The following is a 54,046-nucleotide window of genomic DNA, read 5'->3' as shown; positions in this document are numbered from 1 at the left end:
AGAAAAAGAACCAAGCAGTTTATTAGCTGCTTGATTCTATTCATTTAAGCTCTATCAACAGGATTTGCCAAGGAGCCGAATTATTTTCCTTCGAGGCTTTTTATGTTTTATTATGCGAACTGAGTAAATTTTAAATATAGTTGGCTACGGCAGCTAATAAATCTTTTTCATTATTAACTATAGTGCCATTAAGTTTGATCAGCCCAGTAGTATACAAGTTAACATAATGGAATTGGTTTTCTGCAATTTGGGTCAAAGCTTGTAACTTCTTTTGGTTAGTAGCTCCCTGCTGACGAGTATCTGTATATAAACCAATTATCGGAATTTCTTTTGCATAAGCTACACCTATTTCACTAGCTACCCCATTATCAATGCTGAGGCCGTCAAGAACGGCAATCATCAAATCGCTATTAAGCAGCTTTTTAGTATCAGCTTGAGCAATCATTTTAGAATCAGCGTAAGCCTGTTTATCATTAATTGACGCGTTTTCCTGGGGCAAATATAAATCAATTGAATTATCTATTTGACGTATTTTGGCCGCCAATTGCGCGTTGTAATTAATTTCTGCTTGCGAAAACAGAGCATTTGCAAAATAAATTTTCATATATGTTTCCTTTGAAAAAACGATTAATCATTTTAAAACAGAGAGACTAATTATTGGGAGAACTGATTTCCCACGGAATTGCACTTAAAATATAGAGAACAACTCCGACAATAACAAAGTCCAGAAAGATACTGCTGCTTATTTCTAACACAAAACCTAATACAGCTAAACCTTCAACATTAAAAATTACTGGAATAATAGCCAATATGCCCGCAATTAATATTAACCAAAAACCTGCCCACATACCAGATGCGGTAATTTCGTGAGTCAGCATTTTTGAATTGAAAAATAATTTCATATCACTTATTAATGAACGTAAACTAATAATAGCCATTATCAGGATAATTACATTAACAATTAATAAGATAAAAGCAATATTGCCTCCAAGAGTAATGGTATTCAAATTAAAAGTATCAATTACATCAAATGGAGCATTATTTTCCTGCTCCTTTAATTTTTCTTGTACTAACTGGGCATCACTCGATGCACCTTGATCAATGTTTAAATCAATGTCATGTAAAATTTGCTTGGCCAATTTCATATTACTAAACTTAAACCAAGGTCTTCCAAGGGTATAGTCAATAATATGATCAGCAATTGGTTGAGTTTGCTTAGTAGTTAGCAGATTAGCGTTCCCATTTTTATTAGCTCCAATTGTTTCTGCTAATGCATCAAAATGCTTGTTTATTTGCCTGACTACTACAGCTTCATTACTACTGTTTCTCATTTGTCCCTTCATAAAAAAGGGATTAAGGAAAGTCGCGGTAATCATGGTTAGCGATACAATCAGAAAGATGATAAAGGACAGAACCTGTTTGTATTGGTTGTTCTGTTCTTGACTTATTCTGTGCAAACCTTCTCGCGCGCCATTTGCCATATTTTTCCTTCCTAACAGACAATCTCCTTGTCTTCATCAAACATTGTATCTATTGCATGATGAATGGTCTTAATGTCAGTAGATTCAATAATCTCATGACCCTCTTTAAGCGCCTTTTCAATAGTTGGCTTTGAAGAATGTAAAAAACTGTACATGAATGCTTTGGTACCGTAATCAGCTATTTCTTCAGGAGAAACTTCATATTCTTTATTATCATAATAAAGACGACTCACACCAGTTACAGCAAAGGCAATCCCCATCCGAACTTCTTTGGGATCAAAGTCAAAGTGATTAAACAACTGCTTTTCTTTCAACCAGTCGTTGATAGTTTTACTCCAAAAATCTAGCGATTCGTTACTCTTAAACACTTCAGTAATAATACGTTTAAGACCTTCATCGTAAATACCCAGCATTTCAATTGCATAAATAAAAGCTTTGGTGCGAGCACATACTTCGTCTTCTTTATTAACACTAAACTTCTGCACTTGCTTGTCTAGTGTATTGAGAATGTTCCGAACTACATCAGCAATCAAGTTTGATTTATGCGGATAGTATGACTGCAACAATGACTTGGAAATGCCAGACTTTTCTGCAATCATTTGAAATGAAACACTGTCCATACCATTTTCTCTAATTAAGTGAAAAGTATTACTTAAAATTGTACGTCTTCTTTTATAATTTTTACGTCGTGCCATAATGTTTTCTCAGCTCCTATACATTTTGCCTCCATTATACCAATGATATAGAATAAATAAACAAAAAGGCACTGGTATATTATTGGCTGATAGTTTTTACTAAAGAAACATATACTAAAAGTAAGCCGTATAATATGTAATTACTTTAATTTACTTTCACTTAACAAATGCATTGAGCGGTCATTATATACATAATTAATTCCCCGCGCTAAAAGCAAATCTACTGAAATACGAACCATTCTATCTGGATAATGGCTGTGTTTAATTGTATCAGTTACCACTATTTGTTCAATTGGCAACTCATTCAGAACTTCAGTTGCATTTTGTGATAATAATGCGTGTGTTGAAGCAACATAGACTTTCTTGGCGCCTGCCGCTAGAACTGACTTAGTTGAAGAAGAAATGCGTGACCCCGTATCAATTAAATCATCTACAATAATACATTTTTTGTCTTTAACATCACCAATCATGTCATGTACATCTGCGTCATAACGTGCACGGCGCTGATCCACAATCGCAATTGGAGCATCAAAGCACTGACCAAAGTTGCGGGCAAGTTTAGCTCCAGAATGATCTGGAGAAACAACCACAATATCGTCTTCCTCTTTGGTAGCAATACCGTTATCAATAAAGTATTGTGCTAAAAGCGGCATAGCATGCAAATGATCAACCGGCACATTATAAAAGCCTTGAATTTGCGAAGCATGCAAATCAAGAGCAATTAAGTGATCCAGACCAGTAATTTGTAATAAATTAGCTATAAGCTTAGCAGTTATTGGTTCCCGCGAACGAGTTTTGGTATCTGAACGTGAATAAGCCAGGTATGGCACTACTACATTGATTCTGTGTGCTGAAGCACGATGCAATGCGTCTAAAACAATTTCCAATTCCATAAAGTTTTCATTTACGGGATCCTGAATTGACTGAATAACGAAAACGTCACATCCTCTGACACTTTCGCCAATATTAACTTGAATTTCACCGTCACTAAAATGTTGCACAGCAGTTTCAATTAACGGCTTTTTCAAGATCTGTGCAATTTTCTCATTTAATGCGGGATTTCCGCCTAACCCAATCAGCTTCATCGGGTGCAATATTTGAAGAAGTTCTTCCTTGTTCATGACTACCTCGTTTTTTAAAAATTACAATCTTTGCAAGTCTATTATAACCAAAAAAGTCCTCAGTGCCTAGAAAAGTAATAATTCAAACAAAAAGCCGAAGCTATTATCGGCTGTTAAATATTAAGTTTGAAGTAAAAGTATTCTTGAATTAAATAAACTATTTAAAAAAGTCTTCCATTAAGTTTAGCAATTTAAAGCTCTTAACTGCATAGCTTTCATGCTTTTGTCTAGGCATAATCAGAAGCTGTCCTTGAGGAATAATTTGACTGTACCAGCGAACATGTTCCACTTTAACCCAGTCTTTTTCTCCCACGACACAATAAGTCGGTATCTTTATTGCCTTCAAACTGTCAACAGACATGAAACTTTCCGACAATTCCACCTTACTATCACGGTTCATACGCAAGAAACGCAGAAAGCCTTCAGTCAAATAATGATATGATTTGATACCATTGCCGTTCACAAAGACACCAGCTACCATGAGCTTTTTAAAGATATTTTGATCCTGACTTGCAAGCATCATTGCTACCAAACCGCCTGCATCAAAGCCAAAACAATAGCAACCCCGGATATTAACTTGCTTAATAAAAGCAGCCAGATCTTCAACTTCAGTTTGATAGTGCTCAGCAGGCTCTCCCTGACTGAGGCCATGACCTCTCATATCCAGAACATAAACCGTATAGTAAAGAGAAAGCGGGGCAACAATTTGGTCAAACATGCCACCATCTAAATGGTGTCCGTGTAATAAAAGCAGTGGAGCACCCTTGCCTAACTTACTGTAATAAAGCTCGTTACCGTTAACTTTTTCTCTCATCTTTGGTCTCTTTCACTAGCTTCTACCAAACTTTGATTAGAATTTTTTTCTTTCTTATGCTCATGCCACAAACTGCGAACAATGATCTTAGCAATAATATAGTTAGCCTTAAAATTATCAGGGATCATTTTTGCGTTAAAGTGATGAACCATGCTGTCCTTACGCTGCCAATAATGATAGATAGGTTTGCTATCACAATAAAAACCTTCTGTTAAAGCCAAATATTGCACATTAAATATCTGATCTTCCATAAAAGCTAAATTTTCCATGAAATGCAGATGATTCTGCCGCACGACTGATAATTTATAGCCTTTGTTCCAGGTGTAGCCCTTGACTGGAGTAGCCAGACAATGGTTATCACATAAAGAGCCAAAAGGATTGCTGATTAATTGATAAGTTCGGGCCTTGCCTTTCATGCCACGCACGACTTTTTTGGTAACAGGAATTGAACCTTGCTTGTTTTCATAATCAAGCCAGAAACCACAGGAAACCATAGCTGCATCTGGATGGTCGTGAAAAGCATTTACAAAAAATGCTGTATAATCGGAATCTACCCAGTCATCACCATCATGAAATGTAAAATATGGCGTATCAACGTTGGCAATACCGACGTTACGCGCATCAGACAGGCCCCCATTGTGCTTGTTTATTATCTTAAAGTAACGGAATCGTGTGCGATAGCTTTCTGCTATTTTTCGCGTTTTATCCGTTGAACCATCATTGACAATTAACAACTTAAAATTGGGATCATCTTGCTTAGCCAAATGATCAAGTGCCCGCTCTAAATATCTTTCGACATTGTAAACAGGCATAATGACAGTTAATTCAGGTTGCTGAATCATAGCTTCCTCCTTTAACTTGTTATTATACCATCTTAAATATTAAAAATATCGTAAAGTAAGTAGTACATAACTATAATTTAACCTTTTGTATTTAGCATTTAGTATAATTAGAACAGTCAAAAGGAGTTAATTATTTTATGAAAAAAGCAAAAACATTTTCAACTATTATTACACTGTTATTTTTTGGCATGCTCATGTGCGGTACTGATACACAAACTGTTAAGGCAGATGAATTACCAGTTGTTTGCCTTGGAACTTCTTTAACTGCTTCCCAAAGAAGCGGTACCCTAAAAACCCTCAGTGAACCGCTAAATGGCAATAGCTACCAAACAATTACTATTACTGGTGAGGACTTAGTCAAATATCTTAATCCCTCTGGTGCGAACTTTACAACTCATTCTGGCGTTTGGTCCAGTGCCATGATTGAAAAAGAAGCACAAGGTAGTGGTATTAACGTCCATATCCTTGACTATCAAGGCCGCAACAATATCACAACAATTACAGCTGACCAATACAAAAATGCAGCTTTAACTGCCGGTATCTCTGATGCCAATATTTATGTTACCAGTGCCGTGCCAATTGATGGCTCCGGTGCTTTAGCCGGTGTTTATGCTGCCTATAACAAAACCGGAGAAAATTTAAATCAAAAGCAAGTAAACGCAGCGCAGGACGAAATGAACACCTTAAGTAAAATTACTAAAGAAAATAAAGATAAAGACGGCTATAGTGATGCACAACTTAATAACGCTGTTGCAGGTGCAAAGCAGGAAATGGGTAAAATTGGCAACAATGTGTCAGATAGTCAAATTCATGATATTGTAAACAACCAAATTAACATCAATCATCTTGGCGACGTCATTAACAATAATCAGAAACAGCAAATAATCAACATCTTAATTGAAGTGCGTGATTCTGGTGCTTTAAAAAATCATAAATTTAGGGACCAGGCTGATGCTTTATCTAAAAACATTAAGAAGAACGCCAAAGGAATCTTTGATAAAATCAATACCCCAGAAAATCGTAACTGGTTTGAACAAATTTGGCATAATATCACTTCATTTTTCAGCCACCTTTTTAGCGGCCTAATTGTGACTACTTTTAATTAATTACATTTGGTCCATGAATTTGTTCAATGTATGATCGACAAATTCATTACCGCGATTATGGGCATGCCCTTTGGTCCACTCGAATTTAGCTTGAGAAAATTTATCTAAAAGCTGATACAACTCCTGCCAACACTCAAGGTTGGCAATTGCACCTTTTGTACTTTTGGTCCAGCCTCGTTTTTTCCAATTTTTAAGCCAGCCTTTAGTAATTGGATTTAAAACGTATTGTGAATCCAGCACAAATAATAATGGTTTTTCGTTAAAGCCTAACTCGAGCAATTTTTTGAGTGCTTCTATTAGAGCTGTTAGTTCCATCTTATTATTAGTCGCACCAAACTCACCATTTGAATCATAAGTAGATTTTTTATGACCCTGATCTTGCCATTCAATTAAATAAGCCCATGCAGCTTTATCGGTTTCTCGCACATGACCGCCTTTAAAGTTACCGGTATTGCGGGTACCCCCGTCAGTATAAATTGTGGCAAAAAACTCAGATGAATCAGACTTATTAGACCTGTTTAGCGCCTTAGGCTTTGGGACAGAAGGTGTTGTAGCGGGATTTTGCTTGATTTTGCGACTTTCTTTTTGAATCTTGGCAATTGCTTTTTGTAATGAATCCTCATCTTTTTGAAAGACTTGATGAACAGTTTCGCGATCCCAAGCTAAATACTCAGTGGCATCAGTTATTTTGGCAAAAGATTTATATTCGGCCCCAGAATAGCCTTCAACTTGTTTTCGGGCATCTTCCCAAGTGCGATAAACACCTGGTTTGCGGCCCTTTTTTACTGCATAAAATTTCATATGCTCCCCTATCACTAAAATTTCCAGTCAATGCTAAAATATAAGTAGTTCTATTTTTTAAGGTGGTATTATGTTCTTCAATACTAAAAAATACAAGGAAGAAGTAGAGAAAAACCACAAACGCGACCTTACAAAGGAACCGAGCAGACTAAGCATGCTTTTCTTGGCTGTCTTGGCAACTTTTGCACCTACTCGTGTTTTCTTGCGTTTACATAAAAAAAGAATTGAAGATAATGCCACAATTGAACCTAAAAAAGGCGATTTTGAACAAATACCTATCATATATTTTCATGGCTTTCGTGGCGGTGACTACACTACAAAGGTAATGGTCAAGCAGGCACTTGCTGATAAAGGCAATCCCAAATATCTCAAAGTTACTGCTGATTTGCTAGGTAACTTTAAGCTAGAAGGCACTTGGACTGGTGATCCTAATCCAATTGTGCAAGTTGTTTTTCGTCAGCGTCTTGTTGGTGTGTATGCAATTGACTACTACTTGCGTTTCACATTACCATTTTTAGCTCAAAGGTACCACTTTTCACACTATTCGGCAATCGCACATTCATTGGCCTGCCCCTGTATAGTACGCACGGAAATGCGCAAATATCGGAAAAAAGATTTTCCTCATTTAGTCAAATGTGCTTTTATCGCGGGACCTTTTGATGGTGTAGTTTATTTAGGAGATATCCCTAACGTTAATGCTTTTAACCAAAAAGGTCGTCCAGCTGTGGTGAATTTGCATTATCTTTACCTTTTGTTCAGACGCAAACGGTTTAATCCCAATATTTCAGTATTAAATATTTATGGTAATGTTTTGGACAACACCAACAGCGACAAGTTTATTTCCGTCACTTCTGCTAAAAGCATCCGCTATATTTTGGCACCCTATGCCAAATCTTATCATGAAGTTGAGATTCGCGGGAAGAAATACGCTGAACATAGCTGGATGCACGATAACCCATTTGTCATCAACATTATTGATAAGTTTATTGGTCTTAAAAAATAATTTAATTTTGGAGGAAATACGTGTGATTCTGCTCCGCGACATAGGACGTATCATCATTATTACCAATACTATATTGGCCTTTTATATTGTCTTTCATAGAAGACGCTCTGTCTCAACAACTTGGGCTTGGTTGATTATTCTGCTGGTTTTTCCAGTTTTAGGAATGATCATTTACGGCTTTTTTGGTCGGGGAATTTCACAGGAAAATATTTTTGCCATTAACAAGCAACATCATATTGGGCTGCGGAATGTGCAAAAATCAATTACTGCTGCACCTAAAAAAATCAGCACCTCTGATACCTCAAACAGAGCCAAAATGGTGGTGCACTTTTTTGATCATGATGGCGAGTCGCCATTGAGCAAAAACAATCATGTTAAGCTCTATACCGACGGTGAAATCATGTTTCATGACATGATGGCTGATATTAAAAAGGCCAAACAATCAGTGAATGTTGAATTTTATACCTTTTATAATGATGAAATCGGCAACGACTTTCTTGATTTGCTGATTAAAAAAGCACAAGAAGGCGTATCTGTTCGTTTGCTCTATGATGCCTGGGGTTCAATGGGTGCAACTAAAGCCTGGTTTGATCAATTAAGAAAAGCTGGTGGCGTAGTCCTACCCTTTATTACCTCACGCAACATGATTACGCGGTATCGGATTAACTACCATTTGCACCGCAAAATTGTGGTAGTTGATGGCAAAACTTCTTGGACTGGCGGCTTTAATATCGGTGACCAGTATCTGAGTCGCAAGAAAAAATTTGGTTATTGGCGTGACAGTCAGGTGCGGATTGTCGGATCTGCTTCTTTATTATTGCAAGAGCGGTTTGTCATGGATTGGAACGCCTCAATTCAAAAAGAAAATCAAGTCATTGCTTTCAATACCATCCTTTTTCCCAACTTGGATGAAAATGAGATTCATGCTGGTGATGTAGCAACACAAATAGTTTCGGACGGACCTGACCGCTATAATGCCAATATGCGTAATGGTATTATGCGGTTAATGTCCTTAGCGAAAAAACGGCTCTGGATTCAAACGCCTTATTTAATTCCTGACGACGCGATGTTTGCCACTTTGCAAACAATTGCCCAGTCAGGAGTAGATTTACGAATTATGATACCGTGTAAACCAGACCACCCGTTCATTTACCGCGCTACACAATGGTATGCTAATGAATTATCCCGTTATGGCATTAAAATATATATATATAACAAAGGATTTATTCATGCTAAAACAATTGTAGTTGACGATACCTTTTCTACTGTGGGATCAATGAATCAGGATTATCGCTCATATGACCTTAACTTTGAAGATATTGCCGTTTTTTATGATAAAAATTTCACCCGTGAAGTCGCAAAATCATTTGAAGATGATATGAAAGTTTCATCCTTATTGACTCCTGAAGATATTGCCAAACAAAGTCGCTGGCTTAAAATTTTGCAAAGCTTTTCACGGATGCTTTCGCCAATTTTGTAGCAGCTAAAAAGCCTTCCATTTTTGGAAGGCTTTTAAAATGGGCTATTATTAATTATTCCGCAAAGTGATAAACACTTTCAGCTGGATAGCGAGTTGTTTTAGCCATAGTTTCTTCAGTTTCATTGCTCTTGCCAATTACTATTGCCATTACTGGTAAGTAGCGTTTTGGCTCTAAGTTAAAGGTTCTGGCAATTTTAGACTCGTCATAGCCAGCAATTGGGTTAGTGTCGTAACCATGGTTGCGAGCAACAAGCATAAACTGCATGGCAGCAAGTGAGCAAGACCTAATGGAATCAATTGCACAAGAATAATATGTGCCATTTTCATAAGATGGCAAAAAGGTTCTTAAGACTTCGTCTAATTTTTCCTTAGTGATGTTGCCTGTCTCATATTCTTTAGTCCAATTTTCACGATACTTTTTATAAGCATAAACATCGGCAAAGACTTGCACAACTGCAGCACAGCTGTCCATCTGGGGATCGTTAAATCTCAGCATGTATTTCTTAACTTTAGCAATAGTTTCAGGGGTGTCTGCTACTTCAAAGTGCCAACCTTGCAAATTGCAACCGGAAGGAGCAGTTACTGTTTCTTCAAACATTTCTTTAAATTCTGAACGCGGAATTTTAACACTTTTATCAAAGTGACGCACAGAATGACGATTTTGTACTACATCATTAAAATCATTATTACGCATATCTTCACACTTTCTAATATAAATATATCTCTACTATGTTAATTTTACTACATATTGTTATCTTTTTCACATATTTTTTGAAAAAATTAGCAGTATAATTAAATTTAAAATAATACTAGTAAGAAAGGCTCATCAAAATGAAAAAATTAGTTAGAGATAAAATACCAGAATTTGCGCACTATGCTACTTACCGTGAACTTGCTCCCGCAGAAAGAGAACCGGCTTTAAAGCAAAAATTAATTGAAGAAACTAATGAAGTTCTTGCTGCTAAAACTGAAACTAATTTAATTGAGGAATTAGGTGATGTTTATGAAGTCATCTTAGCTTACCTCAACTTTAAAAATATTGATCAAGCTACTTTTTTAAAGCAAGTAAAAGAAAAGCGCGCCCTTAAGGGTGGCTTTACCAAATATCTAGAAATGAACTGGGAAGAAAAATGAGTTCATTAAAAAAGCCACGTTAATTGTGTGGCTTAAAAAATATCTTGAATTTCAATCCTAATATCATGGTGAATATGATTTTTAAGTGCCTCGACAATTTGTGCTACGCCGTATGAAAAACGAAGGTAATATTGTCTGTTTTTCTGGGTTGTTAAAATACAAATTACCTGCTTTTTCTTAGGATTAGGCACTTTAATTAAAGTGACCATCGCAATCTCTGAATATGAGACGGTCCGCCGAAAATAGCCAGAAACAACAGCTCTTTTAGGTGCAAAACCCGTAAAGCCGTCAATAATACCAATCAACAAGAAGATTGCCAGGAAAATACTAAGACCTGGATCGCCCTTTTCAATTAATTGCCAGGCAAAACCGATCCAAATAAAAATTACGGCCCAAATAACTGAAGACGAGCGATAATGTCCCTTTAAGTCAATATTTGCCTGCCAGTACCAACTATAACAAGTGTAGCCTAGAAGCAAGGCATCCAAAATTAGATAAAAAACTACCATATAACTCTCCTCAATTGTATTTTCATCTATTATAACAGATTGACAGACGTTAGATATTTTATTCAACATTAATGATATTTTACTTGCATTTTTATTAAAATCATGATTAAATTATTATCAAATTAAATGCAATGAAAAAGACGAGTAGATAACTTACTTCTTTAAGTGAAACGGTGATAGTGGAAAACCGTTAGACCCTGGGTTATTGAAAAACACTTTTAGCAGCACGCTGAAATTCTTATAAAAGTAGGTTGTGTCGTCTCCAGTACGTTACCACGCTGGTGAAGCATGATAGTGCTTCATGAGTTGGCCCAGAATTTGGGCAATTAAGGTGGTACCGCGGAAAAAGCCTTTCGTCCTTGTTTTTGTTAAAAACGGGATAAAGGGCTTTTTCTTTTCCTTAAATTTTAGGAGGTCAACACAATGACTTTAATTTTACCCGAAGATTATCATCCAACTCTCACAATTCGCGATACCGAAGCAGCAATTGTTTATATTCGTGAAGAATTTCAAAAGGTTTTAGCTAAAAAATTACATTTACAACGAATGTCTGCCCCCCTGTTCGTCGAAAAACATACAGGGCTTAATGATAACTTAAATGGCGTTGAACGTCCAGTTGCCTTTGATGCCAAGGATTTACCAACAGATGACACACTCGAAATAGTGCATTCACTTGCCAAATGGAAAAGAATGGCACTGAAGAAATATGGCTTTAACATGCATGAGGGCCTTTTTACTAACATGAACGCCATTCGCCGCGATGAAGATTTAGATAACTTTCATTCAATTTATGTTGACCAATGGGATTGGGAAAAAATCATTGCCAAAGAGGAAAGAACGATAGCAACCCTTAAAAGTACCGTTACCAAGATTTTTGCTGCAATTAAAGAAATTGAAGCTGGCTGTGCTTTCCGCTATCCTGCTTCTACTTACCGTTTGCCAGAAAAACTTTACTTTATTACTACACAAGAATTAGAAGATCGCTGGCCGGACATCAGTCCTGAAGAAAGAGAAAATAAAATTGCCGAAGAAGAAAAGGCTGTCTTTATAATGAAAGTCGGCGATAAACTGAAGAGAAGCGGCAAGCCCCACGATGGTCGTGCACCCGATTATGATGACTGGGAATTAAACGGTGACCTGATTTTCTGGTATGAACCGTTAAAGCAAAAAATCGAAATTTCTTCAATGGGGATTCGCGTTAGTCCTGAAAGCCTGCACGAACAACTGAAGAAGGCTGATTGTCTGGACCGTGAAAAATTGGAATTTCACCGCATGTTGCTTGCTGGAGAATTACCTTATACTATTGGTGGTGGTATTGGACAATCTCGCTTATGCATGCTTTTGCTTGGCAAAGCTCACATCGGTGAAGTTCAAGCCAGTGTTTGGCCTCACGATATGATTACTAAATGCAAAGAACATGACATTCAAATTCTATAATAAATTAAAACCATGCTGTCAAAATTGATAGCACGGTTTTTTTAAGTAACTTCATTGAATGTAGCTTACTCCTTGACATATAAGGTTTTACAAGTATCAAAATAAGTGAAGTTTATAAAATATAATTGATTTATCAAGTGGATTAGTTATTAGAACGGTTGATGACTAACTAAGAACCCAGATGCAAACAAAAAAGCTATCATATGTAATGAGTTTTTAATCTTTAATATTAAAGGATACCTGATACTTGATAGGTACTGCCCTGACTTCATCTTCAGGTCTAATTATAGGATTCTTAAAAGGATAAATTACAGGTTGATTACCATCAAAGAAAACAAAGTAAATCCAATAATTATCGCATTCTAACGCGTGTTGGCGTTCACCTTCTGACATTTGGAAAGTTATCTGATTACTTATATTAGTAGAGGTCGTCTTAACCTCTATATGACGTTCAGTCCCATCTTTTTCAAAAGATAGAATGTCATACCCATATGAATCAGATTTATTTGATCTCTGTGTGATTCTATCTTGTAAATTAGGATAATCCTTTAATCTATTGACTTCATAGAGCATTACCTGCTTCTCACCAGTAACTCCAATTTCAGTTTTTTTCTTCTCCTCTTCAAGATAGTCAATCTTGGGAAGAAGATTATTGGTCTTAGATTTGGATCTAGTCTTCTTATGCTTAACTATTTTCTTATTAATTGCAATCGGAGCCTTATATGTATAGGATTTTCTATTTGAATTAGCATTATCATAATCGGAATAAGAGTTAAGAAATTTTAAAAAAGCCTTGGTGCTGGCCATAGGGTAACTATGGTTTTCTTGATTAAATTTAGCAAAACCATTTAACTCCATAATTGCACTCAGATTTTTCTTAAAAGTATCACTGAAGACATCATCTGGAATAGACCCATAAATAGTCTTATAATTGAATAACATCTTGATTATACCGTCTCGATAACTATGGGGTCTACCACTGTTAGTAGCTTTCTTCGCTTTGCTTTCCTCTTCTTCATAATTTTTGAATTGCTCAAATATTTTTTTAAGATATTCATTTTCCCTGATATCATTAAGCTTTTGGTCGTTTACTCGTTTTACCCAAACAAATTGAACCATTAACCTCACCTCGTAATCTTACAATCTAGAATAACATAAAGGCTCACAATTTATTTCCAGAAATTCAGGATTATTCAATTTAAAAAAATGATTAGTACATTGGGACAAAATTTTAATAGCAAGTTTTTCTATTTATTTAAAATTGCTCTATTTATATTCTAATTATTTTTATTCAAGTCATCATCCAGTTCTATCTCAAATTCCGCAGCGATCTCTCCAATTAATGAGCTAACAAAACCATCTTCCTTTTTTAAGACCTATTTTGTCACTATGCGAAACGTAAATAGTCATATACTTTCCTTTTCTTAGACTAAATTTTCTTTTAAGAGCAGACTTTTGATTAATTCTACATTCTTTTCTTTTAATCCTTATGGTCTTTTTCACCTTGTTCGTTTGAATTTTTGCTTTTTCAAAATATGATTTATATGAACGTGAGAGATTCATTTTAAAATGACTGAAAATTGACAATCAATTTTTGCTTAGCTTCGTTGATTAGATTCACCACTTTTGCGTAAGAATAAAACCTATGTGGGAGTATCTTGACAGATTATTTAAAGTAGCACCATCGTACATTTATTGTAATAGCCCTATATGTTGGACAAAATCTTGTAGTAAACTAGCAATAGTAAAACTAGTTTTAAGAAAGGCAAAATTATGATTGATTCTAACAAGATAACTGAATTAAAAAATGATATTGATCAAGCACGCCACATCACTTTTCTGACCGGTGCCGGAGTTTCAACTCATTCCGGTATTCCTGATTACCGGTCCAAAAACGGTATTTATGATGGCGTCTCTGAAAGTCCGGAAACAATTCTAAGTGAGGAAACGCTTTATCAGCGACCAGAATTCTTCTACAAATTTGTGATGGATAATATGTATTTCCCTGAAGCCAAGCCAAATGAAATCCACCAGAAAATTGCCGAGATCTGCAACGAAAAAGGCGATCTAATTACACAAAATGTTGATGGGTTGGATACCAAAGCCGGCAATAAACACGTGACCGAATTTCATGGCTGTCTTTACAATATTTACTGCACTAAGTGCCATAAACCAGTTTCATACGCTGAATACGCCAAATCTTACCAGCATGAAAATTGTGGCGGTATTATCAGACCAGGAATTGTTTTATACGGTGAAGCCATTAACGGTGATAGTTTGGCCAAATCAGTCAACGCAATGCAAAATTCTGACCTGGTAATTATTTCAGGCACCAGTTTCGTCGTGTACCCTTTTGCCCAGCTTTTATCTTACAGGCAAGCTGGAGCTAAAGTTTGGGCAATTAATAAAACTGCCATTCCAGCAGAAGGAATTTCCTCCATTATTGCGGATGCACTGGATGTTTTTAAACAGCTTTAATTAGTTTTTTAAAAAAGTATTTATGTTATTAGGAATGTTTTTTACCCGAGCACCACTATAATACTTGTTAAAACTTGACACAGTAATCAAAAATAAATCTGGACTAGAAAAGAGCTTTTAATTAAATGGCAATTTTTAAAATGTATGCTCCCTTTTTCAGTGGAAGTAATTGGATTCACGTACTGACCAGTGGCAAAGATTGGCTCATCATCTTAACCCTGATTCTGATGGAATGCTTGCTTTCTGTTGATAATGCAGTTGTTTTGGCAGCTCAAACCAAGGTTTTGCCTGACAAGAAACAACAGGAAAAGTCATTATTTTATGGTCTATGGGGTGCATATATTTTTCGTTTCATTGTGATTGGTATTGGTACTTATCTGATCAATTTTTGGGAAATTAAACTAGCAGGCAGCCTTTATCTTTTCTATCTGTCCTTCAAGTTTTTCTACGACCAAAGGCATCCCCAAAAGGCTGCCACTAACACAAAAATTACAACTGAAAAAAGTCCCAGACATTCTTCCAAAAAGGGGAAACATTTTCTATCACTTTTCTGGCGGACCGTTATTTCAATTGAAGCAATGGATATCGTCTTTTCAATTGATTCAGTTTTAGCGGCCTTAGCGGTTTCCAATAATCCGGTAGTAGTATTAATTGGTGGCATGATTGGTATCTTATGTATGCGGGGTGTTGCCGAAATCATCATCAAGTTGATGGATATTGTTCCTGAACTGCAACCGATGGCTTACATTTTAATTGCCATCATTGCCCTTAAGCTTTTATTGTCTTTGCCACCGCTACATTACGAACTGCCTAATACAACTTTTGCCTTAATTGTGTTCGGTATTCTGATCTTAACTATCGCTTTTCATTTTCTACGAGCAAAAAGGAAAAGACGGAAACTATAGTCTTTGTTCAACGTATTCTTTAAGCACAACTGCCTGGTTGTGCTCTTTATTCTTTGCGCCATAAAGAAAAAGGACATCTTGTTTTGCAAGTTCGTCTTTCACTCGGGTGACAAAACTAACAGTCACAGGATTATGTTCTAATTCAGCAATGTACTTTTGCCTAAACTCAGGATATTTAGTATCATCGTGATTGAACCACTTACGCAATTCGGTACTGGGACCAATTTCTTTGACCCACTCATCCAAATTAACATCTTTTTTGCTTTTGCCTCGTGGCCACAGACGATCAACTAAAATGCGGTAGCCAGCAGGCTGCTCATGTTCGTAAATGCGTACTAATTTTATCTTTGTCATTGTAATATCTCCTTTTAGTTTAAGTTTACTACACGGAAGAAAAAATGAATTATTCAACTTATTTCTCTAACAAATCAACTGCTGCCATTACTAAAGATTTGATTGGCAGACCATTAACATATAATGATGGCAGGAATATAATGGGTGGCTATATTGTAGAGGCTGAAGCTTACTTAGGCGTTAAAGACCGGGCAGCACATTCTTATGGCGGTCATCGCAGTCCGGCTAATGAAGGTCTATATCGTAAAGGCGGAACTATCTACATTTACGCCCAAAGACAGTATTTCTTTTTTGATGTTGCAACACAAGAATATAATGAGCCGCAAGGAGTTTTAATTAGAGCCATCGAACCAGTCTGGGGCATAGAGCAGATGATTAAAAATCGTATCGGCAAAAATGGGGTGCTTTTAACTAATGGTCCTGCGAAAATGATGCAGGCTTTTGGTATTCACGATAAAAAATGGAATTTACACTTCTTGTCTGACTCTCCATTTAAAATCGACTTAGATGACGGTCACAAAAAGAAGGCTAAGAAAATTAAAACCAGTGCCAGAATTGGCGTGAGTCAATCTGAATTAGAATGGGCCAATAAAAAATTACGTTATTATGTTGCCGGTAACCCCTATGTTTCTAGAATGAAAAAAAGTGCTTATCAAAAGGATAATGGCTGGCAGTGAGAACAGGATCACCGTGCCCTTTTAAAATAGTAAAAGATAATAAATGAGATAATTATAAAATATTTTTTAAATAAAATTATTGACAAGTCACTCTTAATAGCCTATTATTTTTCTAAGTTAAATAATTTCCAATGCAATAGAGGTCGCGGTTGTTACGAAACTAATCTGAGTGAGCGAACACTTTGAAGATTAGCGTAAGAATTACTGCCGAAACAAAAATGTTGTTCGTTTCAATCTTTTTGTTGGGCTGCAAGAGAATATTTTGCAGACTGTCCTGGTTCATCTCCAGGGAGCGCTATATGATTTGTTTAAAAAATAGATTATAACCTCGTTGTTTTTGACTAACAGCGAGGTTTTTGTTTACGCTTTTATTGTATTGGCTTTATTTGAAACATATTTTGTGGAGGTTTTCAAAATGAAGTCAAGATTTAAGTGGCTGGCTACCTTAGTTGCCTTATTCACCTGTTTGGGCATTGGGGCTAATTTTAGTCTGAATGAAGTTAACGCCAAAAAGGAAGACGGTACGCTAAAAGTCGCCATGGAAGCTAATTATCAGCCGTACAATTGGACACAGACTAATAATGCCAATGGTGCTGTGCCAATTGAAGGGTCAAAAGAATACGCCAATGGCTATGACGTTAAAATTGCCAAAATTATTGGTCAAAAATTACATAGAAAAGTAGAAGTTGTTAAGACTGAATGGGATGGTTTACTGCCCGCTTTGACCAGCGGCAAAGCCGATTTGATTATTGCCGGTATGAGCCCAACAGCTGAGCGTGAAAAAGCCATTAATTTCTCTAAGCCATATAGAAACAGTACTTTTGTGGTAATTACCAAGCTTAACAGCAGATATGCTAACGCTAAAAAGCTGACCGACTTTAAGGGTGCTAAATTAACCGCACAACAAGGTACTTTCCACTATGATTTAATCAAGCAGTTAAAAGGTGCTAAAAGACAACCGGCTATGCGTGATTTTGCGGCAATGCGGCAAAGTTTGATTTCAGGTACTATTGATGGTTATGTTGCCGAAGACACTGAATCAACTTCCTTTAAGATGGTTGACCCTGATATTAAGTCAATTCCTGTCAGCAAAATGGCTGGTTTTCACGCTACTAAGGAAGAATCTGTTACCTCAATCGGAATTGCCAAGCCTAACAAGGCGCTGCTCAAGAGTGTCAACCAAATTTTAGCTACTATTCCTCAAGCAAAAAGGGTTAGGTTAATGACTGAAGCTGTTAAGCAGCAGCCTAAAACTGATAATGATAAAAAAGGCAAAAAGGCTAAGTCAGAGCCTTGGCTAGTATCTATGTGGCGCCAATATGGCGGCATGATCTTAAATGGTATCGGCATGACGCTTCTTCTGGCTTCAGTTGGTACCATTGTAGGCTTCTTTATCGGTCTGGCAGTGGGCATTGTCAGAACCATTCCTACACCAACTACTCCCGGTAAAAGATGGCTACTCAAGTTTGTCAACTGGCTGCTTTCAGTTTATATCGAGATTTTCCGGGGTACGCCAATGATGGTTCAAGCTGCTGTGATCTACTATGGTATTGCCCAATTTTGGCACTTGAACATTGACAGAACCGTCGCCGCACTAATCATTGTTTCCATCAATACTGGAGCATATTTAGCCGAAATCATTCGGGGAGGAATTATTTCTACACCTGAAGGTCAGTTTGAGGCAGCCAGTGCGCTAGGAATGACTCATAATCAAAGAATGTGGCATATTATTTTGCCACAGGCAATCAAGAACTGCTTGCCTTCAATTACTAACGAATTTATTGTTAACATCAAGGATACCTCAGTCCTGAGCATCATCTCTGTATCAGAGTTGTTCTTCGTCGGTTCAACTATTGCGAGTCAGACATTTAAGTTCTTCCCAACTTATTTAACAATTTCTGCTATCTACCTCATCTTGACCTTTACCATTACCAAAATATTCAACTTAATTGAAAAACACCTCCAAGGAAGTAAGAATTACAACTTAATGGCAAACCAAGTTCAAGTTGGCACACCAAAAGACATGGAGGCTAAGAACTAATGACTGAATCAAACGAAACTATTTTAAGTTTAAAGCACATCAAGAAAACATTCGGTGAACACCAAGTGTTAAAAGATATCTCTTTTGACATTAATAAAGGTGAAATTGCCACCATTATCGGACCTTCAGGTGGTGGTAAATCAACAACTTTGCGCTGCATCAATTTGCTTGAGGAACCCACTGCTGGTGAAGTTGATTTTCACGGCAAAAATGTTTTGGCGCCAAACTACAATCGCAATATTTACCGGGCAAAAGTCGGCATGGTTTTCCAACAATTTGACTTGTTTGAAAATAAGAATGTTTTAGCTAATTGTATGGTAGGTCAAGAATTAGTATTGAAACGGTCAAAAGACGAGGCGCGTAAAATTGCACTTGCTAATCTGAAAAAAGTAGGTATGGAGCAATACGTTAATGCTCGTCCCAGCCAACTTTCAGGTGGACAACAACAACGGGTCGCGATTGCCCGTGCTATCTGCATGGATCCTGAAATTTTGTTATTTGATGAGCCTACTAGTGCTTTGGATCCTGAAATGGTCGGCGAAGTTTTAAGCGTTATGAAGAACCTGGCCACTACAGGTTTAACGATGATTATCGTAACCCACGAAATGGCGTTTGCGAAGGAGATTTCCGACCAAATGTTTTTCATTAGCGATGGCGTAATTACTGAACAAGGCACGCCAGATCAATTATTCAATCACCCGCAAAATGAAAAAACCGTCAAGTTTTTGAGTAATTTTCAGAATAATTAATAAGGCCTAATTAAATATAAAAAACTGGTAAACTCACCTTGTTAATAACGTGAGTTGCCAGTTTTTAGTTTGCTTGTGAATCTAAAAGCATAATAATTTCCTGATTAAATTTAGTTGGTTCTTCCCACTGCGGGAAATGACCAGAATGGTCAAACCAAATCAATTTGCACGGACTAGTAATTTTAGCAGCATATTCTGCAGTTAACTGCGAGGACACATGGTGGTCATGCCTGCCCTCACAGAAAGTAATGGGAATGGCAAAATGCACGATATTTTCAAAATTAACGTCCATCAGTTCTTCCCAGAAATATTGAATTGACTGCTTCGAGCCCTGCAAACGATGAATTAAGTCTTTAAAAGAATAATCTTTAGCCGATATAAACGGCCAAATTAATTTACGGTAGTTTTTAGCGCCATAGATTGAGCCGCCATAAGCCACAATCATTTTAGTTAATTTCAGGCTGGCTTTAGTTGGTTCATGTACAAAATCAAGTTGATCAAGTTTGGCAGTATTTTTCATTTTTGTTCGTAAAAAAGCTTTTTGTAAAACAATATTCTTTTTCATATTAACGACTTGACCAATTCCGATATATTGCGTAACCAGGTCTGGATACATTTGAATAAAATAGAGTCCTAAAACCGTACCCCAAGAATGACCCATGATAATCAATTTATCTTGTTTTAACCGTTTTAATAAATAAAGCACAAACTGATGAATATCTGCCAAGATGGTGTCAATAGACAAGTTTTCTTCAGATGAAAATTTGTAATACGATAGCCCGCTGCCCCTTTGTTCCAGATTGACAAAGATAAAGTGATCTTCTAGTTCACTATTAAACTTTTTAGTCAAAGGAAGGCAGGCATCGCCCGGTCCACCGTGCAAATATAAAATGATTGGTCTCCGGCCTTGTTTTGAACTAATTGAAAAATAAAGTTTAGTACCGTTAATTATGACGTTTTCTATTACTGATGTGCTACTCATTTTTTGTCTATATTCATATAATCACTTGTTATTATGCATACACTGCTACTTTATTTAAGTATATTATTAATGTCTCCGCTTTGTAAATTACAAATTATATTTACAAGACTGAAGTAATTTTTATCAAAAAAGTCTACTCTAAACTAAAGAAAAAGCTATCTGAAGAGCGAGCTGAGGAAGCAGTAATAATTAAAAGGACTGAGATCGAAATAATATCGGTCTCAGTCCTTAGTTAGAATAAGTGAGAATTTGTAGGAGAATAGACAGTATTTATACTTAGTAAATCACTTCTTTCTTACACCTATTTATTAAATACTTCATAATCAATGGCATCAGCTGACTTTCCAACCATTAGTGCAGAATAAACATCAGAATTAACATTTAAAATAGTTCTGAGCATCCCTACGAACCATTCGACCCCTGCAAAAATTGCTATACTTTCAACTGGTAATCCCATTTGAGGAACAATTATTGCTAGTGAAACCAAACCTGCTCCTGGAACAACAGCATTAGCAAGTGACACAAATGTTGATATTACAATAAGATAAAACACCTTATCTAAAGTAAAGTTAATATTATATAATTGCGCAATTGTAATCACCGTTATGGCCATATGCATGGCAGAACCATTAGAATTTAATGACATACCTAATGGTAAAACCAAGTTAGTAATTCTGTCTTTTAAGCCCAGTTTGTTTTTAGCTTCATTCATTTCAATCGGTAAAGTAATTGCCGAGGAAGTAGTAGCTAAGGCCATAAGCGACATTTCTGACATATTGCTGATTAATTTAATTGGGTTAACTTTAAGATATAAAGATATGATTACAATCCAAATTAACAAATAAGCGAATGTTGCAAACCCATAGGAGAATAAGTATTTTATCAGCGGCAAAATTATTTTAATGCCCAAATTGCTAATGGTAGAAGCAATCAGTGCAAAGATGCCTATTGGTGCAAAGAACATTACACAGGTTACTAATTGAATAATGACATCATTAAAGTCGATTATTAAGTCAAGCAATTTTGATTTAGGCTTTTTCTCCATAAATTTGCTTAATCCAATACCAAAAAATATCGCAAAAATAATAATCTGAATAATTGTCCCATTAGATAAAGATTCGAAGATGTTGCTAGTAAAAAAGCTTAAAATTGTTTCACTTAACGAAACAGACTTAACATGTATTGCTTTTTCAGCAACCTTGACGAGATGCACACCAATTCCAGGTTTAAATAATATTCCAACTAATGCACCGAAAGCAGCAGCAAGTAATGAGGAGATTGCAAAAATGACAATAGTTTTAATTCCTAATTTGCTCAATTCATTAGGTTTAATACCTCCTACTGCTTGAATTATTTGACCCAGTACCAAAATTGGTATGGACATCTGCATTAATTTTAAAAAAATATCACCAATTATCTTTAATTGAACTGAAAAACTAGGTAATACAAACCCAAATATAACACCAAGAATAACGGCTATCAAAATCTGATTAACCATTGACAACTTTACTTTTTTTCTCATGGTAGCACCTACGTTTCCTTATTTGTCAGTAATTAAGGTTCCAACATTTTCTGAAATATTTGGTAAATTAGAAATTGAAGTTATAATTGCTTTTCTATCTGGGTGATTTTTAACAAACAAAATAGCTGCTTGAATCTTAGGTAACATACTTCCTTTCGCAAATTGTCCCTGTTTTATATATATTTCAGCTTCAGAAACTGTAATATGATTCAAAGCTTTTTGATCTTTTTTTCCAAAATTGATGTAAACATTATCTACGGCTGTTAAAATTATTAAATTATCAGCTAAGATTCCTTCTGCAACTTTTTCAGAGCCAAAATCTTTATCAATAACAGCCTCTACGCCTTTAATTTTATTTTCTTCTATAATAACTGGTATACCGCCACCACCGGCAACGATTGGTACAATGCCAGCGTTAACAGTATCCTTAATAATATCCCCTTCAACTATTTTTACTGGCTTAGGAGAAGGTACAACTTTTCTATATCCACGACCCGCGTCTTCAATAAATGTATCATTACTGTTTCTTTGAAGCTCAACCATTTCTTCTTTAGTATAAAAAGGACCTATAGGCTTGCTCGGAGATTTAAACGAAGGATCATTTTTATCAACTTCAGATTGAGTAATAACAGTCAGGGACTTAACACTTTCACCCAGCTCTTGAGACGCATTGTCCAAGCCCTGTTGAATCCAGTAGCCAATACTACCTTCAGTCATTGCTCCACAAGTATCTAGCTTGAATGCCGGATTCTTTTTTGAATTAGCAGCACTTTGTTGTAGTAACAAATTACCTACTTGAGGTCCATTACCGTGACAAATCGCTACCTTATTTCCAGCCATAATATATTCAACAATATAACGTGTAGCTCTATTAACCGTTTCTTTTTGCCCAATGTCTGTGGGATCCTTTTCTAAGATCGCATTTCCACCAAGGGCGATTACACTAGTTGCCATTATACAGCTGTCTCCCCTTTCTCTGAGTCAGTTGCCATTACAGCAAAGACAATCAAGCCAATTATTAGCAAACCACAGCCTAAGTAAAAGCCAATTTCCATTTGTCCTGTTACATCTGCTAACCAGCCAGTAATATATGGTGCCAAAATAGAGCCAGACATACCTATAAAATTGTAGGCACTTAATGTAGTTGACAAAGAACCATAAGGTGCCTTTTTAGTTACATAAGCCACTATGATAGGATCAATCGCTAATTTACCCGTCAAGCCGTATAAGATCAACACTGCAATCAGCAAAGTTTTATTAGAAACGAAGGCAATTGCAAATACTGAAATGATTGAAAGTGGAACTAAAATATATATCCATTTCTTAGTGCTACCAGTTTTATCAGCTAATTTTGCAAAAATTAATGCTCCTGGTATTGAAGCCCATGGTACCAAGGAAGAAATAAAGCCTACACTGCCACCTTGAAATCCTCTATTGGAAATTAAGAAAGATGGTAGCCAAGTAATAATCACAAAGTTAGCGTAAATACTGCAGAAGCAAAGAATAAAGGCTGCGACTAGATTCTTATCTGTAAAAATTTTTTTAAGGGAAACTTTTTCTTCTGGTTGTTTCTCCTGCTTTTCATTTTCTTTAGGTCTATAAACTTTTTCCTTTAAGCATGTAAAGAACACTATCGCCAGGATGAATGTTGGAATTGCTACCACAAAGAATGGTACTTTCCAACTTTGATGGTTTTGTAAAACTAAATAACTTGAAAGCAAGTATCCGCCAGAAGTACCAAAGGCCATCCCAGAATTGATAATAGCGGTACCTAAAGTAAGTTTATCTTGTGGAATAGCTTCTGATGACAAAGCGTACTGCGGACCATAATAAGAGGCTTGTCCCACACCCGCAAGGGCTCTAATAATTAAAAACAAAGTAAAACTTGCAGCAATTCCTGATAGCCAGCTCATTACAGCTAATACAATAAAACCTATTGTTATCACTAATTTTCTTCCATATTTATCACCCAAAGCACCAAATGGTACCTGAAAAATGGCATAAGTTAAAAAGAAAATACTATTTGCTAATCCTAATTGTGTGTTGTTTAAGCCAAATTGCTTGCCAACGATACCCATAATAGGATTGAAAATGGTTCGTGTACCATACATCAATATCCAGCCCAGGAAAAATATAATGACAACTCTTATCCAATAGTTTTTGGAAACTTTTACGCCCTCTTCATCTTTTTTCATTATTCGCTCCTTTCATAGACTAAGGAGTGTTTAAACTAGCTAAAATTCCTAGTTTAATTCCATAACTCAAATCTTTGCCCGATGTATGACCAATTTCAAGAATGGAATTTAGCTCACTGTCTATATCTTTAAAATTATGGTTTTTAAAGGATTTATATAATTGATAAACTTTGGAATTAACATATCCTTGCGTTGCACAGATTAGATAAGCTTTACTAACGTCTGTAGTAAGCTTTAAATTATTTCTTATTTGTTTAACTAAACTAGATAAATAAGTATTTGCTTTATCGACAAGCAATAGCACAAAAATATATCCACAAAGAATATCATCACCACTTGGCGTTAATCCCTTTCCTCTACCAAGTAGCCAAGTAACAATTTGCTCTGCATTAAAATTCTTGAATGTAATCATTTCATCAGAGAATTTTTTTAATAAAGTATTATTAGGAATACCTATTCTTTGATCGACTTTGCAATTGTTTAAGACTTCTAAAGTTTTCTTTAATCCTTTTTCTGGAAAATAATTTAGAGGCTTAATTTTCAATTCGACAATATCAAAGTTTTTAACATCGATTCTTTTAATCCCGTCTTGCGTGTAAAAAACTATATTATTATCCAAAAATTTAACTATATTGTTTTCGGTTACACTTTGGATAACTGACTTTAAATTTTTTTCAGAAATATTTATGCCAAAACAAGACAGGTAATTATCAAAGCAACTTATATTTATTAGTCGCAAACCAACTTGAATATTAAGTGAATGTGCAAAAATTGAATGTACTCTGCCAATATGACCAAATTTGTCAACAGGATAGATATAACTACTAATTTGAGCAACACATGAATCAGTCAACTGTGATACCTAGAGTTTTAGCATAAGTTTCCAGAGCTTTTTCAAAGCAAGTTAGCGGAGCTTTAACCGTACCAGCACCAATTTGACCGACACCTGGTTTTTTATGTGCAATACCAGTATTAATAATTGGCTCAATCCCAGTTTCCACAACTTTTCTAATATCAATACCTAAATTTGTACCCTTAAAGTCCCAAGTTGGGATGGTCCAATTAGGATTATGAGTTGTATTAATTTTTTCCATCGAGTTAGAAATTCTTAATGCGTCTTCAAATCCGCCAGCACCGACAAATCTGGTCACACCAGGAGCTGCTACCATGGCCATGCCACCGACACCAACAGTTTCTGTAATCGAAGAGTCACCAATATCTGGATTCGCATCATCTTCAGAAAATCCTGCAAAGTAAAGACCTTTAGGAGTATTTACAGGTGCCTTAAACCATTGGTCTCCCATACCGGCAATTCTGATACCAAAGTCACGTCCATTTCTAGCCATGGCAGTTACGATAGTTCCTTTTTGGTACTTTCTAGCGGCATCAGCAATTGACTTACCAGTAGCCATCATAATGTTAAGGAAAAACTGGTCAGTATCTGCCAAGAACTTAATTACGTCATACCTGTCTTTTTTACTAATATCCAATTCAGTAATAAGTGGTGCCATTGCACACAAGAAGTTGGCCGAAGCAGCAATATTCCTTTGATGAAATTCATCACCCATTGTAATTGAGCGAGCAATTAAGACATTTAAGTTAAGACCATCATCAGTTTTCTTCAAAGCTTTTGATAAAACCGGGCCTAGAACATCCCTCATCCAAACTAAACGATCAATAACCTCTTGGGAATATGCACCAAATCTTAATACCTTACCAATACCTTCGTTCAAGGTACAATATGCTCTTGTATTGTCCAATCTGTTTTCAACAATAACTACAGGCATATTACCTGAAGTAATGCCTCCCATTGGCCCTACTGCATGGACAGAATGACAAGGCATTAATTTTACTTCTCCATTTTCCAGTAACTTTCGTGCCTCAGATTCATTTTCTGCCCAGCCTTCAAATATAGCTGCACCAACACATGAACCTTGCATTGGACCTGTCATTTCTTTATAGGTAATTGGTGGACCCGCATGTAACAAAGTTTTATTTTCTGTATTCAATTCCGGGATAACTGTCTTAGCCGGAACCACGTCAACTAAGAAAGGCTTAGCATCCTTAAATCTTTGGATTACTTTATCATTATCCCTATCAATTTCATCATCATATTTTTCTAAGGCATCGAGTAACTTGATCATTCGCTTATTGCCATTAGCACGTGGTTTCCAATTAAATTGAACAGTTTTGCCACCATATTTGACGATTGATTCATTAAAACTACTAATACCTACATTAATTACTCTAGGTTTTGTGGTTAATAATTCTTTTACTTTATCATTAACTTTTGGTAAAGCAACCTTTTTACCAGTATAAGGTACAACTTTCTTATCTGGTTCAGATATCTGTATTCCCTTTAATTTCAAAGCTAATTGAACAGCTTTTGCATTACTCTTTTGAACCAAAACTCCATGATTTTTTAAGCGTTCAACTGTTTCGTCATAGTTTTGTGGATCTTTATTAGTTCCTACAACTGTAGCCACAAAGTAAAGTGGTCTGCCTTCTTTCTGAGCCTTGGCTTTTTCTTCATCAATTACAGGAATTAAAGCACCTGCCATGTCATCACTTGCACCATAACCCAAAACAACATCAAGCAAAATAACACCTGTATGTGGATCTTGACAATATTCGCGCATCTTATTAATGCGAACCTCAGGATCAATCATTGGGTGTGGCTTACCTTGGGTATAAACATCATCTCCCAAGTCAATGACATCATATCCATCTGTTTTTAGAATATAACCTTCTTCTTTAGTCAAATGACCTAAGTCAAGTGCTTCAGAAATTAACATGCCGGCTTCATTAGCTAAAGTACCGCCAGAATATAATCCCTTAATAGTTTTATCTTTTGATAAAGTTTTTACATTAGCTGGTAATTCAACTTTTTCAAAATAATTCTCTTTAACTTTTTGGCCTGCCGCTAAGTCAACTGCAATTTTTGCTGTCTCTTCTAATGTATGTGCTAAGTACACATTACCCTCATAATGAGTAGGTCTTTCACCTAAAAAGTCTGCAACAACCGGTTTATTACAGCTTTCAAGGATTTCCATAACTTCATCTCTAACTTCCTTTGCAGGTGGCTTAGATATGACACAAATAACGTCTGTAGGTTCGTGCTCTTCTAAAGCTGCAATAGCATCCTTAACAGTAATTGCATCTACTTTGTCGCTCAAATCGCGTCCACCAGTACCAATAGCGTGGATAACACCATTGCCCAGTCTGTCTATAATAGTGGTTACTTCTTGAATTCCAGTACCTGATGCTCCGACAATACCAATATTTCCTGGTGATACAACATTAGTAAATGCCAATGGAATACTTGAAATAATTCCTGTGCCACAATCGGGACCCATCATTAAAAGTCCCTTTTTATGAGCCAGCTTTTTTAGTTTGACTTCATCTTCTATAGAGACATTATCTGTGAAAGAAAACACATTTAAATCATGTCTTAAAGCCTTTTCCATTTCCGGAGCACCATACTCTCCAGGAATACTAAATAGGGCTAAATTTGCATCAGGCATTGCCTTTAGAGCATCATCCCAATTATCTACTGATTCAATTTCATTACCTGAATCATCTTTTTTAGTAGAAAGATCTTCAAGAAATGAATGGACTGCTGGTAAAACCTTATCCATAACTTTATCATCATCACTTCTAACAACTATCATTAAGTCATTAGGTGATGCAGCTTCAGCTTCTTCAGTCAATAAATTAGTATTATTTAAAATATCCTTGTTGGCTTCTGTACCCATCATTATTTGACTCATCTGAACTTCAGACAAATCATTAATCTTATTTGTCAATAACATAAGATTAATTGAATCTTGATAGTTATCTTTTAAGATCACCGTCTTAAGCATTTTCATACCTCCAATTTATTTATTAAGTTTTACAATTCACATTGTATGGAAGCTAATAAGCGCTTACAATGGTAAAAAAGTAAAACTATTTAGTCTTTTTTTATCCAAATGGATAAAGAAAAATAATTTAAGGAGATTTAGTATGAAACTATACGATCTGTTAGAATTACCTATTTTTAAAGAAAGCAAGCTTCTAACACCAAATTTGAAAAAAAACACTGAGATTAATTCAGTAATGGTATTAGAAGCTTTGGACATAGAAAAATGGTCACGTAAAAATCAAATGATTTTAACATCTTTTTATGCTTTACAGAAATTGTCATATGACGAAGTGAATACTTTTTTTAAAAAGATGGTGAAGATCGGAATTAGCGGCATTATAGTAAAAGTTGATAGACTTATTAAATTGGTACCACGCTGGTTTATAAACTTGTGCTATAAATATAGAATTCCGTTAATCAAAGTTGGTACTGAGTTAAATTATGAAAAAATTTTATTAGCGATATATCAACCAATTTTAAATAATCAATCACTAGTTTTGGAAAACTACTACAAAACAAGACAGAGGTTGATACCTTTAGCTGATAGTTTTGTCTCTTACGAAGTTTTACTAAGAGAGTTTAATAATATAACTCACTATCCCTGCTTGTTATATTTAGCATCAAACTCGACCTATTATAGAAGCAAAGACATGCCTAAAAATGTAGTGATTGATGAAGGGAGACCTTATACGGAAGAAGATTCTGAATTTGTCAAAAATAAATATTATTTATTTAGACTTGAATCATTTGATAATTATCAAACATATAATGCTACAAAAATTGAATTTACAAATAACAATACAACTGAAAATAATTCATTGTTAGTAATTCATGATTCTCAAAAATTAAGTGAATCAGATACAATGATTTTCGAAAATTTTATTGATATTATTCAAAATAAATTACAAACAGAGTATGCCCTAAAGCAAAAAGAATATGCTCATTTTAACAATATTGCAGACACTATATTGCAATATCCTGTTTTAGACGACAGAGAACTCGAAACTTTATTAGACGAAGTTAATTTAAACCATTATAAATATTATCAAGCCTGTGCTTTTTTTACTTCAGATTTGAGCAAAATAGAGCTTTATAATATCAGAACAATACTTCAAAATTGTGAAAGATATAGTATTTATTCTGAACATCGTGATTATATAATCATACTTTTTAATATTGAAGCCCTCTCCAATCAGCTAAACTCAGAAGCAATTGAAAAGAAATTGTCTAAATATTTTAACCTTCACGCAAATCTTTCAGTTGTTATTAGCTCAGTCAAAACAAGACGCAACATGCAAACTATTTTAGATGAATGCTTAAAAGCCTTGAGTTTCAATTCAAAAATTTTCATTGGTCACGCTTTTTCAATAGAACACTTAGGAATATTTAGATACTTTTTATCAGTTAAAAATCCTAATGCTTTAAATAAATTTATCCCGCAAAACCTGATAGATTTAAAGAAGAAAAATAATGATTTATTTAGAACGCTAAAAGTGTTTTTTGATAGCAACAAAAATTACAAAAAAGCATCTGAAATACTATTTGTACATGAAAAAACAGTGCGTTATAGGATAAAAAAGATTCAAAATTTATTACACATTGATTTTGAAAATCAGATCGACTTGATCAATTATCAAATTTCAACTTATTTACTTAGTATGGAGAAAAATAATGAAACCTAATATTCAAAAATTATCAAATTCAATGCAATACACTATATGGATGCCCGAAACTTCAGTTTCTAATATCTTAATTTATTTTCACGGAGGTGGTTTAATATATGGAACACGAAACGACATTCCACACGCTTTAACTAGTACTTTCTTAAAAAAGGGGGTTGAAGTTATTGCTCTAGATTACCCATTAGCTCCAAATTCATCCTTAAATACAATTTTAGAAACTTCTTTACAATCATTCTTAGAATTATATCAAACTATAATTAAGCCACAAAATTTCAATTACATGTTATGTGGTCGTTCAGCTGGGGGCTTCATTATGTTCTGGTTAGTTAACCAGATTATCAAACTAAGCACTATTAAAAACCCCACTAAGATTATTAATTTTTATGGCTATTATGATCTCAAAGATAGCAATCGGAGTAAAAAACTAACAGATAAACCTATTTCAAAAGATTTAATTCTCTCAATAAATATAACTAACTTTATTCATGATGACTCGGCTTTGTCCAGATATCCCCTATACTTATATTTAGTAGAAAAAGGCGAGTTGCAAAAAGCTTATGATATCAAAGAAAACGAAGTTAGCAAATATTCAATTACTAAAGCGGAGTTAAAAAAATTTCCTCCTATCTTTTCCGCTGCCAGTATATCAGACAAAGAAGTTCCCTTTAAGTACAGCAAATCATTAAAAGACCTCTCCCCAAATAATGTTTTTTACCCGCTTTATTACTTAGATCACGATTTTTTAAAAGAGGTAGACAATCCTCAAGTACAAAAAGTATTACAAAATTTAGAAAATTGGATTTAATAACTCACTGATAAAAGTCAAAATTATAATTTTTCAGGCTTTCACTTCTTTAAATCTTGATTCAGGGACAGAAAACTATTTGTTTTAATGTAACAGTATAATCAGTTGCGTAATCAATTCATTATTTCCTATGTCCAACACTTATATTGATAAGGATGTCAAATAGATTCAGGAATATTAACTTCTATAAAAATTTAGTATTGCTGTAAAAATGAGAAACCAGTGTATATCAAATGGTCTGACGAACTTTATGTTAGAAAAAAATACCAAGCATTTTAATAGCCTGGTACTCAAATCATGTTAAATTCTAATCATTTTTATCTTCAACTTTGTAAAATTTAACTCGATTAATTAAATAGTCAAGTAAGAACACACAGATTAAATTTAAAACAATGATAAAGAGTATCAATAACGGGTGATCTTCTTGCTCATCTGTCATATTCAACAAATATAAAGTTTCAAAGCTAATTGGTGCGCCTTGTAATACCATACAGTAAATTAAGTCATTTTCGACTTGCTCAGTAAATGTATCTTCTTTTACCTCAAACCAAGCTGTAGCAATTATTGTCATGATGAACGCACTAATTGACCATATTAAGTTAAAATTCGGCTTATTGGAGAAAAAAAGCGCCATTCCAAATGGACACAACAATAGTAAGGCGGCTCTTGCTAATTTCATTTTCATCTCATTTCCTGTAACCTTTCTTTTTTTGAATTTTTTAATTATTATCTAATTTATAATTATAAATGAAATATAATGTTAATCAACAGTTTAATCAGTAATTGCGATTAAATCATAAAAAATAATAAGTACTGCGCTTATTCTTATAATATTTGGCAATAAATTTAATTTAATTTTCATTACTCGCTTTACATCTTAATAGTTATGTACTAACCTATAAGTTATTATTATCATAGGTATAACTGAAATTTTAAGTTAAATTAAAACTGCTTTTTGTATCTGAAAAAAATTCTGAGAGACATAGAAAAGTTGGTATCTGTGAAAAATTTAATATTGCTTTGTGCATAATAATTCTTGGCAATATCATGATTGGAGCTATTAATAATGATCAAAAACCAGACTACGATGAAAGAACAACTGCCAATAGATCATGGCTATAAATATTTATGGTTTATTGTATTAGGCGCATTCTTATTGGTTTTAATCTTACCGTTTTTCAAATCTGTTGATTTAAGCGTTGGCGCCTTAGGTCTTCTACTATCAGCTTTGGCGGAAGTATTGACAACATTTTTTCAACACAAACATATTACCTTTATTATAAGTTTGGTTTTAGGTTGGCTATTAGCTCTAATAATTAGTGTTATTCTGTTTTTTTACATTATGTGGGCTTCAGGCAACATGGTTTTCGTCAAATAATGAATTTAAATAAATATCGCAACAGAAAAGAAAGAGCATCAAAACAGGCAAACCACTTAAATTGTGGTTTGCCCGCTTTTTAGTTGATGCTCAAATAGCAGAGTCCGCTTAATCATCATCTAGCTAATCAATCTGTTATATTATTCTTTTAGTGTCCCGGTAATTAAAACTAATGAGGCTAGACTTTAAAAGCTGCGCGCTATTTATCGTGTTCTTTGTGCCATTCTTTAATCTGCTCCAGCCTCTTTTTAAAGCGGTCTTCATGACCCTGCGAGGTTGGCAAATAATATTCGTGTCCCTCTAAACTCGGTGGCATAGTTTTCATTGTCGTTAACTTGTCTTTAGCATAATGCGCGAGCTGGTAACCTTTACCATAGCCTAAATCTTTCATTAACTTAGTTGGGGCATTGCGAATCTGCAAAGGTACTGGTTCATCAATAGTCTTCTTAACATCTTCTTCAGCGGCTAATCTAGCTTTATAAACCGCGTTTGATTTCGGCGCAAGTGACAGATAAATCACAGCTTCTGTCAAATGCACATCACATTCCGGCATACCTATAAATTGACAAGCCTGAAAGACATTGACCGCGACATTCAGTGCATTAGTGTCTGCCAAGCCAATGTCTTCACTGGCAAAGCGCACTAGTCTGCGTGCAATATAAAGTGGATCTTCTCCACCTTCAAGCATCCGCGACAGCCAATAAATCGCTGCATCTACATCGCTGTTACGCATTGATTTATGCAAAGCGGAGATGGTATTGTAGTGTTCTTCTCCGTCTTTATCATACAGGACTGACTTTTGGGTAATTAATTGTCCCAGACTATCCATAGTCACAGCAATCGTATTGCCAGTTTTATGACCGTTTAAAACTGCCATCTCCAGCGTGTTTAAAGCTGTTCTGGCGTCACCGTTGGCAAATTTGGCAATGGCTTTAATCTCCTGCTCACTGATTTTGACGGTTAACTTGCCAAAACCGTTAGGGTTGCGCAAAGCATTTTGCAATAACTTGATAATATCTTTGACTTCAAGCGGTTTTAAGACAAAAACCTTGCAGCGTGAAAGCAGCGCCGAGTTAACTTCAAAGGAAGGATTTTCGGTCGTAGCACCAATTAAAATGATACTGCCACGTTCAACGTAGGGTAAAAAAGCATCTTGTTGTGCTTTATTAAAACGATGGATTTCATCTACAAATACCAGCGTTTTTTGCCCCACTTCGTGTTCTGCTTCAGCCTGCCTCATAATTTTGCGGATTTTAGTAATGCTGCTGTCAACCGCACTAAAATTAAAAAAGCTCGCTTGACTCTGCCGGGCAATTATTTCAGCCAAAGTCGTTTTACCAACTCCCGGTGGTCCCCAAAAAATCATTGAGGAAACCTGGTCATTATCTATGATTTCTCGTAAAATTTTTCCCGGTCCCAGCAGCTGTTCTTGTCCCACAAACTGATCTAGATTTTGGGGACGTACGCGGTTAGCCAAAGGCTCATTTTGCCCACTGTTTGCAAATAATGATTCTTGCTTCATCATTACATCTTCTTTATTTACTTCTAGATACTTACTAACCTAATTATACAAGTATTTGTCCGCTAGAAAAACAAATGAACATCTGTTTGCTCTGATTTTACTAACTAGTTTGCAGTACAATGATATAAGTAAAGAAATTGGATATTATTCTGGTGTCTCTGAGCAAAAACCAACTTATTATTACCAGCAGGCAGAAACAGTTAATGGTAAAGACTGTTATGCCATAGGGAAAAATCGTTATGTTAGAGCAAATAACGTTGACAGCATAGATGGCTACCCTCATATCTATCATGGCGTTACCTATGCCACTGTTCTTAAAAAGACGACAACTCAAACATTAACCAACGATTCTACCAAGCACGTTCTGAAGAAGGGGCAAAAAATTAAAGTTGATCTAGCGGTTGAGCCTTGGGCAGAAGACTTTGAGGGCTATATCTATCGCCTGCATGATTATCCTAACGAATATGTTGGTCAAAGTTACATTAAATTGAGAAACTATTTGCCAACATCAAGTTACGATGAACTTACATTCACCTATGTAAGGCCTAATACTACTACAAATACTAAATTCTATAATTTTGACGGTACTCCAACAGGTATCAGTTACAGGAACCGGAATCAAAACCCTTTGACCGTTGATGGTCTTTATTACTTATGGGTACCTAGCGAAAACAAAGCAGAACTGTTTTATCACTTTTTAACCTACAGAATAGACAGAAACTATTTTGTTAATAACGACGGCACTGACCTTAAAAAACCAGAGTTTGATAAAAATAATAAACTAATTGAATCGACAGAAGATAAGATGCATTATACTAACAGCTTTGTCAAAGCTAGTGATGTTACTTTTGCCAGTGGAATTAAACTTACCCCTCTCAATACTGCTAAAGACGCTGAGAACGATCAGAAAGTAGCAACAGATAAGGATAAGCAAGAATTGCAAAGAAAATTTGAGGAAAATAAGAATAACAAGAATGTTAAGTGTGAGCAACAAAGCGCAGTAAGTAATTATAATAATGCTTTGATGATTGCTTCTTCTATTTTACAATCTCCAAAAGCAACGATTGCACAAGTAAAACAGGCAATTTGGCTACTTGACACAACCAAAATTCAATTAAGTACTTTAAACTTCGCTGAATGGAGTTAAATTAAAAAAATCGAGTTAGTCCACCAAATAAGAGTGGTTTAACTCTATTTTTATTGCTTAATTTATTGCTTAATTTGAAAACTAACTAAATCATGCAAAAATATTGAAGGCCACGCAAAAATTTAAGTAATTTATATAATAAAACAATTTTAAATATCAGTTTAGGGTACAATGATATTAACTTAAGCGATTTTTTGTGAGGTCATAATATGAAATTTTTCAAGAAAGTTGGCATTGGCTTAACAGCCCTGGCCCTATCCACCACTCTATTTTTGCCATATACCGCTAACTCCCAAACGGTAGAAGCAGCTCAGAAAGCCAAAGGAAAAGTCACACTGCTTGAGAGTGATTATGTTTACAACCCGTCAGGCCATAAAATAAAATTGAAGAAAAATCGGGGTACACATAGCTATAACATTCCTAACGGCTTTAATGCTGATCCCAAGGGCTATTTGACTACAGAAATGATAGTTTATGATGATGACAGTAGAACCAGCTATCCCTACTACGGCACTAAAAAAATTAACGGACAAAAATTTTACCACTTGGGGCATAACTATTACATTAATAGTGCTAATGTTTTAAAAGTCAATGGGCGCAATATCACACAAGGTAAATTGACTATCAAACACGATGCACTGATTTACACCAAGACTGGCAAAACAACGGGAAAGAAACTAAGAACTAATACAGTTGTTAAGTACCAAGGAAAAGCTAAGACTGCTACTAAAGCACCCAAATATTTTTACTACCTTAATGATGTCGCAAGGTACTTCCAAGCCAAATACGTACCTGCCCACAAAATAAAAGGAAAATATTTTTACTCCTTAGGACATAATCGTTACATTAAAGCAGCTAACGTCGGCTATATTAACGGTCACATTGCTCGCTACAACGGTGTTTCGTCAGCGACTGTTCTTAAGAACACCGCCAGCATAACGGTAAATTATTCTGCCGTTAAACGTAAACTGAAAAAAGGACAGAAGATTAAACTTGATTTAACTGTTATTCCTTACCAAAATGATGGCTTTGAGGGTTATCTTTACAGACTGCACGACTATCCGGATGAATATGTTGATGAGAACGATGTTAAATTGAAAAAGAATTTGCCTATCATTGACTATCGCGACTTAGTTTATACTTACGTTACGCCAGTGACAGACAACAGCGTTGAACTCTATGACACAGCTGGCAAGGCAATTGGTAAACGCATCATAAAGCCGCAATACAGTAATCTGACAGTTGATGGCTTAATGTACCTCTGGGTACCTGAGGAAAATAAGGTGGAACTGTTTTATCATTGTTTAAATTACAGTGACGCTAGTGTGATTGATGCCAACCAACCAAACTCGGTGCCAAATTCAGAACCAACTTACCCTGCAAAAAAGCAAGCATTAATCTATGGCAATAACTTTATTAAGGTGAACGATGTGAAATACGTCAGCGGGTTAAAGCTAAAGGCACTGAATACGATTGAGCAGGCTGAAAATGGGCAAAAGATTGCGACAGGAGCTGACAAGCAGGAACTGCTCACTCTTTTTAATGAAGGAAAAGATATAGCACAAAATAGCGCTTATGATAATCTCATGTCTAATTATGATTGCGCCTTAAGAACCGCTTCTGCTATGTTAAGGTCTGATAAGGCTACTGTCACGCAAGTAGATGAAACTGTCTGGTACGTTAAAACCGCTAAAAAACAGCTGACAACTATGTCTACCCCTCCCGGTGATTAAATGGCTACTGGTCAGAGCAATATTAGTTTTACTAAAATAGTCCAAGCAAATATAATAGACAATATGTAGAGCATGGCAAAAATGAGACTATCAGTTTAATGCTGGTTCATTAGCTACTAATTATTAAAAAACAGCTATCAACTGATAAAAAGTTGTGACAAGCCTAGCGATAAAGGATATTGAAATCAAATTTAAAGGAGTAAATCAAAGTGAAATTACATAAAAATATTATTGTTGCAGCTGTTGCGGGTATTACCGTTTTAGCGCCAATTATTAGTCAAACTTCAGCTGTTTTAGCAGATGTGGCTGCAACTAACGAAACAAATACAAATACTAATACCAACACTAATACAAATAATCCAGACACAAGTGCAACAGATAAAACTGAAACTCCTGTAGCTGAACCAATTTCGCAACCTATCCAAGATACCCACGTATTAATATCAGAAATATCTTGCCCTGTAGCTGAACCAATTTCGCAACCTATCCAAGATAATGATCCCGAACCAAAGACCAATATCCACAAAACTAAGAAAACTTGGTCAAAACGTCATAAGAAAGCTAATAAATATTATAATAAAAATGTTAAAAAAGGTAAGAAATTAAAGAATAAGAAATCAAGACTTAAACTTTATAAGAAAGCCTTAAAACATTTTAAAAATTATAAGACTAATTATGCTAAAAGATTTAAGAAATACCTTAATGCAGAAATTAAATGGTTGAAGAGGCAAATTAAGAAAGATGTTCCTACAACTAAACCTTCTGGAGATTTAAAACCAAAGCCTGTAAATCCTCCTAAGAAGAAACCTAAAGAACATGAAGGATGGGTAGAAAGCTTTACTTATGATCATTATTTGAATGATTATAAATATTATAAGAAAAATCCTAAAATTAATAAACCATTTATGGAAAAGGTTATTAAAGCATTGAAGAAACGTGGATATAAATTTAATAAAGACTTATCTGATAAAGGATACGAAGCACATAATAAGAAACTTCAAAAACGTGATGATAAACTTATTGATGAAGGTAAATTAAAATAATTTTCTATTTCTTCACTAATAAAACAAAAAGGCTAATTCGTAATTAAAACGAATTAGCTTTTTTGTATTATCTATTTAAGTTTGAACCCTTTAGGCAGCTGCGGCTTTTTGCCATTATACATGACATAAGTTTCCTTGGGACTCTTTTTAGCCGAATGGTTATACAGTTTTAGCAACTGTTTTGCAGTATATTTTTTGCCTTTAGGTTTTCTAATTGTCCCTTTACCCACTGCTTGGATATGCTTAAAGCCTTTGCCCACTCCTGAACTCTTACGTAAGCGGTAATGCCCGAGTTTGACAACAAAGCCCTTGGGATTACCGGCATTAAGCAAAATTTGACTGTTATGAATGTTAAAATGGCTTAAATCAACTCCAACTAATTTTTTATCGTTTTCAAACATTATAGTTGAAGATTTTAATTTCGGTAAATGCCAGCCACTTAAATTCACATACATCAGATTAGTACAATCATTAAACATACCAGTCGTACTAGTAACATTAGTCATTCTGAAATGCGAAAGATCTATGCTAATCAAACTCTTATTATCAGTAAACATATAAGTCATGTCTTTAACGTTCTCAGTATTCCAGCCATCCAGGTTCAAATTGGTTAAAGAATAATTTCCAGTAAACATCCCCCACATGGTGGTAACTTTTGCAGTATTTAAATGACTTAAATCTAGACTTTCTATAGTAGGATCTTCCGCAAACATTTCCCGCATATTAGTTACATTTGATGTATCTAAATGATTTAAATTTATACTTTTTAAATTAGGATTTTTTGCAAACATTTCCCGCATATTGGTTGCATTTGACGTATCTAAATGATTCAAATTTATACTCTTTAGATTAGGATTTTTCGCAAACATTCCTCTCATGTTTTTAACATTATGAGTATCAAGTTTGGCTAGATTTAATTGCTCTAGCTGTGAAAAGCCTTCGAACATGTATGACATGTTTGTGACATTCGCCGTATGCAATTTGCTCAAGTCAACATCCGTTAAATTAGGACAGTCAGCAAACATATACGACATATCTGTTACCTTATTGGTGTTCCAATTGTCTAAAACTAATTTTGTTATTTTGCTTGAAGCAAACATATTTGACATCTTAATAACATTACTGGTATCTAATGAACTAAGATCCAGGGTCTTTACCCCAGTTGTTCCTGAGAACATGTATTCCATGTCTGTAACTTTACTAGTATTGAGTTTGGCAAAATCTAAATTAGAAATATCAGCCCGCTCAAACATTCCTGACATATCAGTCACATTGCTTGTATCAAGGTCAGCAAAATTAAGATTTTGAAGTTTGGTTAGACTAAACATATTACTCATTTCAGTAACGCGACTGGTGTTAAAACTACTCAAGTTAATGCTTTTGGCAGTGCAACCATTAAACATATAATCCATTTTAGTGACATTACTAGTATTAAAACTGGTCAAGTTAATGTTTTCAGCAGTGCAATTACTAAACATATAATTCATGTTAGTGACATTGCTAGTATTAAAACTGCTCAAATCTAGCGTTGATAGTCCTGTAGACTCAAACATTCTATTCATATCAGTTACTTTATCAGTTTGAAAGTGACTTAAATCAAGCTCAGTCAGAGCCTGATCCATATCAAACAAGCCACTCATGTCAGTGACTTCACTGGTGTCAACTAAGTCCAGTCCCTTAATGTCTTTCAAATTATTTAGCTCGCTAAACTTATATTTTGAATCTGCAGGAAGTTTTACGGGGGAGGCAAAAACAATATGGGTAATATTATTCCCCCAACTCCATTCTTCATTAAACGGGCGACTCGAAAGAGTGCTATTTTTCTGAGTTCCTTTAATTGTCAGGGTTCTGGTAACAATATCATAATTCCAGCTGCAGTCACCATCTTTGCCTGACCAAATACCTGGTATTTCTTGAATATCATTATTCACTTGATCGCTAGCATCAGGTTTATTAGTTGCAGCAGAAACCGGCTTAACAGCAGCTGCCATTAAGTTCAGACCACAAAAAGCAAGACTGCTGCTAATACCAACTTTTTTAACTAAACCTAAAATTTGTCTTGAATGGTTGTGATTCATTATCATGACCTCCTTTTCATTAACTTAATTATAAGCCGTTTCAAATCCAAAATATTGCAAAATATAGTTTTCCTAGTTGCAAAAAATAATGAAAGCCAGGCAAAATCCATTAAATTTACCAGATAAAATAAATTTGAGTTTCATTTTGGGTTACGATAACATTAAATTATAAGCTCATTTTTGTAAGGTCATAATTTGCGAGGTCATAATATGAAACGTTTTAAGAAAATTTGTATTGGACTAACAGCCTTATTATTAACTGCTGGTCCATTATTGCCAAATATCACCAATTCCCAAACAGTAGAAGCTGCTCAGAAAGCCAAAGGAGAAGTTACGCTGCTTAAAAACGATTATGTTTACAATCCGTCAGGTCATAAAATAAAATTGAATATTTCTCACGGCTTTACCGTTCCTGAAGGTTTTAGCACTGATTCCAAGGGCTACGTGATTACTGACATGGAAATTGATGAATACAGCGATGGCAGAACCAGTTATTCCTACTATGGTACTAAAAAAATTAACGGGCAAAAATTTTACAACCTTGGTCATAACTATTACGTTAAAAATGCCGATATTTTAGAAGTAAAAGGCCATAATATTAAAAAAGGCAAACTAGTATTAAGTCACAATTCATTGATTTACACCAAGACTGGCAAAGCAACTGGTAAGAAATTAAGAACTGATGCAATTGTCAAGTATCAAGGAAAAGCTAAGACTGCTACCAAAACACCTAAATACTTTTATTATCTTAATGATTTAGACAGATACTTCAAGCCCAGATATATACCTACTCATAAAATTAAAGGGAAATATTATTACTCTTTAGGACATAATCGCTACATTAAGGCAGCTAATGTCGGCTACATTAATGGTCACATTGCTCGCTACAATGGTGTTTCGTCAGCGACTGTCCTTAGGAACACCTCCAGCACAACGGTAAATTATTCTGCTGCAAAGCGGAAACTGAAAAAAGGACAAAAGATTAAACTTGATTTAACTGTTATTCCATACGAAATTGATGGCTTTGAGGGTTATATATACAGATTGCACGATCACCCGGATGAATATGTTGATGAAGACGAAGTTAAACTGAAAAGGAACCTGCCTATTATTGATTACAGTGACTTAGTCTACACTTATGTCACCCCATTAGCAGGCAACAGCGTTGAACTTTATGATACTTCCGGTAAGGCAACTGGCAAGCATATCATGAAGCCGACACATAGTAATCTGACGGTTGATGGCTTAATGTACTTGTGGATTCCTGAGAAAAACAAGGCGGAACTGTTTTATCACTGTCTAAATTACAGCGATACTAATGTGATTGATGACAAGCAACCAAATCTGATACCAGATCAAGATTCAGTAACCCACAATAATAATCCAAAATTAAACTATGGCAATAACTTTATCAAAGTTAGCGATGTTAAATACGTCAGCGGGTTAAAACTGAAAGCATTTAATACGATTGAGCAGGCCAAAAATGATCAAAGAATTGCAACGACTGCTGACAAGCAAGAATTACTAGCACTTTTTAATGAGGGCAAAGATTTAGATCAAAACGCTAAATATGATACGGATCTAATGAATAATTATGATTGCTCCTTAAGTAATGCCTCTGCCATAATAAGATCTGATAAGGCAACTATCGCCCAAGTTACTGAAGCTGTCTGGTATGTTAAAACTGCTAAAGAGCAACTGACAACTATGTCTGTTCCTCAGGGCGATTAAATCTTTTAGACTAATAGAAAAAGGCTAATTCGTTTTTAATTACGAACTAGCCTTTTTTGTCTTATCTATTTAAGTTTGAACCCTTCAGGCAGCTGGGGCTTTTTGCCATTATACATAACATAAGTTTCTTTAGGACTCTTTTTAGCCGAATGGTTATACAGTTTTAGCAATTGCTTTTCAGTATACTTCTTGCCTTTCGGCTTTCTAATTGTCCCTTTGCCAACAGCTTGGATATGTTTAAAGCCTTGACCTACTCCTGAACTCTTACGTAAGCGGTAATGCCCAAGCTTGACAACAAAGCCTTTGGGATTGCCAGCATTTTTCAAAACCTGACTATTATGGATATTAAAATGACTTAAATCAACTCCAGCGAGCTTCTGATCATTAGTAAACATTTCCGTTGAATCGTATACTTTTGGTAACCGCCAGCCATGCAGATCAACAAAAACAAGATTATCACAGTTCATAAACATTTCGCTGACCCTAGTAACTTGGCGTGTATCCCAAGTATGCAGGTCAAGTTGCTCAAGACTTTTTGCACCCTTAAACATCCTAAGCATATCAGTAACTTTGGCAGTATTAAAGTGCCTCAAGTCAATGTCTTTTAGACTGCTGTCACCACTGAACATATAATTCATCCAGCGTACGTTCTTGGTGTTCCAGTTCGTTAAATTGAGTTTGGTCAAAGAACTGTCTCCAGAAAACAGCGATATCATATTAGTAACGTTGCTGGTATCAAAACTACTTAAATCTAAACTAGTAACAGCTGGATTGTCTGCGAACATTTCTCTCATATCTTTAACTTTACTCGTATCAAAGTGACTGAAATTTAGCTGATCCAAATGAGCGAATTTTGCAAACATCCCCGACATGTCTGTAACATTACCGGTATTAAAGCCACTTAAGTCAAGTTTAGTTAAGTCAGAACACCCTTGGAACATATTTTTCATACTGGTAACGTTTTTGGTGTCCCAATTAGCCAAGTTTAAGTGAGTAACTTTACTACCCCTAAACATTTCTGCCATATTTGTCACTTGACTGGTAGCAAAACTACTCAGATCAAGACTTGACAGATTTTGGGTACCGGAAAACATCCTAGACATATTATTAACTTTTCTGGTGTTAAAGTGCTTCAGATTTAGTTCAGGAACTTTTATTCCAGCAAACATACCAGCCATGTTAGTGACATTACTAGTATCAAAATTAGCCAGATTAAGTTCTGCCACATCGCTATCCGCAAACATATCTGCCATATCGGTCACTTGGCTGGTATCAAAACTACTCAGATTAAGCTCTTTCATCGAGCTGTTTCTAAACATACCACTCATATTAGTGACTTTGCTGGTATTAAAACTGCTCAAATCTACTTCTGTTAAGGCTGTGTTGTCAAACATTCGTTCCATATTAGTCACTTGGCTGGTATCAAAGTGACTCACATCAGCTTTAGTTAGAGCTTTGTCATTAGTAAAAAGCAAAGCCATATTTGTCACTTGACTAGTATCAACTTTGTCGAGACCTGTAATATCCTCCAAATACTCAAGACCGGAAAACTTTTCTGCCGAATTCGGAGCCATTTGAACCGGTGTTTCAAACACAATATGTTCAATATTGCCAGACCATTTAAACTGCTTTAAAAATGGTGTGCTGGATAATTGACTGCTCTTTTGCGCGCCACTAATCCGCAGAGTTCTACTAATAACGTCGTATTGCCATGTGCAGCTGCCATCAGTGCCAGTCCAAAGACCGGCATCAGATGGCAAACCTGTCGCACTAATTGGGACAACAGCAGGAGTTTCTGTTACAGCAGCTACATTTACGTTTACTCGCACCGTTACGACTAAACCTAATGCCATTGTTGCAATACCTATCCCAGTTTTTTCAAACTTGATTAAATTTGGAAGCTTCATCTTGATACCTCTTTTCTCTTACCCTAATTATACGGGTTTTTTGCTTAAAACTTATTAATGATTTGAAACTTAAGTTAAACTTTGTCAGCCTGTTATTCTTTTACTGTAAGACATGTATTGCTGCATCTATATTAGGTTATAATAAATTTAGTAGAAAGGATTAGTAAGGAGGTAAATCATGAAATTAACCAAAAAAATCTGTTTGGCGATCACGGCTTTGGCATTGGTCGTCACACCTTTTTTAGTAAATTGCAATCAAATACAAACGGTTGCAGCTGCCAAAAGCAGTAAAAAGACCGCAAAGGATAAAATCACTTTAATCTATGGTGCCCATCTTTATAATAAATATGGGCATAAAATTAAAAACAAGAACAAATATCTGCCCTATGCTCAAGATGATGCCAGTGGTTATAAGTATATCTATAGCTTTAATGCAGATGTTATGAAATACTACGGCACCAAAATAATTAAAGGGCAAAAATTCTATAATATTGGTAAAGGTTGCTACATTAATGCCGCAGATGTCATGGAAGTTAACGGTAAGAACAGCAAAAAGGGCAAATTGGTTTTATTACAGAAATCAGCCGTTTATACTAAAGCAGGTAACAAGACTGGTCACACTTTACCTAAGCGCGCTATCGTTAAATATCAAGGCAAAGTTAAGCAAGTTAAAGCAAAACCAAAATACTATTATACTAAGTACTTTAACTCAGATAACAATGAGCATATTTTCTATCTGCCACTCACAAAAATTAAAGGAAAAAACTATTATGCCATTGGTAAAAATCGCTATGTCAAAGCCTATAATGTGGCAAGTTTAGATGGTTATCCTCTAACTTACAATGGGGTTACAACGGCCATCGTTCTCAAAAAGACAGCTACTCAGACTTTAAACGAAATGAAAACCAAACATATTTTAAAAAAGGGTCAGAAAATAAAAGTTGATTTGGCTGTTGAACCTTGGGCAGAAGATTTTGAAGGCTATATTTTCCGCCTGCATAATCATCATGATGAATACATAGATGAAAACTGTATCAACCTGAGAAATTACTTACCAACTACCGACTACTCTGATTTAACCTACAGTTTTGTTACTGCAAGGACTACTGCAAACGTTAAGCTTTATGACGCCACAGGAAAACCCGTTGGAATTAGTTTTAACACTGCAAAGCAGTCTAACTTTAATGTTGACGGCTTGTTCTATATTTGGAATGCGGCTACAAACAAAGCTGAGTTGTATTATCACCTTCTGAGTAACAATTTAGACAGAAAAGCCCTTATCAACAATGATGGCACACAACTAAAGGCTCCAGCGACTGACAAAAAATATGGTCCGATCATTCTCACCACTAATGAAAAAATAATAGCAGCTAACAGTTTCGTCAAAGCAAGTGATGTGAAATTTAGCAGGGGCATAAAACTTTCTCCTGTAAACACTTCATTAGCAGCTGAGCAGAAACAAAAAGTAGCAACCGACAGCGATAAAGTGAAGCTCCAGAAAGACTTTGATTCTGGACAGCAAACTATTAATGAGAGTGTTCACTATGATGGACTTATGCAGAGCTATGACTATGCTTTAGCTAATGCTGCTGTCGTCTTACGGTCGAGCAAAGCAACGCTGGCACAAGTAGATCAGGCAATCTGGCTGTTAAAAACCACTAAAACACAGATAAAAACTTTAAACTTCCCTGAATTTGCCTAAAGTTTACTAGAAAGACAAACTAAAAAGGATTAGTTCTAAAATGTGATATGATCCCCCAAATTAAGACAATTTCGAGGGTCATATCAATGAGCTAGTCCTTTTATTTTACTAAAAATCAAAAATGAAATGATTTTGGTAACTGTGGTTTTTTACCGTTATACATGACATAGGTTTCTTTAGGGCTCTTTTTAGCAGAATGATTATACAGCTTGAATAATTGCTTTGCAGTATATTTTTTGCCTTTCGGTTTTCTAATTGTACCTTTATCTACAGCCTGAATGTGTTTAAATCCTTGGCCTACACCTGAACTCTTACGCAAACGGTAATGGCCCAGCTTCACAGCAAATCCTTTAGGATTTCCTGCCTGATTTAAAATCCTGCTGTTATGAATATTAAAATTAGTCAGATCAACCCCTGCTAATTTCTTGTCCTGCATAAACATATCTGTCGAATCAGTCAGTTTAGGCATGTGCCAGCCGTATAAATTAACATTAGTAAGATTAGGACATTGAGCGAACATCTCACTTACTTCAGTTAATTTACGGGTGTTCCAATTATGTAAATCAACAGTTTGGAGACTCCGATCATTTTTAAACATCTCATATGCTTCAGTGAGACTATTAGTTTTAAGATGACTTAAATTAATATTGACCAGCTGCGGGTCATTTTTAAACATGCGACTCATACTCCTGACCCGTTTGGTATTCCAGCCTTTCAAATTAACCGTTTTTAAGTTGTCATCATCACTAAACATGCCAAACAAAGTCGTATTAGACTTAGTATTAAAATGACTTAAATCTAAGCTGGTAATTTTTTTCATACCAGAAAACATATAGCTGGTGTTAGTCACCTTGCTGGTATCAAAATGACTAATATCAAAATCAGTTAAATTTTCAGCATCGCTAAACATGCTATACATATCAGTCACCTTGCCGGTATTAAAGTGCTTAATATTTAAACTGACGATATTCTTTAATCCGGCAAACATAGTGCTCATATCAGTAACATTGGCAGTATTCCAGCCCGTTAAATTAAGCTGTTTTAATGCTGTATCGTTTGAAAACATGCCTGACATATTAGTTACTTTACTAGTATCAAAATTACTCAAATCCAAACTGGTCAAATTTGCATCCCCAAAAAACATAGTTTTCATATTTTGGACATTAATAGTATTAAAATTGTTCAAGTTTAGAGTTGTTATGTTCTCACTATGAGAAAACATGCTGCTCATGTCCGTGACGTTTTTGGTATTAAAGCCTGAGCAGTCGAGCTGTTTAATCAGGCAATTATTGAACATTCCGCTCATATTTTGTACTTTACTGGTATCAAAGCTATCTACATTAATCGTTTCTGCCTTGGAACTGGAAAACATATTTGCCATATCGGTTACTTTGCTAGTATTAAAGTTTTTTAAATCCAGCTTTTTAAAATTGGCCGCCGCAAACATGCTGTTCATAGTGGTTACATTTGCGGTATTCAATTTACTCAAATCTATTGCTGTAGCAGTAGCATTATCCATACCTAATTTAAAGAACATGTTACTCATATCTGTAACTTTACCGGTATCAAAATTACTAATATCTAAACTATTAAGGTTCATATCACCGGCAAATAAACCAGACATATCGGTTACCTCACTGGTATCAGCGTTCTCTAAACCCTTAATATCAGACAAATATCTCAAATTAGCAAATTTTTCTTTTGAATTTGCAGGTAACTTAAACGGATTTTCAAAAACGATATGTTCAATACTTCCAGCCCATTTGAATTCTTTAGTAAAAGGTGTGCTTGACAATTGTGCTCCTTTAGCGCCGCTAACAGTCAGCGTATTGGTAAGGACATCATATTGCCACGTGCAGCTGCCATCAGTGCCAGTCCAAAAGCCCAGCTGATTATTGCTAGTACTGGGTGCATTCAGTGTTATTTTTGCAGTTTGATCTTTAGCAGCAGGTGTTGCAGAAGCTGCCAAAACATTTTGCACCAGATTAGCGCCACTCATCATGCCCAAGACTATGGCAGCCATACTGATACCCATTTTTGCTAAAATATTTTGCTTGAATTTAGTTAACTTCATTTTCTGACCTCCTTTTCCTCTTAATTTCATTGTAAGCCTTTTAAAAGTTAAATAATATCTTCTTTTGCGTTTACTTGCGCTAGTTTCCAGCCAGTCATAAAATGCTGCTCGCGCAAAGAACGCAAGTCAGAATAATCGCTCTCCAAGCTATCAATTGCATCCTGCAATTTTTTGTTTTGCTTACGGATCTGGTCAAGTTCAGGATCATTAACAACGCCCTTCAGGTGCATTTTAGCGGCTAATTCGCGTCGTCTTTCCTCAAATTCACCCTTCAATGTAGCAAGAGCGTCTTCATATTTGACCAGTTTTTGGTTAACTTCAGGAATTTCATTATTCAAACTGACAAATAATTTGTAGGGCATGTTGGACTTAATACGATTGCATTCCGTGCAAGATAAAATCAGATTATCAAAATCATTATTATGTGAGAGTGAAACCGGGTCTTTGTGATCGACGCTACGTCCACGTCTGCCGCAATATTGGCAGCGATAGTGATATTTAGCACGAATGCGTTCACGGTCAATGTAATCCACTTCATTGAGCTTAAAGTCGACGGTTAAGCCTAATTTACTTAGATTTTCGGCAAAAGTAAATTCGCTGCTGGGTACAAAGTCAGTTTGACCTGTCTCGCTGTCAATTACTGCCTGATTAAAATCATGTGCTGATAGTTGTTGCTGGGCTAATTCATTGCCATCATAATCCTGAATAAAAGCCTCATAACGCTTACGCATGTCATTTTTAGCAACCAAAAATGTTGAATTATCTGCGACTTCACCTTTTCCTACAAAAGTAAACAATAAGCATTGCGCAAAAACTTTAACCGCAATATTGGCAAAGTCTTCCGGCTTTTCTCCTCTTTGAATGCATAGATCGCAAATACTAGTCAGTTTAGGATTAATCAGACCCGTTTGTTTAAAATGTTTGGCATTTATGCGCAATCCACACGCACTGCATTGAAACTTCACTTTTAAGCGTTCTCCTTAGAGCAAAATGTATGTATCATTAATCTAATTCTACTCAATTTAGAGCAATAAAAAAAGGCGGACGAAAGTTTCATCCACCTTTTAGTCTTGTTTAAAAACAAACTATTTATTTTCGTCTGCTTTGGCCTTGTTCAAGAAAGCAACAACTGCTGCCACGTGCGCAACACGTTTCTTGCCGTTCTTCTTGTTCTTAGGTCTTTGGTTTGGTTCACAACCAGTGTTGTAATTTTCACCTTTACGCATAGTACTATACTTCCTTTCAAGATTTTCGAAAATCTTATATAGTTTAACACTTAGGACTTTTTGAAGCAAGATTTGCTCATATTGAGCCATTACGTTTTACCATTTAAAATAAAAAGCGCTCCATTTTGGAACGCTAAAAATAAAGTGATTTTTTAGTACATATTATTAGTTAAATACACTAATTATTTTCACTAACTGTCATGGCAGCATCAATTACGCCACTGTCATCGGCTAAACTAATGGCCGCATTCTTTTCATCTACTACCAAATCGTTGCCTAAATATTGCATTTCTGCAGGACTGGTGTATAAATCCAAGCCAATATTATTTTCAACTTTAAGTGAAAAGTCTGGGTCTTGTTTATCCAAGACTACAAATTGAAAACGAGTCCCGGCAGCACAGCTACCGGCAATGTTAGAATATTTGTTGGAACCGTCATTTAATGAAAGCAAAACAACTTGTCCGTCTTTCACACTTTTCTTGATTTTATCAGCTGCACCTGCTTTAACATTCATTTTAACTGATTCGGAATTACTCATTTTAATATTTCCTCCTAATCCTTAGCAATTTTCTTCAGTATAGGATATATTAAGTTATAGTGTCAAAAATTATGTTTATAGTAAAAGTGATTTTCACCATGAAAAATTTATTATTGCGTATAACAGAAAAAAAGGTCAAAATGTATATAGCGATTATAGATGATTATAACTTGTGAAAGGGGACATTTTATGACCGTCTTGAAAAAGGTTTTTAGTGATAAAATCCTGCAGATTACTTTTGTAATAACGATTATCAGTCTTTTTTTTGCTAGACCGCGGCTTGAGGATATCAACTTACATACGATTTTTTCAGTCGCCGCGATGCTAATCATTATTCAAATATACGCTTACTTGCACGTTCTGGACGTGTTGGCGTATAAACTGACCAGTATTGCCGACAATATGCAGAAATTAAACATCTTGTTTACGCTTCTAGCGATTATTGCTGGGATGTTTCTTGGCAATGACATAACAGCGCTTACATTGATTCCCCTGTATTTAAATATTGCCAAAAGATGTAACTTGCCACAAATTTTACCTGTCACTTTAATTGGTATGGGTGCAAATATTGGGGCTGCTTTTACTCCTTGGGGTAATCCCCATAATATCTTTTTGGTCAGTAAATATTCTGTTAATGCCCTGCAGTTTTTCTCCTGGTCTTTGCCCTATTTATTAATGGCATTATTCATTACGTTTATTATTTTTTACTTTATCCCTCGTAAAAAAATTCCCAGACAAGATATTAAACAGATTAATATCAGTTTAAGACCCACAATCATTACTACAGCAGTATTCGCCTTATTTTTCTTAGGGGTATTTAAGGTGATTAATGTTGCAATTCCGATGATTGTTGCAATTATCTTAGCCTTATTAATAAACCCGAGAATTTTGCTTAAAGTAGATTTTGCTTTGCTATTAACCTTTACCTGTTTCTTCATCTTCATTAGTGATATTCAACAGATCCCGCTGATTGTCAGCATCATTCATACGATGATTAATTCGGAAAGCTCAACCTACTTCACTTCGATTATCTCCAGTCAGATTATCAGCAATGTTCCTGCAACTATTTTAGTCGGTAAGTTTACTCCTTACGCTGAAGCGTTATTTTTAGGTTCTAACATTGGCGGCTTTGGCTCTCCTATCGGTTCAATGGCCAATATGCTGGTCTTAAAAACTTTTACTCAAAATGCGACAGTTTCAAGGGGAGAATTTTTCAAGAAATGGTCTGTAATGCAGTTCATCGGTCTAATTGTTTTAACCATTGTGGGCTGGGGACTTTTATTAATTTAAGACACAATAGTAAAGCTTTGCTAATGAAAGATAGTATAAGCTTCTTTTTTATATTCAAAAGGTTCTTAATCAGTTATAATTAAGAGATACATATAAGGAGGAATACTATGAACAGTTTAACTTGGGTAATTGTAATTATTGTTGTTTTATTAATTGCACTTTATATTACAGTTTACAACAGTTTACAAAAAGCCAAAGTATACACCGATGAATCTTGGAGTCAGATTGATGTACAACTGAAGCGGCGTAACGACTTGATTCCCAACCTAGTCGAAACAACTAAGGGCTACGCCAAACATGAAAAAGAAACATTGGAAAATGTTGTGCAATTGCGTAATCAGTTAACTAATATTCCCAGCGATGATCACGCCCAAACCTTAAAGGTTTCTAATCAAATTTCTGATGCCCTTAAATCAATTTTTGCCTTATCAGAAAACTATCCGGACCTTAAAGCCAACCAAAACTTCTTGAAACTGCAAGAAGAATTAACTAACACTGAAAACAAAATTGCCTATTCAAGACAACTTTACAATTCTTCTGCTGCACTTTACGACCAAAAGCTGTTAACTTTCCCGTCTAATATTGTTGCTCACATTCACGGCTTTAAGAAAGTTGACTACTTACAAACCAGTGAATCTGAAAAAGAAGTACCTAAAGTTAAGTTTTAAATACCAGGTCAATTTTTATGTTATTTCAACAAATTGCCAGCAATAAACGTAAAACCGTTGGGATTATGGGATTATTTGTCATTATTTTGGCACTTGTAGGGGCAGGTCTTGGTTATCTTTTTGGCGATCGTCCTGTTTTAGGATTAATTATTGCTGTGGTTTTTAGCTTGATTTACATGCTAATTGTCCTGCCTAACCCAGCCAATATGGTTATGAGTCTTAATCATGCTCAAGAAGTCCAAGAGCAAGATAATCCTGAACTGTGGCACGTTGTACAAGATATGGCACTGGTCGGTCGGGTGCCAATGCCGCGAGTTTTTATTATTGATGATCCCAGTCCTAATGCTTTTGCGACTGGACGCGATCCCAACCACTCTGCTGTGGCAGTTACTCAGGGCTTACTTGACATGATGAACCGCGAAGAACTGGAAGGCGTTTTAGGTCATGAGATTTCTCACATTAGAAACTATGATATTTTAGTTTCTACTATTGCCGCAGTATTAGTTGGTGTCATTTCTTATTTATCAGGTATTGCCAGTCGCTATATTTGGTGGATTGACGATGATCGCGACAGCGATAACGACAATGGTGGTACTATTGTTGTCATTTTTAAGATCGTGGCTATTGTATTTGTGTTAATTCTGGGTCCTATTTGTGCCAGTTTAGCGCAAATGGCATTATCGCGAAATCGGGAATATCTGGCTGATGCCTCTTCAGTAGAATTAACTCGCAACCCGCAAGGACTGATTTCTGCTTTAGAAAAGATTGACGGTTCCGAGCCCATGAAAAAAGCCGACCCTAGCAGTGCCGGCATGTATATTGAAGATCCTGTACGTAAAAAGCGCAGTTTTGCTCACTTATTTGACAGTCACCCGCCAACAGCTGACAGGATTAGCCGCTTAGAAAAAATGTAATAAAATAAAGCAACCTTTTTAGTCAAGGTTGCCTTTTATTTTAAGTTGATGTTTGCCTGTCTAAATAATTCGGCCCGCATTTGGACTGGCGTTTCATGATAATATTCACTAAATTTTTTATAAAAGAAGGACTTGCCACTGTAACCTACACGTGCAATTATTTCTTTTACGGAAATATCTGGTCGGGCAAGCAAATTTCGCGCCTCTTGCATACGCCTTTCATCAACATGTTCGACGAAACTTTTACCAGTTTTTTGTTTAACCAAACTTGAAAAGTAATTAGGATTAAAGCCAAAATGTTTAGCAGTGTCATTAAGTGTTATGTCAGTAAAGTGCGCATCAATATAATTCTCTAAATCAGTTTGAACAAATTGATGGTTGGTCACAGGTGCTGTCGCTAAATCTTGATTTCTAACTGCAGCAATTAATAACAAGTTTAACTCTGCTAAAATTACCTGACGGGTGTAAAGATCCTGATTAAGATATTCATCAATTACTTTTTTTAGTGCGTTTGCAGATATAGACAGTGCTGTACTATTCAAAAATAATAAGCGTTTTTGATTATAAGCGTCAGTAATTTCCTTAAACACCTTTTTTTCACGATGACTCATGGCAGAATAGCTTCCGAGAAAATCCAGCATCTTGAAATTATGGTCAAATTCTAACTTAACTAATATGTCGTTTTCTCCCTGCCGCAATATTTCATAATCACTTTTTCTCTGTAAAAATACGATATTGCCGGCTTTAAGCAAGAAATCCTGATCATTGATTCTGGCTTTTACCGAGCCCTGAGCTTCATATAATATAGTTGAAGCTGTAGTTTGGTAGCGATGAACCCCAGTATTACGATTTTCCAAAAACGCTCTAAATAAATCAAAATTATCATTTTTGGGTTTGATTCTTACCTCATTAGTGTCAGACTTAGTTGAATCCAAAATGCTGGCTAAATATTGTTCAAGTTTAACAGCTGCCATTATTTCACCTTCTTATGCAAATTTTAAAATATATAGATTTATTATATAGCAAAATTTCATCTTACTAATAGAATTTTGATATTTAGATTAAGGAGAGAATACTTGTGTATGTAGACATCTATTTTTCTTTTATGTATAATAAATTTAACATCGGGGTGCCCTAGAGGCTGAGAACAGACCCGTCGAACCTGCTATGGATAATGCCAGCGAAGGGAAAACGAAAGATTTTACATCGTCAGGCCTTATCCTGACGATTTTTTTGGTAACTAAAATGATTAAATTAAACAACCTGACTTTTTCATATGATAAGCAAAATAAAATATTAACAGATATTAATCTCACTATTCCCACTGGTGAACTTTCACTATTGGTTGGTCCAACCGGCTGTGGCAAATCTACATTATTAAAAATTCTAGCAAATTTATATCCTGAGTTTGCGGGCCAATTAAGAGGCAGCGTTAATTTAGGCGGACTAAAATCGGCTATGATGTTTCAAAATGCCAGTGAACAGTTTACGATGACAACACCGCGAGAAGAAATAATTTTTGCACTTGAAAATCTTTGTCTTAATAAAACGCAGTATACAAAACGCTTGAATGAAGCTGTTCAGTTCACACAGATTGATTATTTGCTTGATCAAAAAATTAATACAATGTCTGGCGGCGAGCAGCAAAGAGTTGCTTTAGCTGTACTTGTTGCGATGAATGTCGATCTTTTTTTACTTGATGAACCCTTTGCCAGCTGTGATCCAGCTGCTCGCAAATTCTTAATTGCTAAATTAGCTCACCTGCGTGATCAAGGGAAAACAATTATTTTAAGTGATCACGTATTAACTGACTATGAAGGCCATTGCGATAATCTGTTTCAATTTCAAGGTAAAGATTTGGTACAACTTTCTGCTAGTGAAAAAGAAAAACTGCTGCAAAAAAATACGGAATCCGTTTCTTATACTTTTGCCATCCCTAACGATGACAAAGAAATTTGTTTTAAACTCAAAAATACAGAGATTACACAAAATCGCTTACTTTTAAAGCAGGAACATTTAAATATCTTTTCTGGTAAAACCACTCTTATTACTGGAGCAAACGGGGTTGGCAAAACGTCTCTTTTTAACGCACTGACCAAAATGATCCCATATGCAGGCAGTTTAACCTATCACAAGCAGGAAATAAGTAAATTATCAGCTCGCAGGTATCTCCTTAAAGTGGGGCAAATTTTTCAAAATGCGACCGATCAATTTATCAACGTTTCTGTTGCGGATGAAATCAATTTAAGCAAAAAGCAACGAACCAACAATTATTTCACTGATGACAGAATAAATGAGGCTTTAGCCACCCTTAAGCTTGATTCACTGCTCGATCACGTGGTTTATTCATTATCTGGCGGGCAACAAAAGAAACTGCA

Annotated in this window: 48 protein-coding genes, 2 riboswitches and 1 other annotated feature (1 of these 51 running past the window's edge); of the genes, 22 read left to right on the top strand and 26 right to left on the bottom strand. The window is 35.5% G+C overall.

Annotated elements, in window-relative coordinates; translation table 11 throughout:
• Positions 1 to 130: 130 nt before the first annotated feature.
• From ACZ2M0_RS06035 to ACZ2M0_RS06010, 6 genes are all read right to left on the bottom strand, one after another.
• The gene (locus ACZ2M0_RS06035) at positions 131 to 604 is read right to left on the bottom strand and encodes a nucleoside 2-deoxyribosyltransferase (RefSeq protein ID WP_223902900.1); all 474 of its coding nucleotides are present in this window, start codon (positions 602 to 604) and stop codon (positions 131 to 133) included.
• Positions 605 to 650: 46 nt separating this feature from the next.
• Positions 651 to 1,481 carry a hypothetical protein gene (locus tag ACZ2M0_RS06030; RefSeq protein ID WP_490058862.1) on the bottom strand — a complete coding sequence of 277 codons (831 nt, stop codon included), beginning with the start codon at positions 1,479 to 1,481 and terminating at the stop codon, positions 651 to 653.
• 11 nt (positions 1,482 to 1,492) lie between these two features.
• Positions 1,493 to 2,176, bottom strand: coding sequence for a TetR/AcrR family transcriptional regulator (locus tag ACZ2M0_RS06025; RefSeq protein ID WP_223902901.1), 684 nt, complete (start codon positions 2,174 to 2,176; stop codon positions 1,493 to 1,495).
• A gap of 140 nt (positions 2,177 to 2,316) precedes the next feature.
• Entirely contained in the window at positions 2,317 to 3,297 is a 981-nt protein-coding gene (locus ACZ2M0_RS06020; RefSeq protein ID WP_045927416.1) for a ribose-phosphate diphosphokinase, read from the bottom strand.
• A 157-nt stretch (positions 3,298 to 3,454) separates the two neighbouring features.
• Complete coding sequence (locus tag ACZ2M0_RS06015) at positions 3,455 to 4,111, bottom strand: alpha/beta fold hydrolase (RefSeq protein WP_109585750.1); 657 nt, start codon at positions 4,109 to 4,111, stop codon at positions 3,455 to 3,457.
• A complete protein-coding gene (locus ACZ2M0_RS06010; RefSeq protein WP_490058861.1) occupies positions 4,108 to 4,953 on the bottom strand; it encodes a glycosyltransferase family A protein in 846 nt (281 codons plus the stop codon). The genes ACZ2M0_RS06015 and ACZ2M0_RS06010 overlap by 4 nt, the downstream gene beginning before the upstream one ends.
• 137 nt (positions 4,954 to 5,090) lie before the next feature.
• Between ACZ2M0_RS06010 and ACZ2M0_RS06005 the strand changes: the two genes are divergently transcribed.
• Entirely contained in the window at positions 5,091 to 6,059 is a 969-nt protein-coding gene (locus tag ACZ2M0_RS06005) for a DUF1002 domain-containing protein (protein WP_373868661.1), read from the top strand.
• On the opposite strand, the gene ACZ2M0_RS06000 is transcribed toward ACZ2M0_RS06005, so the two are convergent.
• A complete protein-coding gene (locus tag ACZ2M0_RS06000) occupies positions 6,060 to 6,860 on the bottom strand; it encodes a ribonuclease H family protein (RefSeq protein ID WP_490058860.1) in 801 nt (266 codons plus the stop codon).
• A gap of 70 nt (positions 6,861 to 6,930) precedes the next feature.
• Between ACZ2M0_RS06000 and ACZ2M0_RS05995 the strand changes: the two genes are divergently transcribed.
• Positions 6,931 to 7,863 (top strand): alpha/beta hydrolase, encoded by a 933-nt coding sequence (locus ACZ2M0_RS05995; RefSeq protein ID WP_490058859.1) that lies wholly within the window; start codon positions 6,931 to 6,933, stop codon positions 7,861 to 7,863.
• 16 nt (positions 7,864 to 7,879) lie between these two features.
• A complete protein-coding gene (gene cls, locus ACZ2M0_RS05990) occupies positions 7,880 to 9,343 on the top strand; it encodes a cardiolipin synthase (RefSeq protein ID WP_490058866.1) in 1,464 nt (487 codons plus the stop codon).
• A 52-nt stretch (positions 9,344 to 9,395) separates the two neighbouring features.
• Here the strand turns inward: cls and ACZ2M0_RS05985 are convergent, their stop codons facing one another.
• On the bottom strand, positions 9,396 to 10,037 hold the full coding sequence (locus ACZ2M0_RS05985; RefSeq protein WP_223902906.1) for a nitroreductase family protein: 642 nt from the start codon (positions 10,035 to 10,037) through the stop codon (positions 9,396 to 9,398).
• A gap of 137 nt (positions 10,038 to 10,174) precedes the next feature.
• On the opposite strand from ACZ2M0_RS05985, the gene ACZ2M0_RS05980 reads away from it, so the two are divergent.
• The gene (locus ACZ2M0_RS05980; RefSeq protein ID WP_490058858.1) at positions 10,175 to 10,477 is read left to right on the top strand and encodes a nucleoside triphosphate pyrophosphohydrolase; all 303 of its coding nucleotides are present in this window, start codon (positions 10,175 to 10,177) and stop codon (positions 10,475 to 10,477) included.
• Between the two features lie 32 nt (positions 10,478 to 10,509).
• Here ACZ2M0_RS05980 and ACZ2M0_RS05975 read toward each other — a convergent pair whose 3' ends face one another.
• Entirely contained in the window at positions 10,510 to 10,986 is a 477-nt protein-coding gene (locus tag ACZ2M0_RS05975; RefSeq protein ID WP_045927409.1) for a hypothetical protein, read from the bottom strand.
• Positions 10,987 to 11,108: 122 nt separating this feature from the next.
• Positions 11,109 to 11,350 (top strand) — a binding site (T-box leader).
• A gap of 59 nt (positions 11,351 to 11,409) precedes the next feature.
• Between ACZ2M0_RS05975 and asnA the strand changes: the two genes are divergently transcribed.
• On the top strand, positions 11,410 to 12,423 hold the full coding sequence (gene asnA / locus ACZ2M0_RS05970) for an aspartate--ammonia ligase (protein ID WP_223902907.1): 1,014 nt from the start codon (positions 11,410 to 11,412) through the stop codon (positions 12,421 to 12,423).
• A 216-nt stretch (positions 12,424 to 12,639) separates the two neighbouring features.
• On the opposite strand, the gene ACZ2M0_RS05965 is transcribed toward asnA, so the two are convergent.
• On the bottom strand, positions 12,640 to 13,542 hold the full coding sequence (locus ACZ2M0_RS05965; RefSeq protein ID WP_419512828.1) for a protein NO VEIN domain-containing protein: 903 nt from the start codon (positions 13,540 to 13,542) through the stop codon (positions 12,640 to 12,642).
• Positions 13,543 to 14,196: 654 nt separating this feature from the next.
• On the opposite strand from ACZ2M0_RS05965, the gene ACZ2M0_RS05960 reads away from it, so the two are divergent.
• Positions 14,197 to 14,901, top strand: coding sequence for an NAD-dependent protein deacylase (locus tag ACZ2M0_RS05960; protein ID WP_490058857.1), 705 nt, complete (start codon positions 14,197 to 14,199; stop codon positions 14,899 to 14,901).
• 125 nt (positions 14,902 to 15,026) lie between these two features.
• Positions 15,027 to 15,806, top strand: coding sequence for a TerC family protein (locus ACZ2M0_RS05955; protein WP_490058856.1), 780 nt, complete (start codon positions 15,027 to 15,029; stop codon positions 15,804 to 15,806).
• On the opposite strand, the gene ACZ2M0_RS05950 is transcribed toward ACZ2M0_RS05955, so the two are convergent.
• Entirely contained in the window at positions 15,801 to 16,160 is a 360-nt protein-coding gene (locus tag ACZ2M0_RS05950) for a DUF488 domain-containing protein (protein WP_490058855.1), read from the bottom strand. The genes ACZ2M0_RS05955 and ACZ2M0_RS05950 overlap by 6 nt on opposite strands.
• Positions 16,161 to 16,204: 44 nt before the next feature.
• Here ACZ2M0_RS05950 and ACZ2M0_RS05945 point away from each other — a divergent pair, with 44 nt between their 5' ends.
• The 3 genes from ACZ2M0_RS05945 to ACZ2M0_RS05935 all read left to right on the top strand — a co-directional run bounded on the left by ACZ2M0_RS05945 (position 16,205) and on the right by ACZ2M0_RS05935 (position 19,627).
• On the top strand, positions 16,205 to 16,837 hold the full coding sequence (locus ACZ2M0_RS05945; protein ID WP_490058854.1) for a DNA-3-methyladenine glycosylase: 633 nt from the start codon (positions 16,205 to 16,207) through the stop codon (positions 16,835 to 16,837).
• A gap of 129 nt (positions 16,838 to 16,966) precedes the next feature.
• A riboswitch (Lysine riboswitch) is annotated at positions 16,967 to 17,143 on the top strand.
• Positions 17,144 to 17,252: 109 nt separating this feature from the next.
• Complete coding sequence (locus tag ACZ2M0_RS05940) at positions 17,253 to 18,878, top strand: ABC transporter substrate-binding protein/permease (protein WP_490058853.1); 1,626 nt, start codon at positions 17,253 to 17,255, stop codon at positions 18,876 to 18,878.
• Positions 18,878 to 19,627 carry an amino acid ABC transporter ATP-binding protein gene (locus tag ACZ2M0_RS05935; RefSeq protein WP_490058852.1) on the top strand — a complete coding sequence of 250 codons (750 nt, stop codon included), beginning with the start codon at positions 18,878 to 18,880 and terminating at the stop codon, positions 19,625 to 19,627. The genes ACZ2M0_RS05940 and ACZ2M0_RS05935 overlap by 1 nt, the downstream gene beginning before the upstream one ends.
• 64 nt (positions 19,628 to 19,691) lie before the next feature.
• Here the strand turns inward: ACZ2M0_RS05935 and ACZ2M0_RS05930 are convergent, their stop codons facing one another.
• The 6 genes from ACZ2M0_RS05930 to ACZ2M0_RS05905 form a co-directional block, all read right to left on the bottom strand.
• Entirely contained in the window at positions 19,692 to 20,609 is a 918-nt protein-coding gene (locus ACZ2M0_RS05930) for an alpha/beta fold hydrolase (protein WP_490058851.1), read from the bottom strand.
• Positions 20,610 to 20,910: 301 nt separating this feature from the next.
• Positions 20,911 to 22,131 carry a dicarboxylate/amino acid:cation symporter gene (locus tag ACZ2M0_RS05925; RefSeq protein WP_490058850.1) on the bottom strand — a complete coding sequence of 407 codons (1,221 nt, stop codon included), beginning with the start codon at positions 22,129 to 22,131 and terminating at the stop codon, positions 20,911 to 20,913.
• A gap of 18 nt (positions 22,132 to 22,149) precedes the next feature.
• A complete protein-coding gene (arcC, locus tag ACZ2M0_RS05920; RefSeq protein WP_490058849.1) occupies positions 22,150 to 23,085 on the bottom strand; it encodes a carbamate kinase in 936 nt (311 codons plus the stop codon).
• Positions 23,085 to 24,326: an MFS transporter gene (locus ACZ2M0_RS05915; protein ID WP_490058848.1), complete on the bottom strand. Its 1,242-nt coding sequence runs from the start codon at positions 24,324 to 24,326 to the stop codon at positions 23,085 to 23,087. The genes arcC and ACZ2M0_RS05915 overlap by 1 nt, the downstream gene beginning before the upstream one ends.
• A gap of 19 nt (positions 24,327 to 24,345) precedes the next feature.
• A complete protein-coding gene (locus tag ACZ2M0_RS05910) occupies positions 24,346 to 25,179 on the bottom strand; it encodes an oxamate carbamoyltransferase subunit AllH family protein (RefSeq protein WP_490058847.1) in 834 nt (277 codons plus the stop codon).
• Positions 25,172 to 28,189: a bifunctional FdrA/YlbE family protein gene (locus ACZ2M0_RS05905; protein ID WP_490058846.1), complete on the bottom strand. Its 3,018-nt coding sequence runs from the start codon at positions 28,187 to 28,189 to the stop codon at positions 25,172 to 25,174. Before ACZ2M0_RS05905 ends, ACZ2M0_RS05910 begins: the two co-directional genes overlap by 8 nt.
• Before the next feature lie 142 nt (positions 28,190 to 28,331).
• On the opposite strand from ACZ2M0_RS05905, the gene ACZ2M0_RS05900 reads away from it, so the two are divergent.
• Positions 28,332 to 29,912 (top strand): PucR family transcriptional regulator, encoded by a 1,581-nt coding sequence (locus tag ACZ2M0_RS05900; RefSeq protein ID WP_490058845.1) that lies wholly within the window; start codon positions 28,332 to 28,334, stop codon positions 29,910 to 29,912.
• Positions 29,902 to 30,717, top strand: coding sequence for an alpha/beta hydrolase (locus ACZ2M0_RS05895; protein WP_490058844.1), 816 nt, complete (start codon positions 29,902 to 29,904; stop codon positions 30,715 to 30,717). Before ACZ2M0_RS05900 ends, ACZ2M0_RS05895 begins: the two co-directional genes overlap by 11 nt.
• Positions 30,718 to 31,024: 307 nt before the next feature.
• On the opposite strand, the gene ACZ2M0_RS05890 is transcribed toward ACZ2M0_RS05895, so the two are convergent.
• Entirely contained in the window at positions 31,025 to 31,396 is a 372-nt protein-coding gene (locus tag ACZ2M0_RS05890) for a hypothetical protein (RefSeq protein ID WP_490058843.1), read from the bottom strand.
• 387 nt (positions 31,397 to 31,783) lie between these two features.
• Here ACZ2M0_RS05890 and ACZ2M0_RS05885 point away from each other — a divergent pair, with 387 nt between their 5' ends.
• Positions 31,784 to 32,095: a hypothetical protein gene (locus tag ACZ2M0_RS05885; RefSeq protein ID WP_490058842.1), complete on the top strand. Its 312-nt coding sequence runs from the start codon at positions 31,784 to 31,786 to the stop codon at positions 32,093 to 32,095.
• Between the two features lie 199 nt (positions 32,096 to 32,294).
• Here ACZ2M0_RS05885 and ACZ2M0_RS05880 read toward each other — a convergent pair whose 3' ends face one another.
• Positions 32,295 to 33,617 carry a replication-associated recombination protein A gene (locus ACZ2M0_RS05880; RefSeq protein ID WP_490058865.1) on the bottom strand — a complete coding sequence of 441 codons (1,323 nt, stop codon included), beginning with the start codon at positions 33,615 to 33,617 and terminating at the stop codon, positions 32,295 to 32,297.
• A gap of 55 nt (positions 33,618 to 33,672) precedes the next feature.
• Here ACZ2M0_RS05880 and ACZ2M0_RS05875 point away from each other — a divergent pair, with 55 nt between their 5' ends.
• From ACZ2M0_RS05875 to ACZ2M0_RS05865, 3 genes are all read left to right on the top strand, one after another.
• Complete coding sequence (locus tag ACZ2M0_RS05875; protein WP_490058841.1) at positions 33,673 to 34,764, top strand: hypothetical protein; 1,092 nt, start codon at positions 33,673 to 33,675, stop codon at positions 34,762 to 34,764.
• A 209-nt stretch (positions 34,765 to 34,973) separates the two neighbouring features.
• Entirely contained in the window at positions 34,974 to 36,497 is a 1,524-nt protein-coding gene (locus tag ACZ2M0_RS05870; RefSeq protein ID WP_490058840.1) for an SLAP domain-containing protein, read from the top strand.
• A gap of 209 nt (positions 36,498 to 36,706) precedes the next feature.
• Positions 36,707 to 37,540, top strand: coding sequence for a hypothetical protein (locus tag ACZ2M0_RS05865; protein ID WP_490058839.1), 834 nt, complete (start codon positions 36,707 to 36,709; stop codon positions 37,538 to 37,540).
• Positions 37,541 to 37,611: 71 nt separating this feature from the next.
• Here ACZ2M0_RS05865 and ACZ2M0_RS05860 read toward each other — a convergent pair whose 3' ends face one another.
• Positions 37,612 to 39,618, bottom strand: a complete 2,007-nt coding sequence (locus ACZ2M0_RS05860; protein ID WP_490058838.1) for a BspA family leucine-rich repeat surface protein — start codon at positions 39,616 to 39,618, stop codon at positions 37,612 to 37,614.
• Positions 39,619 to 39,828: 210 nt separating this feature from the next.
• On the opposite strand from ACZ2M0_RS05860, the gene ACZ2M0_RS05855 reads away from it, so the two are divergent.
• Positions 39,829 to 41,349, top strand: coding sequence for an SLAP domain-containing protein (locus tag ACZ2M0_RS05855; RefSeq protein WP_490058837.1), 1,521 nt, complete (start codon positions 39,829 to 39,831; stop codon positions 41,347 to 41,349).
• A gap of 65 nt (positions 41,350 to 41,414) precedes the next feature.
• Here ACZ2M0_RS05855 and ACZ2M0_RS05850 read toward each other — a convergent pair whose 3' ends face one another.
• On the bottom strand, positions 41,415 to 43,256 hold the full coding sequence (locus ACZ2M0_RS05850; RefSeq protein WP_490058836.1) for a BspA family leucine-rich repeat surface protein: 1,842 nt from the start codon (positions 43,254 to 43,256) through the stop codon (positions 41,415 to 41,417).
• Between the two features lie 178 nt (positions 43,257 to 43,434).
• Between ACZ2M0_RS05850 and ACZ2M0_RS05845 the strand changes: the two genes are divergently transcribed.
• On the top strand, positions 43,435 to 44,958 hold the full coding sequence (locus ACZ2M0_RS05845) for an SLAP domain-containing protein (RefSeq protein ID WP_490058835.1): 1,524 nt from the start codon (positions 43,435 to 43,437) through the stop codon (positions 44,956 to 44,958).
• Positions 44,959 to 45,073: 115 nt separating this feature from the next.
• Here ACZ2M0_RS05845 and ACZ2M0_RS05840 read toward each other — a convergent pair whose 3' ends face one another.
• The 4 genes from ACZ2M0_RS05840 to ACZ2M0_RS05825 form a co-directional block, all read right to left on the bottom strand.
• Positions 45,074 to 47,032 (bottom strand): BspA family leucine-rich repeat surface protein, encoded by a 1,959-nt coding sequence (locus ACZ2M0_RS05840; RefSeq protein ID WP_490058834.1) that lies wholly within the window; start codon positions 47,030 to 47,032, stop codon positions 45,074 to 45,076.
• Positions 47,033 to 47,079: 47 nt separating this feature from the next.
• Positions 47,080 to 47,997, bottom strand: coding sequence for an HNH endonuclease (locus tag ACZ2M0_RS05835; protein WP_490058833.1), 918 nt, complete (start codon positions 47,995 to 47,997; stop codon positions 47,080 to 47,082).
• Between the two features lie 120 nt (positions 47,998 to 48,117).
• Positions 48,118 to 48,258, bottom strand: coding sequence for a hypothetical protein (locus tag ACZ2M0_RS05830; protein ID WP_090094091.1), 141 nt, complete (start codon positions 48,256 to 48,258; stop codon positions 48,118 to 48,120).
• A gap of 178 nt (positions 48,259 to 48,436) precedes the next feature.
• On the bottom strand, positions 48,437 to 48,796 hold the full coding sequence (locus ACZ2M0_RS05825) for an iron-sulfur cluster biosynthesis family protein (protein WP_490058832.1): 360 nt from the start codon (positions 48,794 to 48,796) through the stop codon (positions 48,437 to 48,439).
• A gap of 189 nt (positions 48,797 to 48,985) precedes the next feature.
• Here ACZ2M0_RS05825 and ACZ2M0_RS05820 point away from each other — a divergent pair, with 189 nt between their 5' ends.
• The 3 genes from ACZ2M0_RS05820 to htpX all read left to right on the top strand — a co-directional run bounded on the left by ACZ2M0_RS05820 (position 48,986) and on the right by htpX (position 51,668).
• Entirely contained in the window at positions 48,986 to 50,086 is a 1,101-nt protein-coding gene (locus ACZ2M0_RS05820; protein WP_490058831.1) for an SLC13 family permease, read from the top strand.
• 107 nt (positions 50,087 to 50,193) lie between these two features.
• The gene (locus ACZ2M0_RS05815) at positions 50,194 to 50,754 is read left to right on the top strand and encodes a LemA family protein (RefSeq protein ID WP_045927388.1); all 561 of its coding nucleotides are present in this window, start codon (positions 50,194 to 50,196) and stop codon (positions 50,752 to 50,754) included.
• 17 nt (positions 50,755 to 50,771) lie between these two features.
• Positions 50,772 to 51,668: a zinc metalloprotease HtpX gene (gene htpX / locus ACZ2M0_RS05810; protein ID WP_490058830.1), complete on the top strand. Its 897-nt coding sequence runs from the start codon at positions 50,772 to 50,774 to the stop codon at positions 51,666 to 51,668.
• 35 nt (positions 51,669 to 51,703) lie between these two features.
• On the opposite strand, the gene ACZ2M0_RS05805 is transcribed toward htpX, so the two are convergent.
• Complete coding sequence (locus ACZ2M0_RS05805) at positions 51,704 to 52,642, bottom strand: AraC family transcriptional regulator (protein WP_490058829.1); 939 nt, start codon at positions 52,640 to 52,642, stop codon at positions 51,704 to 51,706.
• A 141-nt stretch (positions 52,643 to 52,783) separates the two neighbouring features.
• Positions 52,784 to 52,874: riboswitch (TPP riboswitch) on the top strand.
• Positions 52,875 to 52,913: 39 nt separating this feature from the next.
• Here ACZ2M0_RS05805 and ACZ2M0_RS05800 point away from each other — a divergent pair.
• On the top strand, positions 52,914 to 54,046 hold the 5' portion of the coding sequence (locus ACZ2M0_RS05800; protein WP_490058828.1) for an ATP-binding cassette domain-containing protein. It continues 226 nt past the right edge of the window; only the first 1,133 of its 1,359 coding nucleotides appear in the window; it begins with the start codon at positions 52,914 to 52,916; its stop codon lies beyond the right edge, outside the window.

It is taken from the genome of Lactobacillus sp. VURO6/B1 (VP7), assembly GCF_058139575.1.
This window is presented reverse-complemented; position numbering and strand designations above follow the sequence as displayed.

Excerpts from the sequence above, each read along its gene's own strand:
- ACZ2M0_RS06020 (WP_045927416.1), bottom strand. The coding sequence starts at position 3,297 with ATGAACAAGGAAGAACTTCTTCAAATATTGCACCCGATGAAGCTGATT.
- ACZ2M0_RS05845 (WP_490058835.1), top strand. The coding sequence starts at position 43,435 with ATGAAATTAACCAAAAAAATCTGTTTGGCGATCACGGCTTTGGCATTG.
- ACZ2M0_RS05945 (WP_490058854.1), top strand. The coding sequence starts at position 16,205 with ATGAATTATTCAACTTATTTCTCTAACAAATCAACTGCTGCCATTACT.
- ACZ2M0_RS05860 (WP_490058838.1), bottom strand. The coding sequence starts at position 39,618 with ATGAATCACAACCATTCAAGACAAATTTTAGGTTTAGTTAAAAAAGTT.
- ACZ2M0_RS05940 (WP_490058853.1), top strand. The coding sequence starts at position 17,253 with ATGAAGTCAAGATTTAAGTGGCTGGCTACCTTAGTTGCCTTATTCACC.
- ACZ2M0_RS05885 (WP_490058842.1), top strand. The coding sequence starts at position 31,784 with ATGATCAAAAACCAGACTACGATGAAAGAACAACTGCCAATAGATCAT.
- ACZ2M0_RS05890 (WP_490058843.1), bottom strand. The coding sequence starts at position 31,396 with ATGAAATTAGCAAGAGCCGCCTTACTATTGTTGTGTCCATTTGGAATG.
- ACZ2M0_RS05900 (WP_490058845.1), top strand. The coding sequence starts at position 28,332 with ATGAAACTATACGATCTGTTAGAATTACCTATTTTTAAAGAAAGCAAG.
- ACZ2M0_RS05880 (WP_490058865.1), bottom strand. The coding sequence starts at position 33,617 with ATGAAGCAAGAATCATTATTTGCAAACAGTGGGCAAAATGAGCCTTTG.
- ACZ2M0_RS05825 (WP_490058832.1), bottom strand. The coding sequence starts at position 48,796 with ATGAGTAATTCCGAATCAGTTAAAATGAATGTTAAAGCAGGTGCAGCT.
- ACZ2M0_RS05930 (WP_490058851.1), bottom strand. The coding sequence starts at position 20,609 with ATGAGTAGCACATCAGTAATAGAAAACGTCATAATTAACGGTACTAAA.
- ACZ2M0_RS05815 (WP_045927388.1), top strand. The coding sequence starts at position 50,194 with ATGAACAGTTTAACTTGGGTAATTGTAATTATTGTTGTTTTATTAATT.
- ACZ2M0_RS05840 (WP_490058834.1), bottom strand. The coding sequence starts at position 47,032 with ATGAAGTTAACTAAATTCAAGCAAAATATTTTAGCAAAAATGGGTATC.
- ACZ2M0_RS05965 (WP_419512828.1), bottom strand. The coding sequence starts at position 13,542 with ATGGTTCAATTTGTTTGGGTAAAACGAGTAAACGACCAAAAGCTTAAT.
- ACZ2M0_RS05855 (WP_490058837.1), top strand. The coding sequence starts at position 39,829 with ATGAAACGTTTTAAGAAAATTTGTATTGGACTAACAGCCTTATTATTA.
- ACZ2M0_RS05950 (WP_490058855.1), bottom strand. The coding sequence starts at position 16,160 with ATGACAAAGATAAAATTAGTACGCATTTACGAACATGAGCAGCCTGCT.
- ACZ2M0_RS06035 (WP_223902900.1), bottom strand. The coding sequence starts at position 604 with ATGAAAATTTATTTTGCAAATGCTCTGTTTTCGCAAGCAGAAATTAAT.
- ACZ2M0_RS06010 (WP_490058861.1), bottom strand. The coding sequence starts at position 4,953 with ATGATTCAGCAACCTGAATTAACTGTCATTATGCCTGTTTACAATGTC.
- ACZ2M0_RS05850 (WP_490058836.1), bottom strand. The coding sequence starts at position 43,256 with ATGAAGCTTCCAAATTTAATCAAGTTTGAAAAAACTGGGATAGGTATT.
- ACZ2M0_RS05820 (WP_490058831.1), top strand. The coding sequence starts at position 48,986 with ATGACCGTCTTGAAAAAGGTTTTTAGTGATAAAATCCTGCAGATTACT.
- ACZ2M0_RS05915 (WP_490058848.1), bottom strand. The coding sequence starts at position 24,326 with ATGAAAAAAGATGAAGAGGGCGTAAAAGTTTCCAAAAACTATTGGATA.
- ACZ2M0_RS05925 (WP_490058850.1), bottom strand. The coding sequence starts at position 22,131 with ATGAGAAAAAAAGTAAAGTTGTCAATGGTTAATCAGATTTTGATAGCC.
- ACZ2M0_RS05980 (WP_490058858.1), top strand. The coding sequence starts at position 10,175 with ATGAAAAAATTAGTTAGAGATAAAATACCAGAATTTGCGCACTATGCT.
- ACZ2M0_RS05805 (WP_490058829.1), bottom strand. The coding sequence starts at position 52,642 with ATGGCAGCTGTTAAACTTGAACAATATTTAGCCAGCATTTTGGATTCA.
- ACZ2M0_RS06005 (WP_373868661.1), top strand. The coding sequence starts at position 5,091 with ATGAAAAAAGCAAAAACATTTTCAACTATTATTACACTGTTATTTTTT.
- ACZ2M0_RS06030 (WP_490058862.1), bottom strand. The coding sequence starts at position 1,481 with ATGGCAAATGGCGCGCGAGAAGGTTTGCACAGAATAAGTCAAGAACAG.
- ACZ2M0_RS05935 (WP_490058852.1), top strand. The coding sequence starts at position 18,878 with ATGACTGAATCAAACGAAACTATTTTAAGTTTAAAGCACATCAAGAAA.
- ACZ2M0_RS05975 (WP_045927409.1), bottom strand. The coding sequence starts at position 10,986 with ATGGTAGTTTTTTATCTAATTTTGGATGCCTTGCTTCTAGGCTACACT.
- ACZ2M0_RS05895 (WP_490058844.1), top strand. The coding sequence starts at position 29,902 with ATGAAACCTAATATTCAAAAATTATCAAATTCAATGCAATACACTATA.
- asnA (WP_223902907.1), top strand. The coding sequence starts at position 11,410 with ATGACTTTAATTTTACCCGAAGATTATCATCCAACTCTCACAATTCGC.
- ACZ2M0_RS05955 (WP_490058856.1), top strand. The coding sequence starts at position 15,027 with ATGGCAATTTTTAAAATGTATGCTCCCTTTTTCAGTGGAAGTAATTGG.
- htpX (WP_490058830.1), top strand. The coding sequence starts at position 50,772 with ATGTTATTTCAACAAATTGCCAGCAATAAACGTAAAACCGTTGGGATT.
- ACZ2M0_RS05995 (WP_490058859.1), top strand. The coding sequence starts at position 6,931 with ATGTTCTTCAATACTAAAAAATACAAGGAAGAAGTAGAGAAAAACCAC.
- arcC (WP_490058849.1), bottom strand. The coding sequence starts at position 23,085 with ATGGCAACTAGTGTAATCGCCCTTGGTGGAAATGCGATCTTAGAAAAG.
- ACZ2M0_RS06015 (WP_109585750.1), bottom strand. The coding sequence starts at position 4,111 with ATGAGAGAAAAAGTTAACGGTAACGAGCTTTATTACAGTAAGTTAGGC.
- ACZ2M0_RS05960 (WP_490058857.1), top strand. The coding sequence starts at position 14,197 with ATGATTGATTCTAACAAGATAACTGAATTAAAAAATGATATTGATCAA.
- ACZ2M0_RS05985 (WP_223902906.1), bottom strand. The coding sequence starts at position 10,037 with ATGCGTAATAATGATTTTAATGATGTAGTACAAAATCGTCATTCTGTG.
- ACZ2M0_RS05870 (WP_490058840.1), top strand. The coding sequence starts at position 34,974 with ATGAAATTTTTCAAGAAAGTTGGCATTGGCTTAACAGCCCTGGCCCTA.
- ACZ2M0_RS06025 (WP_223902901.1), bottom strand. The coding sequence starts at position 2,176 with ATGGCACGACGTAAAAATTATAAAAGAAGACGTACAATTTTAAGTAAT.
- ACZ2M0_RS05905 (WP_490058846.1), bottom strand. The coding sequence starts at position 28,189 with ATGCTTAAGACGGTGATCTTAAAAGATAACTATCAAGATTCAATTAAT.
- ACZ2M0_RS06000 (WP_490058860.1), bottom strand. The coding sequence starts at position 6,860 with ATGAAATTTTATGCAGTAAAAAAGGGCCGCAAACCAGGTGTTTATCGC.
- ACZ2M0_RS05830 (WP_090094091.1), bottom strand. The coding sequence starts at position 48,258 with ATGCGTAAAGGTGAAAATTACAACACTGGTTGTGAACCAAACCAAAGA.